General features: G+C 30.7%; 54 protein-coding genes, 2 tRNA genes, 1 pseudogene and 3 riboswitches (1 of these 60 cut by a window edge). Of the genes and pseudogenes, 19 read left to right on the forward strand and 38 right to left on the reverse strand.

The window, feature by feature from the left end; all coding sequences use genetic code 11:
* Both L988_RS09335 and L988_RS09340 read left to right on the forward strand, forming a co-directional pair.
* Positions 1 to 489, forward strand: the end of a protein-coding gene (locus tag L988_RS09335; RefSeq protein ID WP_047383686.1) for an alpha-glucoside-specific PTS transporter subunit IIBC. The gene continues 1,128 nt to the left of window position 1, outside the view; the window shows 489 of its 1,617 coding nt (coding positions 1,129-1,617); its start codon lies off the left edge, out of view; the stop codon is at positions 487 to 489.
* 11 nt (positions 490 to 500) lie between these two features.
* Positions 501 to 1,826, forward strand: coding sequence for a 6-phospho-alpha-glucosidase (locus tag L988_RS09340; protein ID WP_047383688.1), 1,326 nt, complete (start codon positions 501 to 503; stop codon positions 1,824 to 1,826).
* A gap of 25 nt (positions 1,827 to 1,851) precedes the next feature.
* Here the strand turns inward: L988_RS09340 and L988_RS09345 are convergent, their stop codons facing one another.
* The 4 genes from L988_RS09345 to L988_RS09360 all read right to left on the reverse strand — a co-directional run bounded on the left by L988_RS09345 (position 1,852) and on the right by L988_RS09360 (position 7,664).
* A complete protein-coding gene (locus tag L988_RS09345) occupies positions 1,852 to 2,568 on the reverse strand; it encodes a MurR/RpiR family transcriptional regulator (protein ID WP_047383690.1) in 717 nt (238 codons plus the stop codon).
* 96 nt (positions 2,569 to 2,664) lie between these two features.
* Positions 2,665 to 4,290 carry a PTS transporter subunit EIIC gene (locus L988_RS09350; protein WP_047383691.1) on the reverse strand — a complete coding sequence of 542 codons (1,626 nt, stop codon included), beginning with the start codon at positions 4,288 to 4,290 and terminating at the stop codon, positions 2,665 to 2,667.
* Between the two features lie 16 nt (positions 4,291 to 4,306).
* Positions 4,307 to 6,868, reverse strand: a complete 2,562-nt coding sequence (locus L988_RS09355) for a glycoside hydrolase family 38 C-terminal domain-containing protein (RefSeq protein ID WP_047383693.1) — start codon at positions 6,866 to 6,868, stop codon at positions 4,307 to 4,309.
* 79 nt (positions 6,869 to 6,947) lie between these two features.
* A complete protein-coding gene (locus L988_RS09360; RefSeq protein WP_047383696.1) occupies positions 6,948 to 7,664 on the reverse strand; it encodes a MurR/RpiR family transcriptional regulator in 717 nt (238 codons plus the stop codon).
* A 140-nt stretch (positions 7,665 to 7,804) separates the two neighbouring features.
* Here L988_RS09360 and L988_RS09365 point away from each other — a divergent pair, with 140 nt between their 5' ends.
* The 4 genes from L988_RS09365 to L988_RS09385 all read left to right on the forward strand — a co-directional run bounded on the left by L988_RS09365 (position 7,805) and on the right by L988_RS09385 (position 12,871).
* Positions 7,805 to 8,956 carry a glycerate kinase gene (locus tag L988_RS09365; protein ID WP_047383697.1) on the forward strand — a complete coding sequence of 384 codons (1,152 nt, stop codon included), beginning with the start codon at positions 7,805 to 7,807 and terminating at the stop codon, positions 8,954 to 8,956.
* A gap of 116 nt (positions 8,957 to 9,072) precedes the next feature.
* Complete coding sequence (locus tag L988_RS09370) at positions 9,073 to 10,287, forward strand: molybdopterin molybdotransferase MoeA (protein WP_047383698.1); 1,215 nt, start codon at positions 9,073 to 9,075, stop codon at positions 10,285 to 10,287.
* Positions 10,280 to 11,365, forward strand: a complete 1,086-nt coding sequence (gene mobB, locus L988_RS13470; RefSeq protein ID WP_081990330.1) for a molybdopterin-guanine dinucleotide biosynthesis protein B — start codon at positions 10,280 to 10,282, stop codon at positions 11,363 to 11,365. The genes L988_RS09370 and mobB overlap by 8 nt, the downstream gene beginning before the upstream one ends.
* A gap of 159 nt (positions 11,366 to 11,524) precedes the next feature.
* Positions 11,525 to 12,871 (forward strand): diguanylate cyclase domain-containing protein, encoded by a 1,347-nt coding sequence (locus tag L988_RS09385; protein ID WP_197053960.1) that lies wholly within the window; start codon positions 11,525 to 11,527, stop codon positions 12,869 to 12,871.
* A gap of 59 nt (positions 12,872 to 12,930) precedes the next feature.
* Here the strand turns inward: L988_RS09385 and L988_RS13305 are convergent, their stop codons facing one another.
* From L988_RS13305 to L988_RS09425, 8 genes and pseudogenes are all read right to left on the reverse strand, one after another.
* Positions 12,931 to 14,619, reverse strand: coding sequence for a hypothetical protein (locus L988_RS13305; RefSeq protein ID WP_052191786.1), 1,689 nt, complete (start codon positions 14,617 to 14,619; stop codon positions 12,931 to 12,933).
* 11 nt (positions 14,620 to 14,630) lie between these two features.
* Positions 14,631 to 15,227 (reverse strand): hypothetical protein, encoded by a 597-nt coding sequence (locus tag L988_RS09395; RefSeq protein WP_047383700.1) that lies wholly within the window; start codon positions 15,225 to 15,227, stop codon positions 14,631 to 14,633.
* Between the two features lie 82 nt (positions 15,228 to 15,309).
* Entirely contained in the window at positions 15,310 to 17,691 is a 2,382-nt protein-coding gene (locus L988_RS09400) for a glycogen/starch/alpha-glucan phosphorylase (RefSeq protein WP_047383701.1), read from the reverse strand.
* 19 nt (positions 17,692 to 17,710) lie between these two features.
* Entirely contained in the window at positions 17,711 to 18,544 is an 834-nt protein-coding gene (locus tag L988_RS09405; protein WP_047383702.1) for a hypothetical protein, read from the reverse strand.
* A gap of 19 nt (positions 18,545 to 18,563) precedes the next feature.
* The gene (locus L988_RS09410) at positions 18,564 to 19,337 is read right to left on the reverse strand and encodes a TrmB family transcriptional regulator (protein ID WP_047383703.1); all 774 of its coding nucleotides are present in this window, start codon (positions 19,335 to 19,337) and stop codon (positions 18,564 to 18,566) included.
* 9 nt (positions 19,338 to 19,346) lie between these two features.
* Complete coding sequence (locus L988_RS09415) at positions 19,347 to 20,204, reverse strand: sugar ABC transporter permease (RefSeq protein WP_081982672.1); 858 nt, start codon at positions 20,202 to 20,204, stop codon at positions 19,347 to 19,349.
* Positions 20,201 to 21,091, reverse strand: a complete 891-nt coding sequence (locus tag L988_RS09420; protein ID WP_052191787.1) for a carbohydrate ABC transporter permease — start codon at positions 21,089 to 21,091, stop codon at positions 20,201 to 20,203. Before L988_RS09420 ends, L988_RS09415 begins: the two co-directional genes overlap by 4 nt.
* A gap of 55 nt (positions 21,092 to 21,146) precedes the next feature.
* A pseudogene (locus tag L988_RS09425) lies at positions 21,147 to 21,740 on the reverse strand (extracellular solute-binding protein); the annotation flags it as partial.
* A 56-nt stretch (positions 21,741 to 21,796) separates the two neighbouring features.
* On the opposite strand from L988_RS09425, the gene L988_RS09430 reads away from it, so the two are divergent.
* Positions 21,797 to 23,164: a carbohydrate porin gene (locus tag L988_RS09430; protein WP_047383707.1), complete on the forward strand. Its 1,368-nt coding sequence runs from the start codon at positions 21,797 to 21,799 to the stop codon at positions 23,162 to 23,164.
* An 81-nt stretch (positions 23,165 to 23,245) separates the two neighbouring features.
* On the forward strand, positions 23,246 to 24,745 hold the full coding sequence (gene malQ, locus L988_RS09435) for a 4-alpha-glucanotransferase (protein ID WP_047383708.1): 1,500 nt from the start codon (positions 23,246 to 23,248) through the stop codon (positions 24,743 to 24,745).
* A gap of 30 nt (positions 24,746 to 24,775) precedes the next feature.
* Here the strand turns inward: malQ and L988_RS09440 are convergent, their stop codons facing one another.
* Positions 24,776 to 25,288, reverse strand: coding sequence for a hypothetical protein (locus L988_RS09440; RefSeq protein WP_047383709.1), 513 nt, complete (start codon positions 25,286 to 25,288; stop codon positions 24,776 to 24,778).
* A gap of 111 nt (positions 25,289 to 25,399) precedes the next feature.
* On the opposite strand from L988_RS09440, the gene L988_RS09445 reads away from it, so the two are divergent.
* Together L988_RS09445 and L988_RS09450 are read left to right on the forward strand one after the other, a co-directional pair.
* The gene (locus L988_RS09445) at positions 25,400 to 26,011 is read left to right on the forward strand and encodes an ATP-binding cassette domain-containing protein (RefSeq protein WP_047383711.1); all 612 of its coding nucleotides are present in this window, start codon (positions 25,400 to 25,402) and stop codon (positions 26,009 to 26,011) included.
* A complete protein-coding gene (locus tag L988_RS09450; protein ID WP_052191788.1) occupies positions 26,011 to 26,790 on the forward strand; it encodes an ABC transporter permease in 780 nt (259 codons plus the stop codon). The genes L988_RS09445 and L988_RS09450 overlap by 1 nt, the downstream gene beginning before the upstream one ends.
* A 25-nt stretch (positions 26,791 to 26,815) precedes the next feature.
* On the opposite strand, the gene thiM is transcribed toward L988_RS09450, so the two are convergent.
* The 4 genes from thiM to L988_RS09470 form a co-directional block, all read right to left on the reverse strand.
* A complete protein-coding gene (gene thiM, locus L988_RS09455) occupies positions 26,816 to 27,640 on the reverse strand; it encodes a hydroxyethylthiazole kinase (protein ID WP_197053374.1) in 825 nt (274 codons plus the stop codon).
* Complete coding sequence (gene thiD / locus L988_RS09460; protein WP_047383713.1) at positions 27,633 to 28,439, reverse strand: bifunctional hydroxymethylpyrimidine kinase/phosphomethylpyrimidine kinase; 807 nt, start codon at positions 28,437 to 28,439, stop codon at positions 27,633 to 27,635. Before thiD ends, thiM begins: the two co-directional genes overlap by 8 nt.
* Positions 28,440 to 28,524: 85 nt before the next feature.
* Positions 28,525 to 28,622: riboswitch (TPP riboswitch) on the reverse strand.
* A 21-nt stretch (positions 28,623 to 28,643) separates the two neighbouring features.
* Positions 28,644 to 29,258 carry a hypothetical protein gene (locus L988_RS09465; protein ID WP_047383715.1) on the reverse strand — a complete coding sequence of 205 codons (615 nt, stop codon included), beginning with the start codon at positions 29,256 to 29,258 and terminating at the stop codon, positions 28,644 to 28,646.
* An 86-nt stretch (positions 29,259 to 29,344) separates the two neighbouring features.
* A complete protein-coding gene (locus L988_RS09470; protein WP_052191789.1) occupies positions 29,345 to 30,739 on the reverse strand; it encodes an amidohydrolase in 1,395 nt (464 codons plus the stop codon).
* Positions 30,740 to 30,802: 63 nt separating this feature from the next.
* Positions 30,803 to 30,900, reverse strand: a riboswitch (purine riboswitch).
* 129 nt (positions 30,901 to 31,029) lie between these two features.
* On the opposite strand from L988_RS09470, the gene glyA reads away from it, so the two are divergent.
* Together glyA and L988_RS09480 are read left to right on the forward strand one after the other, a co-directional pair.
* Complete coding sequence (gene glyA / locus L988_RS09475) at positions 31,030 to 32,274, forward strand: serine hydroxymethyltransferase (RefSeq protein WP_047383717.1); 1,245 nt, start codon at positions 31,030 to 31,032, stop codon at positions 32,272 to 32,274.
* 92 nt (positions 32,275 to 32,366) lie between these two features.
* Entirely contained in the window at positions 32,367 to 32,708 is a 342-nt protein-coding gene (locus L988_RS09480; RefSeq protein WP_047383718.1) for a zinc ribbon domain-containing protein YjdM, read from the forward strand.
* A gap of 33 nt (positions 32,709 to 32,741) precedes the next feature.
* On the opposite strand, the gene L988_RS09485 is transcribed toward L988_RS09480, so the two are convergent.
* Positions 32,742 to 33,566 (reverse strand): aldo/keto reductase, encoded by an 825-nt coding sequence (locus tag L988_RS09485; protein WP_047383720.1) that lies wholly within the window; start codon positions 33,564 to 33,566, stop codon positions 32,742 to 32,744.
* A 194-nt stretch (positions 33,567 to 33,760) separates the two neighbouring features.
* Between L988_RS09485 and L988_RS09490 the strand changes: the two genes are divergently transcribed.
* Positions 33,761 to 34,690 carry a DUF523 domain-containing protein gene (locus L988_RS09490; RefSeq protein ID WP_047383721.1) on the forward strand — a complete coding sequence of 310 codons (930 nt, stop codon included), beginning with the start codon at positions 33,761 to 33,763 and terminating at the stop codon, positions 34,688 to 34,690.
* Between the two features lie 84 nt (positions 34,691 to 34,774).
* Positions 34,775 to 35,803 (forward strand): low specificity L-threonine aldolase, encoded by a 1,029-nt coding sequence (locus L988_RS09495; protein ID WP_047383723.1) that lies wholly within the window; start codon positions 34,775 to 34,777, stop codon positions 35,801 to 35,803.
* A 68-nt stretch (positions 35,804 to 35,871) separates the two neighbouring features.
* Here the strand turns inward: L988_RS09495 and L988_RS09500 are convergent, their stop codons facing one another.
* The 17 genes from L988_RS09500 to L988_RS13695 form a co-directional block, all read right to left on the reverse strand.
* Positions 35,872 to 36,108: a hypothetical protein gene (locus tag L988_RS09500; RefSeq protein WP_047383724.1), complete on the reverse strand. Its 237-nt coding sequence runs from the start codon at positions 36,106 to 36,108 to the stop codon at positions 35,872 to 35,874.
* A gap of 159 nt (positions 36,109 to 36,267) precedes the next feature.
* Positions 36,268 to 36,549, reverse strand: coding sequence for a zinc-ribbon domain-containing protein (locus L988_RS09505; protein WP_052191790.1), 282 nt, complete (start codon positions 36,547 to 36,549; stop codon positions 36,268 to 36,270).
* 19 nt (positions 36,550 to 36,568) lie between these two features.
* Positions 36,569 to 37,309 carry a precorrin-6A reductase gene (gene cobK / locus L988_RS09510; protein WP_047383725.1) on the reverse strand — a complete coding sequence of 247 codons (741 nt, stop codon included), beginning with the start codon at positions 37,307 to 37,309 and terminating at the stop codon, positions 36,569 to 36,571.
* Entirely contained in the window at positions 37,306 to 38,037 is a 732-nt protein-coding gene (cobJ, locus tag L988_RS09515) for a precorrin-3B C(17)-methyltransferase (RefSeq protein WP_047383726.1), read from the reverse strand. Before cobJ ends, cobK begins: the two co-directional genes overlap by 4 nt.
* Entirely contained in the window at positions 38,024 to 39,010 is a 987-nt protein-coding gene (gene cbiG, locus L988_RS09520) for a cobalt-precorrin 5A hydrolase (RefSeq protein WP_047383727.1), read from the reverse strand. Before cbiG ends, cobJ begins: the two co-directional genes overlap by 14 nt.
* Positions 39,010 to 39,771 carry a precorrin-4 C(11)-methyltransferase gene (gene cobM / locus L988_RS09525; protein WP_047383728.1) on the reverse strand — a complete coding sequence of 254 codons (762 nt, stop codon included), beginning with the start codon at positions 39,769 to 39,771 and terminating at the stop codon, positions 39,010 to 39,012. Before cobM ends, cbiG begins: the two co-directional genes overlap by 1 nt.
* On the reverse strand, positions 39,750 to 40,475 hold the full coding sequence (cobI, locus tag L988_RS09530; RefSeq protein WP_047383729.1) for a precorrin-2 C(20)-methyltransferase: 726 nt from the start codon (positions 40,473 to 40,475) through the stop codon (positions 39,750 to 39,752). The genes cobM and cobI overlap by 22 nt, the downstream gene beginning before the upstream one ends.
* The gene (cbiT, locus tag L988_RS09535) at positions 40,475 to 41,050 is read right to left on the reverse strand and encodes a precorrin-6Y C5,15-methyltransferase (decarboxylating) subunit CbiT (RefSeq protein ID WP_047383773.1); all 576 of its coding nucleotides are present in this window, start codon (positions 41,048 to 41,050) and stop codon (positions 40,475 to 40,477) included. The genes cobI and cbiT overlap by 1 nt, the downstream gene beginning before the upstream one ends.
* 5 nt (positions 41,051 to 41,055) lie before the next feature.
* Positions 41,056 to 41,685 (reverse strand): precorrin-6y C5,15-methyltransferase (decarboxylating) subunit CbiE, encoded by a 630-nt coding sequence (gene cbiE, locus L988_RS09540; RefSeq protein ID WP_047383733.1) that lies wholly within the window; start codon positions 41,683 to 41,685, stop codon positions 41,056 to 41,058.
* Positions 41,678 to 42,811: a cobalt-precorrin-5B (C(1))-methyltransferase CbiD gene (gene cbiD / locus L988_RS09545; protein ID WP_047383734.1), complete on the reverse strand. Its 1,134-nt coding sequence runs from the start codon at positions 42,809 to 42,811 to the stop codon at positions 41,678 to 41,680. The genes cbiE and cbiD overlap by 8 nt, the downstream gene beginning before the upstream one ends.
* Positions 42,811 to 43,455, reverse strand: coding sequence for a precorrin-8X methylmutase (locus L988_RS09550; RefSeq protein WP_047383735.1), 645 nt, complete (start codon positions 43,453 to 43,455; stop codon positions 42,811 to 42,813). Before L988_RS09550 ends, cbiD begins: the two co-directional genes overlap by 1 nt.
* Complete coding sequence (locus tag L988_RS09555; protein WP_047383736.1) at positions 43,443 to 44,771, reverse strand: cobyrinate a,c-diamide synthase; 1,329 nt, start codon at positions 44,769 to 44,771, stop codon at positions 43,443 to 43,445. Before L988_RS09555 ends, L988_RS09550 begins: the two co-directional genes overlap by 13 nt.
* Positions 44,768 to 45,823, reverse strand: coding sequence for a threonine-phosphate decarboxylase CobD (gene cobD / locus L988_RS09560; RefSeq protein ID WP_047383738.1), 1,056 nt, complete (start codon positions 45,821 to 45,823; stop codon positions 44,768 to 44,770). The genes L988_RS09555 and cobD overlap by 4 nt, the downstream gene beginning before the upstream one ends.
* A gap of 17 nt (positions 45,824 to 45,840) precedes the next feature.
* The gene (gene cbiB, locus L988_RS09565) at positions 45,841 to 46,788 is read right to left on the reverse strand and encodes an adenosylcobinamide-phosphate synthase CbiB (protein WP_047383740.1); all 948 of its coding nucleotides are present in this window, start codon (positions 46,786 to 46,788) and stop codon (positions 45,841 to 45,843) included.
* On the reverse strand, positions 46,785 to 48,272 hold the full coding sequence (locus L988_RS09570; RefSeq protein WP_047383741.1) for a cobyric acid synthase: 1,488 nt from the start codon (positions 48,270 to 48,272) through the stop codon (positions 46,785 to 46,787). Before L988_RS09570 ends, cbiB begins: the two co-directional genes overlap by 4 nt.
* 127 nt (positions 48,273 to 48,399) lie before the next feature.
* A riboswitch (cobalamin riboswitch) is annotated at positions 48,400 to 48,577 on the reverse strand.
* A 155-nt stretch (positions 48,578 to 48,732) separates the two neighbouring features.
* On the reverse strand, positions 48,733 to 49,071 hold the full coding sequence (locus tag L988_RS09575) for a YMGG-like glycine zipper-containing protein (RefSeq protein ID WP_052191791.1): 339 nt from the start codon (positions 49,069 to 49,071) through the stop codon (positions 48,733 to 48,735).
* A 25-nt stretch (positions 49,072 to 49,096) separates the two neighbouring features.
* Positions 49,097 to 49,255 (reverse strand): hypothetical protein, encoded by a 159-nt coding sequence (locus L988_RS13695; RefSeq protein ID WP_156110661.1) that lies wholly within the window; start codon positions 49,253 to 49,255, stop codon positions 49,097 to 49,099.
* Between the two features lie 154 nt (positions 49,256 to 49,409).
* Here L988_RS13695 and L988_RS09580 point away from each other — a divergent pair, with 154 nt between their 5' ends.
* The 4 genes from L988_RS09580 to L988_RS09595 all read left to right on the forward strand — a co-directional run bounded on the left by L988_RS09580 (position 49,410) and on the right by L988_RS09595 (position 53,340).
* Positions 49,410 to 50,087 (forward strand): flavin reductase family protein, encoded by a 678-nt coding sequence (locus tag L988_RS09580; RefSeq protein ID WP_047383743.1) that lies wholly within the window; start codon positions 49,410 to 49,412, stop codon positions 50,085 to 50,087.
* A 72-nt stretch (positions 50,088 to 50,159) separates the two neighbouring features.
* Complete coding sequence (locus L988_RS09585; RefSeq protein ID WP_047383745.1) at positions 50,160 to 51,515, forward strand: MATE family efflux transporter; 1,356 nt, start codon at positions 50,160 to 50,162, stop codon at positions 51,513 to 51,515.
* A 13-nt stretch (positions 51,516 to 51,528) separates the two neighbouring features.
* Positions 51,529 to 52,449: a calcium/sodium antiporter gene (locus tag L988_RS09590; RefSeq protein WP_047383746.1), complete on the forward strand. Its 921-nt coding sequence runs from the start codon at positions 51,529 to 51,531 to the stop codon at positions 52,447 to 52,449.
* Positions 52,450 to 52,464: 15 nt separating this feature from the next.
* Positions 52,465 to 53,340 (forward strand): alpha/beta fold hydrolase, encoded by an 876-nt coding sequence (locus tag L988_RS09595; protein WP_052191792.1) that lies wholly within the window; start codon positions 52,465 to 52,467, stop codon positions 53,338 to 53,340.
* Between the two features lie 44 nt (positions 53,341 to 53,384).
* Here L988_RS09595 and L988_RS09600 read toward each other — a convergent pair whose 3' ends face one another.
* The gene (locus L988_RS09600) at positions 53,385 to 54,041 is read right to left on the reverse strand and encodes a YitT family protein (RefSeq protein WP_231549838.1); all 657 of its coding nucleotides are present in this window, start codon (positions 54,039 to 54,041) and stop codon (positions 53,385 to 53,387) included.
* A gap of 122 nt (positions 54,042 to 54,163) precedes the next feature.
* On the opposite strand from L988_RS09600, the gene thiE reads away from it, so the two are divergent.
* Entirely contained in the window at positions 54,164 to 54,799 is a 636-nt protein-coding gene (thiE, locus tag L988_RS09605) for a thiamine phosphate synthase (RefSeq protein ID WP_047383748.1), read from the forward strand.
* A gap of 44 nt (positions 54,800 to 54,843) precedes the next feature.
* On the opposite strand, the gene L988_RS09610 is transcribed toward thiE, so the two are convergent.
* Both L988_RS09610 and L988_RS09615 read right to left on the reverse strand, forming a co-directional pair.
* Positions 54,844 to 54,920 (reverse strand) — tRNA-Met (locus L988_RS09610).
* A gap of 2 nt (positions 54,921 to 54,922) precedes the next feature.
* Positions 54,923 to 54,997: transfer RNA gene (locus L988_RS09615), tRNA-Gln, on the reverse strand.
* Positions 54,998 to 55,059 lie beyond the last annotated feature (62 nt).

Below are 55,059 nucleotides of genomic sequence, written 5' to 3' on the forward strand. Positions count from 1 at the left end.
TTCAAAAATCATAGTTCTATAATGTTTACACAATTAGCAATTGGAATTGCTTTCATTCCTGTTTACTACTTTGTTTTCTCTTTCTTTATAGAAAAATTTAAGTTAAAAACTCCTGGAAGAGAGGATGAAGAGGAAGAAGTTAAACTTTATACAAAACAAGACTTTAAAAATAAAAAAGATTCTAAAAATGGAAATATTGTAGTTGAAAATGCTTATTTTGATCAAGCTTACTCTTTCCTTGAAGCTTTAGGAGGAGCTAGTAATATAGAGGTTGTAAATAACTGTGCAACTAGACTTAGAGTAACTGTTTTAAATGAAAGTTTAGTGGAAAATGATGCAACTTTCAGAGCCGCTGGTGCTCATGGTGTTGTTAGAAAAGGAAAATCATTCCAAATTATCGTGGGGTTATCTGTTCCACAAGTTAGAGATTGTTTTGAAGATTTAATGAATAAAGAGTTAGAAAATACAAAAAATTTAGTTAACGTATAGGAGGATTTATTATGAAAAAGTTTTCAATTTTAATCGCAGGTGGAGGAAGTACATTTACTCCAGGAATAATTTTAATGCTACTAGACAATTTAGACAAGTTCCCAATCAGACAGATTAAAATGTATGATAATGACGCTGAAAGACAAGCTAAAATTGGAGATGCTTGTGCAATACTTTTAAAAGAAAAAGCTCCAGAGATAGAGTTTAGTTATAGTACAAAACCAGAAGAGGCTTTCACTGATATAGATTTCGTTATGGCTCATATCAGAGTTGGAAAATATCCAATGAGAGAATTAGATGAAAAAATACCTTTAAAGCATGGAGTTGTTGGTCAAGAAACTTGTGGTCCTGGTGGAGTTGCTTATGGTATGAGATCTATCGGAGGAGTTATCGAACTGATTGACCACATGGAGAAATACTCTCCAAACGCTTGGATGTTAAACTATTCAAATCCAGCTGCTATAGTTGCTGAAGCTACAAGAAGATTAAAACCAAACTCAAAAGTACTTAATATCTGTGATATGCCAATTGGAATTGAAGTTAGAATGGCTGAAATTCTTGGATTAAATTCTAGAAAAGATATGGATATAATGTATTATGGTTTAAATCACTTCGGTTGGTGGAAATCTATAAAAGATAAAGCTGGAAACGATTTAATGCCAAAAATTAAAGAACATGTTGCAAAGTTTGGATACGTGGAGGATAAGGGGGATAACCAACACACAGATGCTAGCTGGAACGATACGTTTGCTAAAGCAAAAGATGTATACGCTGTAGATCCTACAACTTTACCAAATACTTACTTAAAATATTATTTATTCCCTGATTATGTTGTTCAACACTCTGATAAAGAGTATACAAGAGCAAATGAGGTTATGGATGGAAGAGAGAAATTTGTGTTTGGAGAGTGTGATAGAATAGTTAAAAATAAAACTTCAAAAGATACTGGTCTACATATAGATGAGCATGCTTCATATATAGTTGACTTAGCTAGAGCCATTGCTTTCAATACAAAAGAGAAGATGTTATTGATTGTGGAAAATAACGGCGCTATCGTTAATTTTGATTCAACTGCAATGGTTGAAATCCCATGTATAGTTGGAAATGGTGGTCCTGAGCCTTTAGTTATAGGAGCTATTCCTCAATTCCAAAAAGGACTTATGGAGCAACAAGTTTCTGTTGAAAAACTGACTGTTGAAGCTTGGATAGAGGGTTCTTACCAAAAGTTATGGCAAGCTCTGACTATGTCAAAAACTGTTCCAAGTGCAACTGTAGCTAAAGCAATTTTAGATGATTTAATAGCTGCAAACAAAGGATACTGGCCAGAATTAAAATAATAAAAAACTAAAGGGAACTATTTTACTAGTTCCCTTTTAAATATCCATCTATTAACTCTTCAAAGAAAAGAATACTATTTCCAAAAAAATCATTCTTCTCTAAATTCCTATCATCTAATAGATTACTATTTTTTACTACAAATGTTACTTCAGAAATTTTTTCCATACTACTTCCGACTATCCCTGTTATCACAATAATTGGAACACCATTCGCCTTTGCCTTATTACAAAGATTTAATATAGCTGCTGTTTCTCCTGATTTCGAAACAACAATTAGCAGTGGTTTCTCATCATAATCTCTCTCAACATTCTCCATATATTCAGACATCATTGAAAAATACCCTAAAACCATAAGTTTATCATTTATATATCTTGCTATATGAGCTGAAAATCCAACTCCATGAACAAATATAGCCCCTCGTTTTCTTCCTTTTAAAAGATTCCTAAACTTCATACCTTTTTGTAAAGTGAAGTCCTGACAATAACTGCTCTTTAAATCTTTCTCTGCTGAATTAGATTTAAGACTCAGCTCTAATCTATAAACCATATCGATAAACCCTTTATACCCCAACTTTTTAGAAAGATTCATAACCACAGAAGTAGAAGCAAAACACTCTTTTGCAACACCTCTAACTCCAACTTCTAAAGCTTTTTCAATGTTGTTTACAATATAGCTAAGTGCTAACTCCTCTGATTCTGTCAGATTATATCTTTCACCTAACTTATAGATATCTATCTCCATATTTCCCCATTCCTTTTTTATTTACTACTCCAAAAACAATTATAACATATAAAAATAACTGAATTCAATAAATGAACTCAGCTATTTTTTATATTGTTATTTCGCCCCAAAAATATAGTCATCTAAAAGATTTCTCATTTTTGTAACTCTTCCCCCGAAAACTATATGAACATTACTAGAATCTGGAACTATTACTCCATTAGGCTTAGTCTTTTTAATTAAATCTACATTAACTATTGAACTATCCTTTACCTCTATTCTAAGTCTTGAAATACAGTTATCAACTTCAACTATATTTTGTAATCCTCCAAGACCATCTATTAGATCTTTAACCTCACTATTTGCAGAGGTATTCTCAACTTTTGTATCTCCAGCTTTACAGCTTTCTTCATCTTGAGTATCTTCAAAGTCAGATGCATTTCTTCCTATTATCATAACATTGAACTTTTTTATTGTAAAACTATAAACAAAGTAATACATGATAAAGAATATTGGTCCGATTGCTAAGAATAGATGCCATTTTGTAACTGTTCCTTGCAGTGCTCCAAACACTATCCAGTCAATTAATCCACCTTGGATATTTCCAATTGTAACTTCTAGCATTGCTGGCACCATAAATGCAAGTCCTGCTAAAACAGAGTTCATAAACCAAAGTGCTGGTGATATAAATATAAATGTAAAATCAATTGGTTCTGTTATTCCTGTAAGTATAACTGCTGTTAATCCAGGTATGAAATACTTTAAGAACTTCTCTCTCTTTTCAGGTAAAGCACACTTATACATAGCAAATAGTGCTCCTGGCATTCCAAATACCATGTGTAAAATCTTTCCTTGAGCTAAGTAAACCGTAGCCTTTGGAGAGAATGGAAGGTGATTTTCTAACTCCGCAAAGTAGATGTTCAGACCTCCAACTTGAGTAGTTCCTGCCACATTCTCTATTCCACCAAGAGCTGTAAATCTAAACGCTTGGTTTAAAATGTGATGAAGTCCAGTTGGATTTATAGCTTTTTCTACAAATCCATATAAGAATACTCCAAATGTTCCTAACTTTGATATAATAGTTCCTAAGCTCATGATTGCATCATTTATTATTGGCCAGATATAAACTAAAGCCATTCCAACAAGTGGCATCATTAAAACTGTAGCTATCGGTACAAATCTTTTTCCACTGTAGAAACTTAGAGCTGGATGTAACTCCACCTGTCTAAATTTGTTGTGGATAGCTGCTCCTAAAAGACCAGCTATCATTCCACCAATAACATTCATATTATATACAAATATTCCTAAAACATTTGTGAATAGTGCGTTATGAAGAGTCGCCTCAATTTGACTCATCCCCATAAGATTGATTAGGTAGTTTATATCCGTTGTTTTCGGTGTATAACCCTGCATAGCTAGAAGATAGTTCATTCCAACAAGCATAGCTATATAACCTATAACTGATGAGTATACTGCTACCTCTTTATCTCTTTTAACAACCCCTAAAGGAATAGCCATTGCGAAAAGTAGTGGCAATTGAGCAAATGGCACTCCTGATAATTTTCTAATAAAACCTAAAACTAATTGTGCTGTATCCCCTTGTAAAAAAGGTAAAAACTTAACTATATTTGGATTTTGTAAAGCTGCTGATAACCCTAAAAATATCGCCATGAATGATAGGATTGATATTGGAAACAGCAGAGTCTTTCCAAAACTTTGAAGCTCTTTTTTTAACTTTTGCATTTTAATACCCCTTTGACTATTTTCTATCGATAACGATGTTTAAAATCTCTTGGCTCTTTAAAGAGTAACTCTTTATAGCTTCTAATTTCTCTTCAAACATGTTACTTAAGAAAACATCTCCATTTAATTCTATTTTAATCTCTTCTGCAGTTGGGTTAAACACTCTTAAGAAAGTATTATTTCCATCAGCACTCTCTTTTAAACTGCTTACTACCGCTCCATTTAGATCTATATTTAAATTAGTATCTATATTCTTTCTAACGTTTGGTACGTTTATGTTGAATCTGTTGAACTCTTTTAATTGATACCCTTCTACTGGTGTTAAGAATTCACGAGCTTTCTCACTGTTGTTTTGCTCAGTTTTGAAGAATGTAAATCCTAAACTAAAGTTAAACTTCTCTTTGTAAAGTTGGTTATCTGGAGTTTCAATCTCGATTCCAGATGGTCTTCCTGGTCTATTTATAAGTTCTCTTTTTCCAAGGTGAGAGAATGTTCTAAATAAAGTTATGTAAACTTTTTTATCTACTACTTCATACTCTTTTAATCCGTAAGAATACATAGTCGCCTCTGAAGTTTCTGATTTTAAAGAAACATATGAGTTGAACGTTTCAATTGAAACTGGCTTTTCTGCCCACTTATCCTCTTCCCAAATGCTTAACTCTTTCTCAAAGTAAACTGGTTTTTCTACTACACATAGATGTGAATCTGATTCCACTGTATCTGTATCTATCTCTGTATTTAAAACCGCTCTGAATCTAGTATCTTCTAAGTAGTTTACATGTTCAATTCCAACTTTTACAACATCTTTAAGCCCTAAAGAGATTGTTACATTGAATTTTGCTGTAGCATCTAAAGATTTTTCATCTCTAGAGTTTTGATTCTTTGGTAATCTATATGTTAGGTTGTAATTTAAAATTGATTCGTCCTTCGACGTTAATACTGTGCATCCATCTATTACAACCTCTTTAGAGTCTATTATTAAATCTTTATGAGGTGGCGAGTAGTCATAACTATCTCCTGCATCTCCACTTGTCTCTATATAGAATGCATCTTCTATAACTCTGTTTTCAGATTTTAGTAGTACATTCAGCTTGTTATTTTCTACATAGATTTTATAGATATCATTTTCTATAGAGTCTCCAACAATTTTTTCAGAAACTAGGCTATAATTTTCTCCATCTTTATAAGATAAGTATTTTACAGATAATCCTTCTATCTCATCTATTACAAAACTTACTTTTGTTTTGAATACTTTTATATCTAAAAGTCTAGCTGCAACTTGTCTATCAATAAGTCCTGCATCTACAATCTCTTGCTCTAATACAGCGTACTCAATCTCTTTTTCACCATTTAAAATTTTAAAGTCGCTTGTTCTTGTTATGAACTCCATCTCAACTTTCTCATTTTTTCTAGCGTAAGGTAAGTAGTTGTAAAGAGTAACTACATTCTCATCATTTGTTGAAGCTAAAGATATAAGTCTCATATAAAGTTCGATTTGAGTATCTAAAATCTCTTTTACTTGAGTTAATCTTTGCTTTATATCTCTATTTACTAAATCTGAGTTACATCCTCCGATACTGTCATGTGCATGAGCTCCAAATAACTCTTTTAAACACTTTTCGAATATCTCATGAGGGTAATCGATTCCTAACTCTTTTCCTAAAAGAGCAAGTGGCTCTAAAACATTGTATATTTTATACTCTAACTCTGTATTTAAAAGTTTTATATCCATTCTTGTTGAAGTTATTGTTTTATGAATTCTAGCATGCTTACTGTGGTTTAACTCTCCCTCAACAGTCTCTAGGTTTATATCTCTTAAAGTATCAATGTAGCTTTCAAAGTCAGATACAGCTACCTTATCCTCTTTATAGAAATCTCTCATGTTTTCCATAATAGAGTGGATATCTTTTTGAATTGGCATTTGGTCATGTCCGTTCATAACTAATCTAGCATTTCCAGCTGAATATTTATCCAGAACTTTCATGATTTTATCCATTCTTACTTTCAGTTCATCCTTGTCGCTCTCTAAGTATTTAGCTCCTTGGTATCCTGTTGCTAAGTTTATTCCAAAAATTACGCTTCCATCGATTCCTTTCCATAAGAAATCTGACTTTTCTCCCTTTAACTCACTGTATCCTCTCCAGAAGAAAGTACTCTCTATTCCAAATTGTGAATAAATCTGTGGCATTTGAGCCGAATGACCAAACGTATCAGGAACATATCCTACGTTCATTACATCTCCATACTCCATAGCTTTCTTTACTCCGTAGAATAGGTTTCTAATGATTGATTCTCCGTGTACTAATAGTAAATCTGTTTGTGTATACCAAGGTCCAACTCTTAGAGCTCCCTTTTTAACTAAATTTTCTGTTCTTTCTTTCCACTTTGGTGCAAATTCGATAAAATCGTCTAACATAACACTTTGACCATCTAAAACATAGATTATATCCTCGTGCTTTTCTAAAAACTCTATAACTTCAAACATATGGTTTCTTAAAAGTACTTGTGTTTCAGCTTTTGTAAAATACCACTCTCTATCCCAATGTGTGTGCATTAATATTTTTATATCTCTACTCATTCTAATCGCCTCTTTGTTCTTTTTTTAACACTATTATAAACTAACTGAACAAAAAGTCTTAATCCTTTTTTGTGGATAATTATCCAATTTGAAATTTGTTTATCAACTCATTTATCATTATTATCATATGTAGCTGTTGCTCTCTCGATATGGCATCTAATTTATCTATCGATATATTATGAGTAAAAGCACAATCTGAAAGCTCATGTAGTGAACTCCCAAACTTTGTGATAGATATCACGACTTTCCCTCTATCTTTGAAGCTTTTAGCGACATGTTTTACTCTCAGGGTTTCTCCAGAGCTTGAAATTATAAAAAGTATAAAATCATCAAACTTCTCTATCATCTTCTCCTCTGTTACAACAATTGCCTGAAATCCTAAGTAAAGTAGCTGTCTTTGAAAATAAAGAGCTGTTATCTCAGAAGCTCCCAAGCCGTAAATCAAAATTTTTCTATTTTTTTTCAAAATCTCTACAATCGGTTTTAAATCTTGAAAGTTTATATTTTCGATATAAAAAAATGTATTATTAATGCTACTATTTTTTGAATTTTTCATTTTTTGTAAATCTTGCTCTATAGAATACTTCAACTCACTGAAACCTTTAAAACCAAGTTTTTTACAAACTCTATTCACTGTAGCCTGTGAAGCATAAGCCTCTTCACAAAGTCTAAGAACAGAGTACTCAGGAATTTTTTCAAAATTTTTCTCTATAAAATCTAAAATACTCTCCTCGCTTTTTGTAAATTTTGCTTTTAACTCTCTTGTTTGCAAAACATTTATAATCCTATATTCCATCTAAGATCTCCCTCTCTATTTTTTTACTAGATATTAACATGAAACTGAATTTATGACTAATATTTTAAAAAAAATGTTGATAATCTGAAATAATTGTATTAAACTAATCGCAATTATTAAAATTTTTTTAGGAGGAAAAAATGAAAGTAGTAATAGCGATAGATTCGTTTAAAGGAAGCCTTAGTTCTGTAGAATTAGGAGCTGCTATAGAGCTTGGAATTAAGGAGGTTTATCCAGATGCTGAAGTAAAAAAAGTTGGAATAGCAGATGGAGGAGAAGGAACTTTACCAGCTTTAGTTGAGGGAGCTAATGGTAACTTTGTAGAACTTACAGTTCATGGACCACTTATGGATGAGATAAAAGCTAAATATGGTATTCTTGGAGATAACAGTGCTGTAATTGAAATGGCTGAAGCTTCTGGTTTACCTCTTTTAAAACCAGAAGATAGAAACCCTATGAAAGCCACAACTTTTGGGACTGGAGAGCTTATAAGAGATGCAATTTTAAAAGGATGTAGAGATTTTATAGTTGGTCTTGGTGGAAGTGCAACAAACGATGCTGGGGTTGGAATGCTTGCAGCTCTTGGATATAAGTTTTTAGATAAAAACAAAAAAGAGCTTATCGGTGGAGGAGAGATTTTAGATAAAATTGCATCTATCGATTTCACAAATGTATTGCCTGAATTAGCAGATTGCAAGTTTACAATCGCTTGTGACGTAGACAATCCATTCTACGGACCTAAAGGAGCTGCCGAAATCTACTCTCGTCAAAAAGGTGCAACAGAAGAGATGGTAAAAATTCTAGATAATGGTCTTATGAGCTTTGCTAAAGTTATAGAAAAGGAGATTGGAATAGATGTTTCAAATCTTCCTGGAGCTGGAGCTGCTGGTGGACTTGGTGGTTGTCTAATGGCCTTTTTCAAGGGTCAGCTAACTTCTGGAATAGATATCGTTTTAGAAACAGTTGGATTGGAAAAAACTCTTGCTGACGCTGACTTTGTTATAACTGGTGAAGGTAGATTAGATCATCAAACAGCTATGGGAAAAGCTCCTGTTGGAGTTGCAAAAATAGCTAAAAAATTCGATATCCCTGTTATTGGATTAGCTGGTGGAGTTACTGAGGATGCAGTTAAAACTCATGAAAAAGGAATTGATTCTTTCTTCTCAATCATAAACTATCCAATCTCTTTAGAAGAAGCTATGAAAAAAGAGACAGCGACTAAGTTTGCTAAGAGCAATGCCGAAGAAGTTTTCAGATTGATTAAAGTTTGTGAGAGAAAATTCTCTAAGTAAATATAATTCATTGATTCTCTCTATTCTTTTATTTAAGGTAAGCTAATTTTAGCCTACCTTTTTTTCATTTCTATGATATATTAATTATAGAAAAATTAAATTATACGAGGTGTTTTATGGAAAAAATAAGTTTAGAGCTCGCTCTTGAAACTCTAATTAATAAAGTTAATATAATAGAAGAGCTAGAAGAAAAAAATCTTTTAGATAGCCTTGGATTTATACTAGGTGAAGATATCCTATCCCCTTTAAATAATCCACCATTTAATCGTTCACCTTTAGATGGATTTACATTTAATAGTTTTGACACGATTGGAGCATCTAAAGATAATCCCGCTACCTTTTTTGTTAAATCTGAGATTTTTGCAGGAAGCTACTGTGATGATAAAATAAATAAAAATGAAGCTTTTAGAATTATGACTGGAGCTCCCATTCCAAGCAGTTGTAATTGTGTCATAAAACAAGAGGAGGTTCATTTCGATGAAAAAACAGGTATTTTAAAAATTTATAGAGAGTTAAAAAATCATGAAAATTTCTGTTTCGAAGGCGAAGATCTAAAAGTTGGTGAGCTTGTTGTTCAAAAAGGAGAGATTATTACATACAACCACATCGGAGTCTTTGCATCTTTAGGTATCCATAAAGTTAAAGTTCTAAGAAAGCCTAAAATAGGTATACTTAGCTTAGGAAGTGAACTTCTTATGCCTGGTGCTTCTTTAGCTCCTGGAAAAATATACAATAGTAATCTTTTCACTTTGATGAGTAAGTTAAAGTTTTTAGGTCTTGATGGTATTATGTATCCTCCAATGTCAGATAATCCAATCCTGGTTTCGAATTTTATTGAGAAAGAACTAAAAAATATCGATCTGCTTATTACTACAGGTGGAGTTTCTGTTGGAAAAAAAGATATTATGCATGACGTTATCAAAGAATTAAAAGCAAATAGATTATTTTGGAAAATAGATATTCAACCTGGAACACCTGTTTTAGCAGCTGAAAAAGATGATAAACTTATTTTATCTCTTTCTGGCAATCCCTTTGCTTCACTTGTTAACTTTGAACTCTTGGGAAGAGCTATTATTTATAAAATGAGTTCAGGAACTATTAAAAATACTAAAACAATCGAAGCGATAGTTAAAGGTGGCTTTAACAAATCCTCATCTAAAAGACGTTTCATCAGAGGTTTTTTCCATAATGGTGAAGTTTTTTTAAATGATAAAAAACACTCCTCTGGAACAATCTCGTCTCTTATTGGAAAAAACTGTATTGTTGAAATATCTCCTGGAACGAGTTCTTTAAAAGAGAACGATAAGGTCAAGGTGATTTTAATTGATTAAATTTGAAGATATTGATGTTTTAGTTCTTGCTGGTGGGAAAAGTAGCCGTATGAACTACAATGACAAAGCTCTTTTAAAAATTGGCAATAAAACATTTCTAGAAAACTTAGAGATTCTATTTTCTAACTTTAATAGAAAATATATCTCATTAAATTTATCACAAAATATATCTAATGACTCTTTTATTAGAATAGATGATGAATACAGTGAGATTGGACCTATCTCTGGGTTATATTCCGGGCTTTCAAAGTGCATAGGAAACTACCTCTTTGTTACCCCTTGCGATGTTCCAAATTTAACTAAAGATTTTATAACTTACATAACTGATTTTGTCTCTAATGAATACGACGCCTTCATTGTCAAAGATAAAGATGGATTTATACATCCATTGATGGGAATATACAATAAATCTTCATTAGAGAAAATAAAAAAATCTATCGACTCTAAAGATTATAAAGTTTTAAATCTTGTAAAAAACTTAAATGTTAAATATATCGATTTAAAATATACAATTTTTGATGATTCAAAAATTTTAAAAAATATAAATACTCCTGAAGATTATAAAAATTTAAATATCTCCTCAGAAAATAAAACTAAATTTTTTGCAATATCTGGAGTTAAAAATTCAGGAAAAACAACTCTGATCACAAAACTTTTAAAAAAATTTAAAGAGAATGGTTATAAAGTTGGAACGATAAAACACGATGGACATGATTTCCAAATGGATAATCTTAACTCTGATACTGATAAACATTCTAAGTCCGGAGCTATTGGAACCCTTATTTTTTCAAAAAATAAATTTATGTTCTTAGAGCAAACAGAGGAACAACCCCTTGATTTCTACCTTAAATTCTTCCACGATTATGATCTAATTATTCTCGAGGGATTTAAAGGTAGTATATATCCAAAATTAGAAATAATAAGACAAGAAATCTCAAATATAAGTGTTTCTAATCCATTAAATCTAAAATTTATTGTGAGTGACTTAAAAAATATCGATAATAACAAAATTTTAAAAATTTTAGATTTGAATGACATTGATACTATTTTTGAAGAAATAAAAAAATATGTTTTTTAAAGAATTATTTTTTTAAATTACTGTTGACTATTTCCTACAAAAACTATATAACATAGGATATGGTATTTATAATACCATAAAAAAATATAGGAGTTATAAATGAAGTCACAAAATATAAAAAAAAATAAACTTATAATTTTTCTAATGAGTCTCATTCTTTTGATTACACTTTTTTTATCTACAAAACAAATCTTCACTAGAGCAGAAGAGATAACTATTTTGATAAATAAAGGTGCTTTTATTGATGTTAGTGGAAAAGTTAACGATAAAGTCTTATTATTAGAATCTATAGCAAACTTAAAGTATATTAAAGATAAAAGTATTCCTATCCAAGAAAGAGCTCTTTCTTTAAGACCATTCCAAGAAAAATACGATTTTCTTATGATTGCTCTTATGGACAAAGATGGATTTACATCTAGTTCTCTTCAAGGTGGTTTAGCTGACCTTTCGGATAGAGGGTATTTCAAAAAAGTAAAGACACTTAAAACAAACGTTATAAGCGATGTTATTATAAGTCGAACAACTGGTGAAAAAAATATAGTTATTGTTCATCCTTTTTTAGATAGTGAACAAAATTTTGATGGAGCAATTTTCATCTCTATTCGACTATCTGACTTAATAAGTCTAAAAAATAGTTATGGCCCTTCAAATAAAGGTTATACAACTACTATTTTAGACGATGATATGAATGTTATTGCTGGTGATTTTAAAGGTGATTATTTACAACTTAAAAATAATTTAATTAACAATAATCCTTCAGGAGTTTTCTTTAAAAAAAGAAATGGCGATTTGCATTTTATTGCTTTTAACAAAAAAGAGCTTTCAAATTGGTATATAATTACAGATTTAAATATTTCTCAATACTTTTTTGGAACTCTAGCTAGTACTTTAATTGTAATTTTTGTTTTTGTAATATTATTTTTAATGATTTTTAAAAGTTTTGACGTTAATAAAAAAATTGAAATCCAACCTTTACTCGATTCTTTAAATCAAGACTATCTTTCTGGAACTTACAATCGAAAGTATTTAGAAGAATATATCAAAAATTATTTTAAAAAAGAAAAATTAGAAAATCATAAATCAGCTTTTATTATTTTAGATATAGATAATTTTAAATCTATAAATGATGAACTTGGTCATACTACTGGGGACTATGTAATTAAAGAATCTGCAGATAAAATAAAAGATATCTTTTATGAAAATTCTGTTATATCTAGAATTGGTGGAGATGAATTTATAATTTTTATTGAAAATATTGAAAATGATAAAATTATAATCAATAAAATCAAAAGTTTATTGACTCTTATGAACACGAGCTATGGTAGAGATGAAAAGAATGTAAAAATTTCTGCTAGTATTGGAATAACTTTCACAACTAATAATAATTCTACTTTTATTGATCTATATAACGAAGCGGACACTGCTCTTTATAAAGCTAAAGAGGCTGGAAAAAATTGTGCTTATATCTCTAACAGTATAAATGAACCTATTATTAAATTAAATTAAATTAAATTAAATTAAATATAAAAGCTATCAAACCGAAATATGGTTTGATAGCTTTCTTTCTATACTAATGTGCTATAGTAGTCTACAAATGTATATTGCTCCCACTTTCCTTTTATAACATTCAAAACTCTATTATTATTATATTGAATCAAAATCTCACGATTTTTTAGTAATTTCTCAATATCATCTTGCAACTTTTTATTTTTTTCTTCCATATCTTCAATCTCTAAAAACTTAATATACTCTTTCAATCTATAAAGAGTTTCATAGTTCTGAGTTCCGCCATAATCTTTTAAGATCCAGCACGTTTCCATCTCTTTATCTAAGTTATAATCTAATTTAATATTTTTACTGAGAATAAAATCTCCAATTTTATACTCCTCTTTATTTAAGATATTCTTCTGAAGAAATACTCTTAAATTATCTTCTCCACCGTATCTCGTATAATATAAATAACTCTGACTTATTTTTAAATACTGAGTGTTTAAATCACTTTCAATTCCATTTTCTTGAAACAGTATAAAAATAGGTAAAAATATATCTAATAAATAGCTATAAACAAGCTCTTTTCTAGTCAATAATTTATCAGCTTTTTTCCTATAATATCTCGAATATCTTATGCAGTCCTCTACAACCGAATGTAAATTTAAATCCTTTGTATCTACATTTAGTTGTCTTGATTTAACTACCAATTCATCTCTATAAAAATTATACACCTGCTCAAACCATCTCTGCATACCTACAATGAATCCTGGAATATCATTATTTAAACTAAAAAGAGCAATCTCTCCTATTATCAATGTTTCTCTTCTAAATTGTTTCTTACAATATTCTCTAATCGCTTTAATCTTTCCTTTTGTATCATCTGTATAGAATATTACTCTATCTATATAATAAAGTTTTCTAAAATCATCTATTAAAAAACTATCCAACTTTATATCTGTTTCTATTTTCTTAACCAACAAAATTTTATTTCTATTCAAATAATCCACAAGTGTATACGTATAGCCTTTTTCATATTTATTTCCCAATTTGTAACTATTTTTATACTTCAAATACTCTACAAATATATCTCCATTTCCTTTATGCTCTAAATCTTTAAAATTAGACAGCAGTATATTTACTACCGGTATAAATATCCTTTGATACCACGCTGTGGAACGTTCGTAACTCTCATCTCCTAATGAATAAAGCTCTGAAAATTTTCTTACTTCATCTCTAAGTTCTCTATACATACTGCTCTTTGAACATTCTATTCCATTCAATCCAGTTTCTTTTTCAAAACTAAATCTCTCTCTTGATAAAATATCAGAATCTTCATTCTTCTCAGAAAAAAACTCATAAACCTCAGCTTCAATAGAGTGAAAGTTTAGATTTTTAGCTACAGAAACTCTATGATTGCCATCATACACAAAGTACTCTTCCTTTATCTTATAAAGAATAACTGGTGGCAAACTTCCATCTTCTAAACTTTTTAAATAAACATTTACCCATCTAACTCTAGATTCCTCTCTGATTGGATTGAAATCTTTATCAAAATCTTGAGCTTTTTCTACACTTCCAACTATTTTTGATAAGAGAACCTCACGTACTCCTAAATAAACTCTATTTGATAGTTGTTCTTCTTTTTCTACTACTGAGAACTCTTTTATTCTTTTTCCCTCTCTATCAAAAAAATTAAACCTAGTTTTTCTTAAGGCTTTTCTAAAAGCTAATTCAGCTTCCTCTTTTTCTATAAATTGTTTCATCTCTCCTCCTCCTAAGAAAAATCCAAGTCTAAAACTTTATATCCAAATACATTTATTATCTTTGTATTTTCAAGCTGTGCCTCTTGAATCTCATGATGACTTTTCAAATGTACATGCCCATGCAACCAATACTTTGGTTTTAATAGATCTATTGCTTTTCTATAGCTATTGAATCCTTTGTGAATTGGATCATCTCCTTCGTTTATTCCACCAACAGGTGAGTGACTAATCACTAAATCAACTGTTTTAAATACAGTTTTCACATAACTTTTCATTACCATAAAAAACACATCTTTTTCACTATACTGATGATTTCCCCTTGAATAGATATGACTTCCATCAAATCCTACTATTTTTATACCTTTTACTGTACAGTTTTCACCTGAATCTAAATTTCTACAAAAACTTATGTCATGATCCTCTGCGTATATGTGATTTCCATTAACATATACACACTCTTTATTTAAAATTGTAAAAAGATAATCTAAATATCTGTTGCTTACATCCCCACATGAAACTATCAACTCTACATCTTTAAACATCTCTTTCAAAGTTTCTGGAGAATATCTCTCTAATATCGCCTCATCACTAACCGCAAGTATCTTCATATTTTGTCTCCTAATTTTAAGTGTAATAAAAAAATCAAGTTATGATAAAAACTACCACAAAAATGTGGTAGTTCCTATTTTTTTAAATTTTTTGAGGTTTTATATTCCAAATCTCTTTTGCATATTCAGCTATTGTTCTATCTGACGAAAACTTTCCTCCGTTAGATATATTTATCCAAGCTTTTTCTCCCCAGTTCTCTCTGTTTACAAACTCTTCATTAATTTTATCTTGAACTCTTCTAAACTCAGCAAAATCTTGTAAAACAAAGTATTGATCTGGTTTATGCCATGAAGCTCCCTTCATCAATGAATCATACAACTCTTTATAGTACCCTGTTCCTTCATCGTTTAATGTTCCATCAATAAGAGCATCTACAACCCTTTTCAATCCTGGTGTCTCATTATAAGGAACATATGGATTATATCCCTCTTTTTTCATTTTTTCTACATCCTCTACTTTTAATCCAAAGATATAGTTATTCTCCACTCCTGCTTCTTCAACAATCTCAACGTTCGCACCATCTAATGTTCCAAACGTAAGAGCTCCATTTATCATAAACTTCATATTTCCTGTTCCTGAAGCTTCTTTTCCTGCTGTAGATATCTGTTCTGAAATATCTGCCGCTGGGAATAGATATTGAGCTGCTGAAACATTATAATTTTCTATAAATATAACTTTTATCATATCTTTTATATCCAAGTCATTATTAATAATCGAAGCTACTTCATTTATCAATTTTATTGTTCCTTTTGCTCTCATATACCCTGGAGCTGATTTAGCACCAAAGATATATGTCACTGGATGAATTTTCACCTCTGGATTCTCTTTTAATCTATAATACAGATCTAAAATATGAAGTATGTTTAACATCTGTCTTTTATACTCATGAAGTCTCTTTATTTGAATATCAAAGATTGAACTTGGATTTATTTTAATTCCAGAAGTTTTTTCTATGTAATCTGCTAACTCTTTTTTCTTTTCAGATTTTATATTTAAGAATCTATCTATTATATTTTTATCTGCAGAGTATTTCTCTAAATTTTTCATTTCTGAGAAGTCTGTAATCCATCTATCTCCTATAAGCTCTGTTATAAGTTTTGATAGCTGTGGATTACATTGCAACATCCATCTTCTTTGAGTTATTCCGTTAGTTTTATTTAAGAATCTATCTGGGAAAAGCTCATACCACTCTTTCAACTCTATATGTTTCAGTATATCTGTATGAAGAGCAGCAACTCCATTTGTTTTAGATGATCCATAGATTGCTAACCAAGCCATATGTATCATATCCCCTTGAATAATGCTCATTCTCTCTCTTCTAGATCTATCTTCAGGATATTTTTCCTCTAAAAGATTTAAAAATTGATAGTGAATTCTCTCTGTTATTGCAGATATTCTTGGAACAACCTCTTCATATAAACCAATCCACCATTTCTCTAAAGCCTCTGACAAAATAGTATGATTTGTATACGCAAATGTTTTTTCTACAATTGCCCAAGCGTCTTTCCATAATAAACCTTCTACATCTGTTAGTATTCTCATAAGTTCTGGTATAGCTATAACAGGATGAGTATCATTTAATTGTATCGATACAAACTCTGAAAATTTGCTAAAATCATTTTCATGAATTTTTTTAAATTTTCTAACTATATCTTGCAATGAAGCTGATGTAAAGAAGTATTGTTGCTTCAATCTTAATTTTTTACCCTCATTTGTTGAATCATTTGGATAAAGGATTCTAGATATATCTTCAGCTCTATTTATATTTTCTAAAGCTTTTTCATAATTCTGATTGTTAAACTCTTTCAAGTCTAACTCCTCTATTGCTTTAGCTTCCCAAAGTCTTAAAGTATTCACATTATCTGTTCCATACCCTATTATTGGCATGTCATATGGTACCGCTCTAACCTTAGAATCTCCAAATTCAACAATAACCTCATCAAAAGGTCTAGCTACTGTCCAAACATCCCCATATCTAAGCCATGTCTCTGGAGTCTCAACCTGAAATCCATTTTCTATCTTTTGCTTAAAAATTCCATTTTTATACTTGATTCCATATCCTGTTCCTGGTAGATTCAATGTCACCAACGAATCCATAAAACAAGCTGCTAATCTTCCAAGTCCTCCGTTTCCAAGCCCAGCATCCTCTTCAGCTGCTTCTATAGTATTTATATCTAACCCTATCTCTGATAGTACTTCACTTATCTGTTCATAAACTCCTAAATTTATCAGATTATTTCCAAGAGCTCTTCCCATAAGAAACTCTGCTGAGAAATAAAAAGCTTGTTTTTCCTCTTCATATTTTTTTCTAGTTTCTAACCAGTTCTTTGATATATTATCAAGAATTACTCTGCTTAAACTCTGATAGATTTCAAAAGAGTTAGCTTCATCAATGCTCTTATTAAATAAAACTCCCACTTTAGTTTCTATCTCACTTTTTAAAAGATCTTTTCCAATTAGCATTCTGTACACTCCTTATTTATTAATTTTCATTTAATTTTTTCATAAGTTCTGCGATCTCTAACTCTTTTTTCTCTAACTCAGCTTTTAATCTAGCTTTTTCTCGAAGTTGCTTTAATATCTCCTCTTTATTTTGAATTTCAGTGTTAAGCTTTTCGTTTTCATTTTTTATACTCTTTAACTCTTCCCCCGTTTTAGTTGTCGAATGAACTATTTTTTTAGTCGGTTTTGTATCTAAAAATGTTGAAACCTCTTTCGGCTTGTTTCCATCTCCAAAATATATATTGGTTTGAATAATAGGTCCTTTTTTAGAGTTTAAATTTATAGGAATTATCATTTGAGCATAATTTTTTAAAAGTTTCTCATTCTGAAACAAAGGTTTATCTATCAATATCTCCTGTGATGTTGTAGAATTACCAAATAGAACTTTTAAATTCTCAATTGGAATTAATTTAACCTCTATTTTTTCTCCAGGTCTAACTCCAGAATCTATAGGTTTAGTATAGAATCCACTGTCCTTTTGATTTAAATTAAATAATCTCTGCTCTTTTCCATCAAACCCTATATACTTCGCATCCGTCCAACTTAGAAAAATTACATCTTTCGATATATTTTCAAATGTTAAATCTATCGTTTCATCTAAAAAGTTTATATCCATATTGAATCTATCCGATGAAATTCTTCCATCTTTTGTCAATAGTGGATAATCTCTTAAGGTAGAGTCCTTTGCCCCATAAATTGTAGTTTTAGTACTTCTTATATCACTCTTTACAGATTGATGTTTTATTTCATTTGAACTACATCCTGATACCAAAAGTGTTGATACTAACGCTCCTAAAAAAAATAGATTTTTCATTCATTCACCCCATTTTATTTTAAAAATCTAAAGTTATTATTTTATTGATATTATGTCCAAATTGATTTTCTAATTTCATCAAGTGGATATCATTTTTTATATGCTCTGTTACAATATTTACAAGCAGTTTATTCTCTGAATATGTCCCACAGAACTCCCCTTCATAATTACTTCCTATTATTGCTGCTGTCGAATCTATTGCAACCATTATTCTTTTTTCCGAATCAGTCACATTCAAATTAAAACTCTCTCTTATATAAGCTTCAATCCCAAGATTCGCATAATCAGTTTTATTAAAACTGAAAAGTATAATTCTAACTCCTTTTTCTTTTAATTTTTTAAAATCTTTTTCAAATTCAAATAGATCCAAATTCGTATTTATATAAACAACTTTCTCTGCTCTTTTTAAAATTGTTTTAAACCTATCTTTTATATCATCAAAAGAGTTTAAGTTATAAAATTGTTTTTGTTTTCCACTTACTCCAACTTTATTTAATTCATCTTTTAAAAATTTTGTAGCACTTTCCACATTTTTTTTATAGTTTTCAAATATCTCATTCAAATCCATTGTTTTATAAAAAGTTATCTCTTTATCCAAATATGAATTTATATATCCTTTTTTTTGCAAGATATCTAAATTTTGATAAACTGTTGTTCTTGGATAACCTAAAGTTTTGGCTATTTGAGAACCATTTGTTCCTGGGTTTTTTATCAACTCTAAAAAAACCTCTGCTTCCTTTCTTCCGAAACCAACCTTTTCTAAATTTTCTAAAATCTTTTCATTTTCTACCAAAATATCCTCCTATTCTTTAACTCCCCCTACAGTTAAACCTCCTACAAGATATCTTGATAAGCTGACAAATAGTATTACTACAGGTATGCTTGTTATCAATGCTGCTGCTGAATATGTTCCCCACTCTGCGCTAAATGATCCTTGAAGATTTACTAATCCAACTGGAAGAGTTAATTTCTCTGCTGATGTTAATATTATTCTAGCTATTACAAACTCCGACCAAGCTGTCATAAATGAAAATAACGCTGTTATTGCAAGTGCCGGTGTTGAAATAGGTAATACTATTTTATACATAACCTGCCATACTTTGCAACCATCAATATAAGCACTTTCTTCCAAAGACTTTGGAATTGTATCAAAATACCCCTTTAACATCCATACAGAAAAGGGAACTGATACTGCTACATAAGGTATTAATAATCCTAAAAAACTATTCATTAGTTTTAATTTTACTAAAATTATAAACATAGGTAATAGTAACATCGGTGCTGGAAACATCTGTGTTACTAGAAATGTCATCATCCCAACCTTTCTTCCCCAAAACGAAAATCTTGAAAAAGCATATCCTGCTGTTATTGATATAAATACTCCAATTACTGCTGTCAATAAAGATATAATCAATGAATTTTTTAACCAAATCAATAAGTCCGTTTCAAATAAAGCTTTTCTAAAATTATCTAATGTTGCATCTGGCGGTATTATTCTTAAACTTGTTGAAAACAGTTGATTCCCAGGTCTTAGAGCTACCGACAAAACATTTAATAGAGGATAAAGAGTTATTGCACAAAACAGTATCAATATAAAATATATTCCTATTATCTTTTTCCAACTATCATTTTTTTCAAAATATATACTTTTATCTATCATCTGATTTCCTCCTTAAAAATATTGCTTTTCTTTACGTAGATAATAGAGAAAATCAATAAGAATATAAATATAAGTACCGAATATGCCGCTGCAAAGCCATATCTATAGAAATTAAATGCTAATCTATAAACATCAGTTACTAAAATTTGAGTCTCTTTATTTCCATATCCACCTGCTAAAATTATTATTATGTTTAGCATATTGAATGTCCAAATTGTTCCTAAAATTATTGCTGGAGTTAATGTCGGTTTTAATAATGGCAAAGTGATATCTTTAAATTTACTCCAAGGACTAGCTCCATCTATATCTGCTGCCTCATAAAGTTCGGCCGGGATAGATTGAAGTCCACCCAATGTTATCATCATCATAAATGGAAACCCTAACCATATATTTGTTATTATAGCTGCATAAAAAGTTAGTTTAGGATCACTTAACCAAGGTAAATTTTGAATTCCAAACCATCCAAGCATTAGATTTATAGCTCCAAAATTTTGATTAAACATACCTTTCCAAGTAAGAGCAGCTATATATTGAGGCATCGCCCATGGAATTATAAGAAATACTCTCAGAATAGATTTTCCTGGTAGCTTTCTATTTAGTAAAAGAGCTAAAAATAATCCTATAGTCACATGAAAAAATACGTTTACAAAAGTCCAAATTATAGTTCTTATAAATGTTGCTAAAACATCTGGATCTTGAAATACTCTAATATAATTTTGTAAGCCTACAAATCCAGGGTTTTTAAATGTTCTTAAACTCATATTAGTTAAAGATAACCAAAATCCATATCCTAGTGGATAAAATACCATTATTGCCATTACAATAAAAGCTGGTGCTATAAATAAATATGGTGTGTTTTTACCTACTAGTCTTCCTTTTCCACTCATAATCAGTCTCCTTTTTTAATTTTGGAGGTTGGAAAAACTCCAACCTCCCTATATTTTATTCACCTTTTATAGTTTTTATTCCATCTACTGCATCTTTTTGCATTTTTTTAGCAGCATCTTGTGGTGTCATCTTTCCATTTATAACAGCCTCTAAATTTGGTCTTATTGCATCCCAAATCGCTCTCATCTCTGGAATTACAGGCATTGGAACTGTATGTTCAATCGTTGCTATTGAATCTTGCATAAGCTTATCATTTTTAACTGCTGGTAAGTTTCTAGCTGCTTCTATCCCTGGTGCTTGAGATTGATTTATTGCAATTTCAGCATTAACTTCTGGAGAGAATATATAGTCAAAGAATTTATTTAAAGCTTCTCCTTTTGAATCAGAAGTATTTTCAGATAATGAGTAACCTTTAGAAGCATTTGTAAACAGCGCATAACCATGCTTTGATGGAATCGGCATTGGAGCAACTCCTAAATCAATTCCTGCATCCTCATACTCTTTCCAAGACCAAGCCCCATTTAAAATCATAGCTGCTTTTTCTTGTTTAAATAGTTGAGAAGCTATATCATAATCCATTCCAGCTTCACCTAATCCATACTTCGCTCTTACATCTTTAACAAAAGTTAAAGCATTTACCATAGCCTCATTATCTAAAGTCGGATTATTACTTTATTAAAAAATAAATAGGGGGTATCAAATTTATGAAGATTAAACATTTATTCACACTTTTATCTGCAGTTATTATCACTGGTACAGCTGCACAGAATACTTTTGCAAAAGAAATTGTTCAAAGCCCAGAAGTTGTTTCAACAGCATACGATGTTACAGCTTTAGAAGACAGAATTGCTAAATTAGAATACAATGATCAACACCCTAGTTTTGAATTCCATGGATATGCTCGTACTGGTTTATTATTAAATGCTGAGAGAGGCTTAAAGAAAGCTTCAACTTTCCCAGGACCTTTTGATAAAAAATATGTTGGTAGACTTGGAAACGAAGATAACACTTATGCTGAATTAGAGTTTGTAAAAAGTTTTTATATGGAAAACGGAGCTTGGGCTAAATTCCATGCTATGCTAGTTTCTGATTCAGGTAGCTATTCTGATAACTCTGGTTCTGGAAATGATGGTTGGGGAGATTCATCTATTCAAGCTAGACAAGTTTATGTAGAGATGGGAAATCTTCCAACTTTTACAGGAGCATTTAAGGATTCTACAGTTTGGGCTGGTAAAAGATACTATAACAGAAGAGATATTCATATAACTGACTACTACTATACAGATTTATCAGGTACTGGATTAGGAGTTGACAACATTGCTCTTGGAGAAGGTAAATTAGGATTTGCAACAGTTGCAAGAAATTCTAGTGTAGGAGATGATCAAGATATAGTTGGTTTAGTTACAAAATACTCTATCGGTAACTTCGAGTTTGATCTAGTTGGAGCAAAATCTCAAGATAACGAAGATGAAAATTCTAGTTTAGCTAAAAATGGATTCCAAGGATTTGCACAATATAACTTAAATAGTTACTATGGTTTAAATGGTTTCTCTAAATTCTATGGTCAAATTGGTTCTGGAATTGGAGCTACTTGGGGACTTGGTTCTCTTGGAAATGCTACTGGAAACTATAAAAAAGCTACTTCATATAGACTTGGAACTTGGGGACTTACTAATTTAAACGAGAAATGGGATTTATTCACAACTTTATATGGTCAATATGATAATAAACCTGAAGATAGAGATCTTGATTTATATAAAAAGAATGGTTTTGAAACTGCTTTTGTAGTTAGACCTGTTTACAAAATAAATAATAACTTTGAACTTCAATTTGAAGGTGGAATAGGATATACTGAATCTAACTTCTCTGATGATACAGATTCTAACGGAACATTCTACAAATTAACTTTTGCCCCTACACTAAAACTTGATTCTAATCAATTCTGGGCTAGACCTGAAATTAGAGCATTTGTTACATATGTAGGTGGTGAAACTCAAGATACAGCAAATAACAAAGAAAAATATAATGATGACAACATCAGAGTTGGAGTTCAAGCTGAAGTTTGGTTCTAACACTTAATTAAATTCTTTATTGCTCTGGGTATTTTCCCCGTAGATACCCGGAGCTATTAAATCTAAAAGTGAGGTATTTTTATGAATGAAAGATCTAGTGGTATCCTTTTACATATAACATCGCTACCTGGAAAATATGGAATAGGTGATTTTGGAAAGTGTGCCTATGAGTTTGTTGACTTTTTAAAAAATAGCAATCAAAAATATTGGCAGATTCTTCCAATGGGAGTAACAGGATATGGAGACTCTCCCTATCAATCTTTTTCAGCTTTCGCTGGAAATCCATATTTTATTGATTTAGACTCATTCGTTGAGATGAATATTTTAAAAAACGAAGATTTAAAAACTTTAAAAGAATTAAATTCTATTTCTGAAATTCAGTATGACAAATTATACATAGAAAGATATTCAGTTTTGAGATTAGCTTTTGAAAACTTTAAAAGTCATACCTCTTTTACTTTGCTAAAAAGTTTTAAAAATAAAAACTCTTGGTGGTTAGATAACTACTCTCTTTTTATGGCTATAAAAAATAATTTCAATGGAAAATCATGGTTAGAATGGCCGCGAGAATATCGTTTCAGATATAAAAAAACTTTAAAAAATGCCAAAGAAAAATTTAAAGATGAAATTGATTTTCAAATATTTCTACAATTTTTCTTCTATAAACAATGGGATGATTTAAAAAAATATGCGAATAATAACAAGATAAAAATAATTGGAGATATTCCTATCTTTGTTGCTACAGATAGTGCTGACACTTGGGAAAATCCTAAGATGTTTGAGTTTGATAAAAAACTACAGCCTAAAAAAGTTGCAGGATGTCCTCCAGATGCTTTTAGTAAATATGGTCAACTTTGGGGAAATGTTCTTTATAATTGGAAATATATAGAAGAAACTAATTTCAATTGGTGGATTAAAAGAGTTAAAAGCTGTTTTAAACTTTATGATAAAGTTAGAATAGATCACTTTAGAGGCTTTGAATCTTATTGGGCTATTCCAGCAAAGGCTAAAACTGCTCAATTTGGTAAGTGGGAAAAGGGACCTGGTATGAAGCTTTTCTATGCTATAAAAAAATCTTTAGGAGATTTAGATATAATTGCAGAAGATTTAGGTTTTTTAACTCCTAAAGTTTATAAACTTTTAAAGGATTCAGGTTACCCAGGAATGAAAATACTACAATTCGCTTTTGATTCAAGAGAGGAAAGTGATTATCTTCCTCATAAATATCCTAAAAAAAGTGTGGCTTATACTGGAACTCATGATAACCAAACAGTTACCGGATGGTATAAAAATACAAATGAAAAAGATAAAAATTTTTGTGATGAATACCTTTCAAAATTTCTAACTTCTAAAGTAGAAAACAACAGCTCTATAAGTTGGAAATTTATAGAAGCACTTTGGAGCTCAAATTCAAATCTTACTATAGCACCACTACAAGATTTCTTAGATTTAGATGATGAAGCTCGAATGAATACTCCTTCTACACTAGGAGGTAATTGGATTTGGAGAATGAACAAATCTCTTCTAACAAAAGATTTAGAAAACAAACTATCGGTGCTAACGATAAAACATAAACGTTAAGTTAAAAAAGTGAGGCAAACCGTTTAAGCCTCACTTTTTTAATATTAAGTTTATGTGATTCTCAGAATTCTCCATTTCAACTATACTAAAATCTGTGAATCCAATTAAATCAATTAACTCATTCTCTGTAAAACAAGTATACCATTTTCCATTTTCAAAACAATCCTCATTTCCTGTTCTAAAAGATAGATATAGCAATCCTTTTTCAACTAAAACTGAATACAATCTATTCAAAACATAATAGATATCCAATCTGTCTAAATTCAAAAGCGTATCCAATGCCCAAATCCCTATAAATCTTTCTGTTTGCTTTAAACTATTCATAAGTTTTATCACACTTTCTTTTACTATTCCTTCATAATTTTCATCTCCAAAATGAAGTCGAGTATTTTCTGCTTTTAAATGCTCTATATTATGTCCTTTTTCTCTAAAAAAATCATCTAGAAAATCCTCTTTAGGCTTCAAAGTTAAAACTTTTCCATGCTTCATTAACTTTCTCTCAAATTTATCTAATTGTTGTAATTTTATATTTGTCTTATCCATAAGAAACCTCCTTTTTATTTAACTCTCCCTATATTTACATACAAAATTTTATTGTTCTTTCCTACCTTTATATGCTAAAATCCTTATGAAGTTTTTAATTCAGGAGGAATTATGATTAAATTTAAAAATATCAGTTTAAAATTCAACGAAAAAATTATTTTAGATGAATTTAGTCTAAACATCAACAAAGGAGAAAAAGTTTTAATATCTGGAAAATCTGGAAAAGGAAAGAGTACCCTATTAAAAATATTACTTGGTTTTAACTCTCCTAATTCAGGTGAAGTTTTTTTTAACGATATCGAATTGACTGAAAAAACTATTGATAATATAAGAAAATATTTAGGATATATGCCTCAATCTACACCTTTTCTAAATGATAATGTCGAAAAAATAATAAATAATATTTTTAATTACAAATTAAATGCTAAAAAAAAATTAGATTATGATAAACTTTTTTACTTTTTCAATCTCTTCCATCTTGAAAAAAATATTTTAAGCAAACATATAAACGAGCTTTCAGGTGGAGAAAAACAGCGATTGGCTTTTATAATAACAATTTTACTTGATAGAGAAGTTTGGATTTTAGATGAAATAACCTCATCTCTAGATCAAGAAATGAAAGAGAAGGTAACTGAATATATTTTAAATAGTGATAAAACAGTTATTTTAGTTTCACACGACCACACTACATCATTAGAAAAATTCAGGAGGGTTACATTGTAATGGCACAAGATATTTTTTTACCTAATTTACTATATTTTGGATTTTTTTTAATTCCTATTTTTTTCATTATGAACTACTTAGAGATCAATCAAATCTCTAAGGTTATAAAATCACTATCTAGAATGTTTATACAACTTATGCTTGTAGGAGCATATCTACACTATATTTTAGTTTTAAACAACCCCTTAATTAATATTGCCTATCTTATATTTATGAGCAGTGCTGCTACAATAACAGTTATCAGGGATGTAAAGATACACAGTTTAAAATTTTTCTTCAGTACTGCTATTGCAATAATTACACCGTTAATTTTAAATCTTTCTCTTTTTTCTATATTTCTTTTAAAATTGGAAGATAAGTTTAACGCTATGTATCTTATTCCTCTCTCTGGAATGATTTTAGGAAATACTGTGAATGGGATGATTGTAACAATTAATGATTTTCTTAAAAGCATGAAAATAAATGAAGAGAGTTACCTTTTATCTTTATCTTTTGGAGCTACGAAATTTGAAGCACTTAAACCTTTTATTTCTAGTGCTGTTTCACTTGCATTTAGACCATCTGTTGCAAATATGGGAAATGTTGGATTAGTCTCTCTTCCTGGGATGATGACTGGTCAAATATTAGGAGGTTCACTTCCTATTGTAGCTATCAAATATCAAATTGCTATTATGACAGCTCTTTTTGTTTCAAGATTTTTATCTTCATTTTTACTTATGATCTTCTGCTCAGTACAATTTTTTAATGGTTACTCTTTATTTACTCAAAATAAAAAATAGATTTAAATATAAAAAGCTACCAAATTTAATTGGTAGCTATTTTACTTTCTATCTCTAACATATCTTGATTCATATTTGAAATATTATTTATTATCGAAACTTTCAATTCACCTGTCCCTCTATAATTTTTAGATGCAAGTTCACCAGCAATTCCCATACACAATACTCCACCTAAAGCACTTATAAAAGAGTTGTTATCTGCACCTAAAAAGGATCCTATCAGTGATGAAATCATACATCCAGTACCCGTAACTAATCCCATAGAACTACTTCCATTCATAACCTTAACTACATTTTCTCCATTTGATATATAATCAATCTTTCCAGTTATCGCTATAGTTGTTGATAATTTTTTTGCAGCTAACACAACGATTTTTTCTCCACTTTCTTCATTTTCTAAAGAATCTACCCCTCTACTTCTAACATCCATTCCCAAAAGACATTTTATCTCAGCCATATTTCCCTTTATAACTGTAAATTCTACCTCTTTTAATAGATTTTCTACCAATTCTCTTCTTGCCTTTGTCGCTCCTACTCCCACTGGGTCTAAAACTATAGGTTTTTTAAGTCTATTTGCTATTCTTCCAACTTCAATGGCCATATCTCTCATACTTTTATCCATTGTTCCGATATTTAAAACAACACTTGAAGAAAACCCTATTATCTCTTCAATCTCATCTATACAAAACGACATCAGTGGAGACGCTCCTATTCCTAAAGTAATATTTGCACAGTCATTTATTGTCACTGTGTTTGTTAAATGATAAACTAAAGGAGTTTTATTTTTTATTTTTTCCAATCCCCTAATAACTTCAATTATTTTCTCCTCTTTTAATCCCTGCTTATTCAAAATCTACACCTGCCTTTTTATATAAATCTATAAAATGACCCACGGGTCCCACTCCCTCTCCTATTGAAAATGAATTTTTTATAGCTTTGCTTATATACTCTTTTCCTAATCTAACCGATTCCTCTACTGTTAATCCCTTTCCTATATAAGATGCTATTGTAGATGACAGTGTACACCCTGTTCCGTGTGTATTCTTTGTTTTAAATCTTACTCCTTCAAATTTTACGATTTCATTGTCTTCTGTTATCAGAATATCTGTACAGTTGTCTTCTCTATGTCCACCTTTTATTAAAACATTTTTAGAACCCATAGATTTTATTATTTTTCCGGCTTTTATCATATCCTCTTCAGTTTCAATTTTTATATTTGATAAAACTTCAGCTTCTGGTATGTTTGGTGTTACCAATGTTCCAATCTCTAAAAATCTTTTCAATGCTTCTATGGCATCCTCTTTTAACAAATAATATCCACTTTTAGAAATCATAACTGGATCGATAACTATATTTTTAGCTTTTACATCTTTTAATGTTTCATGAACTATATTTATTATATCGCTGCTCGAAAGCATACCAATTTTTACTGAACTTACAGCTATATCTTCATAAATAACTTCGATCTGCTTCTTTATAATATCTGTATCAATCTCTTGAACGGCAAAAACACCCTTTGTATTCTGAGCTGTAATAGCTGTTATTACACTCATCCCATATGTTCCTTGAGCACTCATAGCTTTTAAGTCCGCCTGAATCCCTGCACCTCCACATGAATCAGACCCTGCAATTGTTAAAATATTTTTCATTCCAACCTCCTATTTATGTATAAAAAAAAGCTACCCTTAAGGGTAGCTCGAATTCATAGTTATCAACTAAAAGATATATCAGCTAATACTGTTTTCGCTACTTCCCTACGTCGGTATTAACCGTATCAGGTTCAAAGGGTCAGTCTAAACTTCTCAGCCAATAAGGCTCCCCTAGTAAACTTTTATTCTCTTAATCACACTATACTATATTCTATTTCCATTGTCAACCATTGCCATCTCTTTTAACTTTATTCTATAGGCATCGATTCTTTTCTCCCAGCCTTTTCCGTACTGTTCCCAGCTGTTTAAACTTTTATAATAAGCTATTCTTTCCTCAGTTATAAGGTCAATAAATTTTTCATGATCTTGAACAGAGTTAATAACTTTTATTGTTTTACTACCCAAAACTCCATCTACTACAATAGCTTCTGATGGTCGATATCTTTTCAATGCTCTTTGAGTTATAACTGCTCCTGCATTGTATCCTCCATTGAAGAATATATCAAATATCATCATCTGTGAATACGAATGTTTAATTTCATCTAATCTATAATCGATTAGTAAGTGCTCTGCTATTTCTCTTGCTTGCTCCTCTGTTAAAGTTTTTATTTCATAATCTTTTTCAAATTTTTTATTATAATCTAATAGTAAAAAATTTCTTATTCCATATTTTGAAAGTTCCTTTTGAGTTCTTACAAGCTTATCCCCTTCGTGAGATAGGACCTCACTTATTATAATCTCCCTAATCCTTGTATCATCATATCCAAAACCTACTGTTGAATATAATAATGTGATTAAAATGACAAATTTTTCTAGCATACTTTAATCAGTTTCCTCCCTGTATATTAAAATAGTTTTATAACTTTTTTAAGCAGGGATATATTATAACATAATTTTTACTAAATTTATAGAGTTTCTGCTATTTTTTGAACTTTTCCTTTAAAATTGTTTAATTCCTTTGAATTTTTTTCTAAATCCACTGTTTTTATTCTCTTATCTTCTACAATTACTTTTCCATTTACAATAACTGTATCTACATTACTAGCATTAGCTGAATAAACTAAAGCTGAATACGGATCAAATATTGGATTCATATTTACAGACTTCGTTTCTATTACAACTACATCAGCTAATTTTCCAATTTCTAAGCTTCCTAACTCATTTTCTCTATGAATCGCTCTTGCTCCACCAATTGTGGCCATTTCTACAGCTTTTAATGGTGGTAGTGCAGATCTATCTTTTGTATCTAATTTGTGTAACTTTGCTACATACCCCATTTGACCAATTATATCTAGTGTATTTCCACTCATAGGTCCATCTGTTCCTAATCCCACTCTCATTCCCATATCGTGCATTTTTAATGCTGGTGAAATTCCTTTTGCAGATTTTATATTAGCAACCATATTATGTGCTATTCCTATATCTCTCTTTTTCATTAATTCGATATCACTATCAGTCACAAATATATTATGAGCTGCTATGAATCTCTCATTTAATAATCCTAACGAATCTAAATATTCTACAGGAGTCATTTTAAAGTCTTTTTTTATTCTATCAAACTCTACATCAGTTTCTGCAACGTGCATTGACACTGGCACATTATATTTTTCAGATAACTCTTTTATTTTTAATAACTCCTCTTTTGTTACTGTATGTGGTCCATGTGGTCCAAATCCTGGAGTAATTAATTCATCATTTTTATATTTCTCAACAAAAGCGACTGCTCTTTCTAATGTTTCACCTTTCTTTTGTCCATCGGCCGTTGGATATTTAATTATATTTTGAGTCATCACTCCTCTTAATCCAACTTCTTTAACAGCTCTTGCTGCATCATCTTCAAATAAATACATATCAACCATAGTTGTTACTCCACCTAAAGCCATTTCTGTAGCTCCATGTCTTGCTCCTAAATAAACCATCTCTGGGCTTACCATTTTATTCTCTAAAGGGAATATATATCTATTCAATCTATCTGGAACATCATCTGCTAATGACCTAAACACAGTCATAGAAGCATGTGTATGAGTATTTATCATTCCTGGCATTATAATTCCATCTTCAGCATCTATAACTTTATTTGCACTATATTTTTTTAACAAATCTTCATTTCCTATTGATATTATCTTATTATTTTTTATTACCAAAACCCCATTTTCAATAACATCTCTTTTTTCATTCATCGTTAAAATAGTTCCATTTTTTATAATTATATTAGCTGATTCTTTCTTTTCAACTAAAGAACTACATCCTACAATAAATAAACTTCCTACTAATAAAGCACCCTTTAAATAACTTTTCATGTTAATAATCCTCCCAAATAAAAAAATCCCAGCAAGCAAAAGCTCACCGGGGTAAAAAATCAATCCCAATACACTTTTACTCATAGTACCAATTTTACGGTTTGGTGTAGAAACTTTTGGCCATATCCCAAATTTATATAAGTATCTTTTTAAAATAAATATTTCACGAACTAATTTTAACACATTTAAATATAAAGTCAATTTTTTTATTTTATATCTCTATTTTTCTAGCATATTTAAACTAATTGGTATATAATCAATCTAATACTTTAAATTAGGGAGGATGTATTATGTTAAATTGTTTAAAAAATAAAGATCTTGATATTTACAATGCTATTGAAAATGAGTTACATAGACAAGAGTATGGTTTAGAACTTATCGCCTCGGAAAATTTTGTATCAACTAGTGTTATGGAAGCTGTTGGATCAGTTTTGACTAATAAATATGCAGAAGGATACCCTTCAAAGCGTTACTATGGTGGCTGTGAATTTGTAGATGTTGTCGAATCACTTGCTATCGAAAGAGCAAAAGAATTATTTGGAGCTAAATATGCTAATGTTCAAGCTCATTCTGGATCTGGAGCAAATATGGCTGCATACAGATCTCTAATCGATTTAGGAGATACTATTTTAGGTATGAGACTTGATCACGGTGGTCATCTAACTCATGGAAAAAATGTTAACTTTTCAGGAAGTGACTATAATGTTATTTCGTATAGCGTAAGAAAAGATGATGAAAGAATAGATTACGATGAAATAAGAGCTCTTGCTTTAGAACACAAACCGAAACTTATTATAGCCGGAGCGAGTGCTTACCCCAGAACTATAGATTTTAAAAAATTCAGAGAGATTGCTGATGAAGTTGAAGCTTTCTTAGTTGTTGATATGGCACATATTGCTGGTTTAGTTGCAGTGGGGCTTCACCCTTCACCTATAGAGCATGCACATATTACTACTAGTACTACACACAAAACTCTTAGAGGTCCTAGAGGAGGACTTATTTTAACAAACGATGAAGAGATTGCAAAAAGAATTGATAAAATAATTTTCCCTGGAATTCAAGGCGGGCCCTTAGTTCATATTATTGCTGGAAAAGCTGTGGCTTTTAAAGAAGCTCTATCTCCTGAATTCAAAACTTATGGGAAGAATGTTATAAAAAATGCTCAGACTTTAGCTGATACTCTTATCAAAAATGGAGTTAGAGTTGTGAGTGGTGGAACTGATAATCATCTTATTCTATTAGATTTAACCTCTTTAGATATAACTGGAAAAGATGCAGAAAAAGCATTGGAAAAAGTTCATATCACAGTCAATAAAAATGGAATTCCTTATGATACTAAAAGTCCATTCATCACTAGTGGGATTAGAATCGGAACTCCCGCTCTAACTTCAAGAGGAATGGGAATAGATGAAATGAAAATCATTGGAAACTTGATTGTAAAAACGTTAAAAAATATGAATGATGATGTGATTTTAAATGAAGTTAAAGAAGAGGTTAAATCTCTTTGTGATAAATTCCCTTTATATAAAAACTAATACAATTCTTTAGTTAAAATTTTGTTTTCTTGAATTTTTATTAATTTTGTTTTATAATATAAATATTATTATATAGAAATGGAGAAAATATTATGACAAATTTACCTAATTGCCCAAAGTGTAATTCAGAATACACTTATGAAGATGGAAATCTATTTGTTTGCCCAGAGTGTGCTTACGAATGGTCAGCAGAGGCTGCTACTGAAGAAGCAGATGACTCTCTTATTGTAAAAGATGCTAACGGAACTCTTCTAGTTGATGGAGATACAGTTTCTGTTATTAAAGATTTAAAAATTAAAGGAAGTTCATCAGTTGTTAAAATTGGAACTAAAGTAAAAAATATCAGATTAGTTGAAGGGGATCACAATATCGATTGTAGAATTGATGGTATTGGAGCTATGAAATTAAAGTCTGAGTTTGTAAAAAAAATCTAAGGTCGTGCAATGCACGACCTTATTTTTTATAATTTAGAATGTTATTTCATCTGGATCCGGACCTAATCTTTCCTCTTTATTTAAAGAGTTTATATAATCCATATCATCTTTATCTAATTCAAAATTAAGTTCAAAATTTTCCTTAATTCTAGATGGTGTTACTGATTTAGGTAGTGGTAACAATCCATTTTGTAAGTGCCACTTAAGAACTACTTGAGCTACTGTTCTTCCATTCTTTTGAGCTACTCTCTTTAATCCTTCATGGTCTAAAGCTCCCTGCATTAAAGGGCTCCAAGCTTCAACTAAAATTCCATTTTCATCACAGAATTTTTTTAATTCTACTTGTTGTAAATGAGGATGTAATTCAATTTGATTCACAACTGGAACTATTTCAAAGTTTTCCATTATATACTTTAAATGATGTTCTTTCATATTACAAACACCTATTGCTTTTACTTTTCCTAATTTATAAAGCTCTTCTAAAGCTCTCCAAGTTTCCCATGTTCTATCTAAACTCTTAGGCTGAGGCCAATGAACTAAATACATATCTATATAATCTAATTTTAATTTCTCCAAAGATATTTCAAAAGCCTTTAAAGTTGTTTCGTATCCTTGATCTGTATTCCAAACTTTTGTAACTATGAATAGATCCTCTCTTTTTGTTTCACTATTTTTTAAAAATTCAGCTATTCCTTCTCCTACGGCATCTTCGTTTCCATAGATAGCAGCTGTATCAATATGTCTATACCCTGTTTCTAAGGCCACTCTAACTGCATTTTTACATTGCTCTTTATCTTTCATTTGCCAAGTTCCAAATCCAACATTTGGAATTAGAACTCCATTATTTAATTTATACATTTAATCCTCCCTCACTTATATTTTTTTCAAATATTTTTAAGTGTACTCACTTTTTTAATTTTTTGCAAGTAGACACATTTTTGTAAGTTACTTACTTTAAAGTAAGTTTTAAATATTAAATATAAAAGAATTAATTCTTAATCTGAGTATAATCTTTACATAGAAGTTTGTCAAATTTAAATGGAGGGAAATTTATGGAGAATCTTTTAAAAAGAAAATTGAAGCTTGGCATTGCAGCCTGCCAATTCGGTTCAAAAGTTAGATATAACGGAAAAGGAATAGATTTAACTCAATATCTTGGAAGAGATCGTGGACAATTTATTTGGACTCCTGTTTGTCCTGAGGTCATGAGTGGTATGGGAGTTCCTAGACCGAGTATTAAACTTTCTGGTGGAAATGGTTTTGATTTCTGGGAAGGTCGTGCAAATATTAAAAATAAAGAGGGACAAAATAGAAACGAGATGATTAAAAAGGGAGCTTTAGCTTGTCTTGAAACTCTTGAGCGAGCTGAGATAGACGCTTATATCTTTATGGAGGGAAGTCCCTCTTGTGGAGTTTATAGAACTAGTTTAAAAAATCAACGCCTTGGAAATCCTCCGGGAGTTTTTGGTGCTCTTCTACTCCAAAAAAATGTTTTTTTAATCAGCTCTATTGATTTACAAAGTCCTGTTCGTTGGTGGGATTGGAAAAGAAGATTAGTTGCTTTCGTTTGGATAAAAGAGCAAACCGTAAATTCGAAAGAGATCTTAAAAGATATCTGGGACAAAGTAAAATATGTTCTTTATGAATTACACGAAGAGGAAGGAACTCATATAAGAGATGAAGTAAGAGAGATTCTAAAATCAGAAGAAGAAGCATCTCCTGAAACTTATGAAAAAATTACTTTAGAAATTTTGAATCTACTGAGAAAACCAGCAGAATTAGAGAATATCAAAAAACACCTTTGGGAAAATTATGTCGATTTAAAGAAAAAAAATGGAATAGAAGTTTCTGAAATTTATGAACCAAACATTTTAAGAAATATGACTCATATAGCTCAAGAACTTTTAGGAATAGAGATTGAAGTTCGAAAAATAAACGGTTTTTTTAGAAGTTCACCTATTAACTATAAACCTGAAAGATAAAATGTTCTAAAAACACTTTGACATTTACAGCTTTTATATTTAAAATAAACACAATAAATAAATTTAAATATGAAGGAGGATCAAATGTACAGCTTTAAAAATGATTATAGTGAGGGAGTTCATCCTAATATATTAAGAACCTTAATTGAAACAAATCTAATTCAACAAGCTGGATATGGTGAAGATGAATTCACTAACGAAGCTATCCATATTTTAAAAAATAAAATTAATAAAGAGGATATTGATATTCATCTTCTTGTTGGTGGTACTCAAACAAATCTGATTGCCATATCCGCCTTTTTAAGACCTTACGAAGCCGTTATTTCTGCTAATACTGGGCATATTTTTGTAAATGAAACTGGTGCAATTGAAGCAACTGGACATAAAGTTATTGCAGTAAATGTAAATGATGGTAAATTAAGAGTTGAGGATATCAAACCGGTTATTGAAGCTCACTCTAGTGAACATGCAGTTAAACCTAAGTTGGTTTATATTTCAAACCCTACAGAGATTGGTACTATTTATCAAAAAAATGAATTAGAAGAACTAAGTCAATTCTGTAGAGAAAATGATTTACTATTTTATATGGATGGAGCTAGATTAGGATCAGCTCTAGTTGCTAAAGAGAACGATTTAACTCTTTTAGATTTTGCTACTCTTTTAGATTCTTTTTATATTGGTGGAACAAAACATGGAGCCTTATTCGGAGAAGCATTAATCATTTCAAGCAATTTATTAAAAAGTAATTTTAGATTTAATATAAAACAAAAAGGTGGACTTTTAGCTAAAGGAAGAGCTCTTGGAATCCAATTCTCTGAGCTTTTCAAAAATGATCTTTATCTTGAAGTTTCTACTCACGCAAATATAATGGCAGAAATTTTACATAACGGAATCAAAGATTTAGGATTTAATTTCTTAATTAATTCCCCTACTAATCAGTTATTCCCAATTCTTCCAAATAAAATTATCGAAAAACTTGAGCAAGATTACTCTTTCTATAGATGGACAAAAATTGATGAAAATAACTCAGCTATCAGATTAGTTACTTCTTGGGCCACTCTAGAAACAGAGGTTACAAAATTTATTAAAGTTTTAAAAGAATTAAAAAATTAAAATCATAGAAAAAGGAGGCTATGTCTACTTAGCCTCCTTTTCTTTTATTCCACATCATCTAAAAACGTTTATCTCATTTTATTTATAACAAAATTTACATTTTGTTCACTTACATCTGTAAGATTTTTCTCACTAATAGCTTTTACAGTTGATATCTGATTTCCATAGTTAAATATCTCTGTAGTTTTACTAATCACAGAATTTTCCAAAGTTGAATAATAACCATTCTCTTTTTTTAAACCTTTTGCATATATATTAATTGCTAATAACAATCCCACTACAATATATACAATTTTTTTATTCATTTTAAATCTGCCTCCACATATTTCATATAATCTAAATATACAGTTTTTGATCTAAAATGTCAATCTCATTATATAAATATTTAATGTTACAATTATATATACTATATATGCATTGTATTCTTATTTTAAATGTTTAGTAAACTGTCACTTAATCTTTTTTTAATACTCTTTTATTATTTCCTCTACATCTTCATACTTAACTTTACCTTTAAGAAGAATTTCTTCCATTTTATTCTCTTTTAGTTTATAACTGCTTTCACAAGATTTACAAGCTATAATATGACTTTTTTTCAAAGTTATCACAGGCAAGAAAAAGAATTCAAACACTTTTCTGAAAGCAAATAACTCCATCTTTTTTGATAAACATCCTGTACACTCAAAATCAACATCTCTTAATTTTTCTTCTGAACTTTTTACTCCAAATATTCCTATAAATACCATAAAAACTCCCCCTTTTCATTTATATAATATATTGTATAAGTTTATTCAAATCTGAAAAAACTATTGGATAATCCACATTTGGCCTAGATAGTAAAATAGTTTCTACCCCAATCTCTTTTGCACTTTCTATTTTTTCTCTTTCTCCACCTGTATCTCCACCCTTTTTACTTACCATATATTTTATATCAAGTTGCCTCATCATTGCAAGATTTAATTCTTTAGAAAATGGTCCCTGCATAGCAATTATATTTTTGGGAAGTATTCCAAAATCTTCAGCTTTTTTTACCATCTCCCACTTTGGAAGTATTCTGAAGAAAATATTATTTTTATTTTTTATATTTTGAAATCTATGTAAATTATTACTTCCTAATGTGATTAAAATTTTTCCAGAAAGATTTTCTAAGTATTTCATCAAGCTTTCAATTTCTGAAAATTCTAAAACACCTTCTTCTGATATTAAATTTTCTCTTTCAAATCTTATATACTCTATTTTTTTCCCCTCTGAAATAGCAATAGCATTTCTAGATACCTCTTCAGCATAAGGATGAGATAAATCTACTATTTTTTCTATCATATTCTCATCTATAAATATCCCCATCTCTATAGAATCCATTCTTTTGCAAAATACTTTTATATCCTTAACACCTTCTAAAAGTTTTCCACCGTACTCTGTTGCTGTTGTTACTATTAGTTTCTCTTTAAAAGGAAAGGACTCTATAAAATCTCTAGAGTCCTTTGTTCCACCTATTACCCAAATCATATATGATATCCTCTTGGTGTTATCATTCTACCGTTAGATATATATGTTTTCGAGTTTCCTATTATCACAACAGTAAACATATCTATTTCATGATTTAAAAACTCATCTAGATTTGTCAATGTATAGTTTTCATCTTCTCTTCCAACATGTCTTAATAAAGCCACCGGTGTTTCTGGCTTTTTGTGCTTTAACATTATCTCTCTTGCTTCAACTATCTGAGTTGTTCTTCCCTTACTTTTTGGATTATAAAGAGAGATTATAAAATCACCTGATGCAGCTGCATCTACTCTTTTTGTAATTACATCCCAATCAGTTAAAAGATCACTTAAACTTATTGTTGCATGGTCATGCATAAGCGGTGCTCCAACTATAGCTGCTCCAGCTACTGAAGATGTCACTCCTGGAACTATTTCAACTTCGAACCCCTCTTTTTGAGCAACCTCAATCATTATTCCAGCCATTCCATATATTCCAGCATCTCCACTACTTATAAGAGCTACATCTTTTCCAGATTTAGCTATTTCTAAAACTCCCTCACATCTAGCAACCTCTTTTTTCATTCCTGATACATAAAACTCTTTATCAGAAAATTCATCTCTTACTAAATCCACATATGTGATATATCCAGCTATTACATCTACCTCTTTAAGAGTTCTATACGCTCTTATTGTTATATCCTCCATATTTCCTGGACCTATTCCAACTACATATATCTTACCTTTTTTCATATATAAATCTCTCCTCGTAAATAGAAATTGTCATTCCATCTTTTTTTGCCTTCATCTCTACAAATTTTCCATCTTTTTTTGATGATAGATATGCACACGGTTCTGAAACCGCTCTAACACCTATCTCTTTTTTTACAAAATCTGAGCCATCAAACATATCCTCTATTTTTAATATCTCATCTCTACCAATTATTTTCAACTCTCTGTCTAACTCTTTTGCCAGTTCAATCAAACCGACTTCATCCGCTTTTAAATCTACAGTCGCAAAATGCTTTATACTTTTATATGAAAGATTGTGTTTTTTTAAAATCTCCATTAAAAATTCATAAATCTGGTCTTTTAATATACCTCTTCTACAACCCAATCCAATCACTAAGTTTCTAGGATACATTTGAACCATCTCTATTTTCTCTCTGTTTGAAACCACAATGATTCCCTCTGGATTTTCGTCTGATATATTTTTAGGAAGTTTGAGTTCAACATTTTTACCATCTACAATCAAAGCTGTTACTTTTTTTGCATCTTCCAAAGATTTTAAATCCGAATCTAACTTTTGAGAAAGAGTATCCACTGCTATTTTACCTGTGACATCTGAACTTGTCGTTATAATGGGAACCAATTGAAGCTGCTTATTTAAAACTTCTGCAAAATTATTTGCTCCTCCAAGATGTCCTGATAATAACGATATTACAAATCTCATTCCTTCATCTACAACTAAAACTGCAGGATCAATATCTTTTGATTCTATTAAATCCGCTATCTTTCTTACAACTATTCCCGTCGCCATTATAAATATATGAATATCATAATTTTTAAAGTTACTATTTAAAGTCGCTGTAAAATCATCCATTCCTAAACTATTTTCAACATTGAATTTTTTTAAAGAATATACATCAGCTTCTGGATTTTTTTCTTTTATTTTTAAAGCTGATTTAACCGCTCCTCTTGTCACAGTCCAAATAGCTATTCTCATTACTTTTCTATCCCTTTTCTAAACTCATGTGTAAAATGCTTATCATAAAGAAGAGACTTTTCGTATTTATCTCCCAAGAAATCTCCAACTAAAATCTGAGCTGTCTTAGTTATATTCGCCTCTTTTACTTTCTCTTCTATAGTTTCTAAAGTTCCTAATACAACCTTTTGATCCTCCCAAGTTGCTCTTTGAACTACTGCTATAGGAGTAGTCATCGGATAGTGTACTGCTAATCTTTTTACTACATCACCTATCATATGAACAGACAAGAATATTGCCATTGATGCTCTGTGCGACGCTAAAGATTCTAAACTTTCTTTTTCAGGAACTGGAGTTCTTCCCTCTAATCTTGTACATATCACAGTCTGAGAGATGCTAGGAAGTGTGAACTCTTTTTTCACTGCTGCTGCAGAAGCTAAAAACGAACTTACCCCTGGAATTACTTCATACTCTATTCCGTGCTCATCTAACATATCCATCTGTTCTCTATGAGCACCAAAAATTGCAGGGTCTCCTGTGTGAACCCTAGCTACTTTTTTTCCAGCCTTCACAGCTTTTACTGTAACATCTATAACTTCTTCTAAAGTCATTGAAGCTGAGTTGTGAATCTCGGCTCCCTCTTTATGGCACTCTATAACTTGTCTTGGTACTAATGATCCCGCATATATAATTACATCTGCTTCTTTAACTAATCTTTGCCCTTTTACAGTTATTAACTCAGGATCCCCTGGTCCCGCTCCTATGAAATAAACTTTTTCCATTGATTGATACCGCCCTTTTTAAGTATTAATGTTGTGAAATAAGGAATGTCAGCCTCTTCTAATTTCATTAAATCAAAATTTATAGCCTGAGTTTCTTTTCCACAATTTGAAACCATAATTACATTTTCTAAATTTCCTGTAGCCTCTAATCCAGCTCTCAATTTATCGAAGTTTCTTGAAACTTTCATAAATACAATATTATCAGCTGAGTTGATCTCATGAATCACATCTGTTTCAGCATTTAAAGATATAACTTTTAATGATTCCTCTCCCATAACTAAAGGTAGATTAAATCTTGAAGACATATCTGAGAATGACGATATTCCTGGAATTGTTTCCACCGGAATCTCTCCATCTAAATATTCTAAAATATAAACATATGTACTGTATGTCATCGGATCTCCAATTGTTAAAAACCCAACTTTTTTTCCAGCTTTTAAATGCTCTAAAATCATATCGGCATTCTTTTTTCTAAACTCTTTTCTCGCCTCTACACTTTTCAACATAGGAAACTCAACAAACATAGTTTCTGCTCCATCTTTCAGATATTCCTTTGCTATCTCATAAGCTGTACTTCCTTCAGCCTTTTTAGCTTCAGGCAACACCACCACATCTAACTCCTTAAATGCTCTGATAGCTTTTAAAGTTATCATTTCCGGATCTCCTACTCCTACTCCAATTCCATAAAATCTTGCTGTTGACATTACTCTGTTTCCTCCTTGTTTGCTGTTATTATATATATTGGATTCTCACCATACATCATCGTGTATGGTCCTATATTTTTCCCTCTCGATACAACAACATTTACAACCTCTATATTTTTAAAATTTAACTCTTTCAATAGTTTTGTAGCATCCGCTAAAGTTTCTAAAGTTATTGCATTTATAACTATTCTTGCATCACTTTTAGAATACTTTAAAAAATGCTCCAATATACTCTTCATCGATCCTGTTGAACCGCCGATAAACATTCTATCGTATTCAATAGTTGGAATCACTTCGGGAGCCCTTCCTACTAAAACTTCTATATTATCTAATCTGAACTTTTGAATATTTTCTTTCAGAGTTTCTATCCCTTTTTCCTCTTTTTCAATTGCAAAAACTTTTCCATTTCTCAAGTATGTTGCTGCTTCTATACCAATTGTCCCTGTTCCAGCTCCAACATCTATCAAAATAGAATCATCTTTCAATTGTAACTTTGCTATAGAGATTGCTCTAATCTCTTGCTTTGTCATAGGTAACTCTCTCTGAATAAACTCTTTGTCATAAATATGTCCCATGCTCATCATACCTTTCTTAAAATTGTAACATTCATCTCATATTTTCTAATATTTTGTTCATACTCTTGTGCTAAAAATCTACTTATTTTTTCATCTGAATATGATAGCCTCTCTCCTACTATCACTTCTATATTATCAAATCCAGTTTGAACTAAATTACGGCTTATCTCTATTGGATTATTACTCTCATCAGTCAATAGCACAACTCCATCTTTACTTTCATACAAAGCTTTTACGTAATCATTCTCTCTGCCATGGACACTTAATAATCGATAGTGCTCCCAAGTCATCTCTAACTTTGAAAAAAGATATTGAAACGATGATATTCCTGGAATTACATTAAAGCTTTCTGTTGGAAAACTTTTCTTCAAATATGTAAGTAAACTATAGTATCCTGTATCCCCTGAAACTATAAAAACTATATTTTTATTTAAGTTTTCAGAAACAAACTTTTTCATAGAATCCAGCTTTTTCATAACATATCTATCTTGATTTGTTAAAAGTTCATCTATCTCTTCTAACTGTCTCTCACCACCAATAACTATCTCTGATTCTGCAATCAACTTAAATCCAGCTCTTGTTAAGTAATCTAAGTTCCCTGGCCCAAGACCTAAAACTGATAATTTTTTATTCACTTTTTAACTCCTCTACCATCTTATAAAATCCGTCACTCGAACCTAAAATATCCCCTTTATAATTAAACAATACTGATTCAAATTTTAAAGTCTCTCTAGAGAATTCTGAAGATCTCTTAGAAACCTTATTAGCAATAAGATTAAATAATCTCTCTTTTTCAGAGATATACTCACAAGCCTCTTCAGCTGTATTCGACTCTAAAACTTTCAATATATTTTCTCTTGGTTCATCTATCAAAACAGCATTTGCAGCTATTACCTCTAGACGTGCATCTGCTACTCTACTATGAGTATTAAATATTCCACCAGCTACTTTTATAGCTTTTCCTATATGCCCTATAAGCATAACTCTCTTGAATCCTAGTTTTACAGCACTATCTATCATAAATCCTATAAAATTGCTCGTAACAACGCTTTGTCCAATATCTATATTATTATCTATACAAAACTGTTTTCCATGATTTCCAAATAAAAATAGTACCCAATCTCTATCACTATTTTCTTTTAAAACTTTAAGCTCTGCAAACATCGAATTTTGTAGTGCTTCTTCACTCATCGGCTTAACAATCCCTGTGGAACCTAAAATAGATATTCCACCTAAAATTCCTAACTTTCCATTAAAAGTTTTCAAAGCTTTTTCACGACCTTTTGGAACATAGATATAAACTAGTAACTTTAGATGATTCATCTCGCAACTTTCTAAAAGTTCTGCTAATGCTTTTATTATCATCTCTTGAGGACCTGGATTTATTGCTGACTTACCTGGTTCAACTTTTAAACCTTTTTTAGTTACAACTCCAACACCTCTTCCTCCGACCAAAAGTATATTATTGAATTTGTGAGCTTTTTTAATATCTGGTAACTCATCTACAACTTTTACTTTAGCACAAATCTCTATTCCGTTTGTTACATCAGGATCATCACCAGCATCTTTAATTACAACACCTCTTGCCCAATCTCCAACTCTTTTCTTAGCTTTTATAGGAATATCTATCGTTGTTCCATTCAAAGTTGTAAATATACAGTTATTTTCTATCTCACTTTTTAGAAGTAAATCTAAAGCGGCTAAAGCAGCTACTGTAGCACATGTTCCTGTCGTATATCCAGATCGTAAGTCATTATTCATTAAAATCCTTCTCTCTTATATAACTGGTATAAAATACCATGAAGAATTGATACAGCTACTGGACTTCCTCCCTTTCTTCCTTTTACGATTATATACGGAATTCCACTTCCTGGTAAAATCTCTTTTGATTCAGCTGCTCCTACAAACCCTACTGGAACTCCTACAATCAGCGCTGGTTTTTCAACCTCTCCTGAATCTATAAGTTCTTTTAATCTAAACAATGCTGTAGGTGCATTTCCAATCAGATATATATTTGTATTTGGATCCTTTGCAGCATGCTCTATTCCTACAATTGATCTTGTTACTCCTCTATCTTTAGCCTCTGCTGCAACATCTTTATCTGCTACTAATGAATATGCAGAGTAATTGAATTTATCTAATGTAATTTTGCTAAGTCCATTTACAATCATATTTGTATCACAATATATTTTTCCACCTTTTTTCAAAGCTTCTAAACAAGATTCTACTGCATCCTCAGAAAACTCTATCAAATCTGCATATTCAAAATCTGCAGTTGTATGAATTACTCTTTTTACTACAGGAAGATGCTGTGCTGAAAACTCTTCAGCCTTTTTCCCTAACTCCTCCTCTATTATCTCAAAACTTCTAATCTCTATATCTTGTGGTTTTTTTATATACGACATTTTTTTGCTCCTTCTAAAATTTCAATTAATATCTCCATATTTTTAAAAAAGTGAAGATGAGGATATCCTGCGATTAAATTTTTATTTCTATATCCACATAACCACTCTCTTCCATCTAACTTCTTTAACTTAAATTCTCTTTCACACTGTCCAACTTCATCAATTGTTGAGTAATGAAACTCATGAGCTTTCCCTTTTAAATCTTTATATTCAACATCTACATATCCAAATCGACTTATAAATAATCTACCGGTCATCTTCGTACTACAATCTATCAATTCAGCTAACGGATAAAATTTTTCGTCTAAAGTTTTTATACCCTTACTCAGGTACATAAATCCACCGCACTCTCCGTATATATATCCTCCATTTTTATGAAACTCTTTCAAAGAGATTTTAAACGATTCGTTAGATGATAATTTTTCTAAATAATTTTCTGGATAACCTCCACCAAAATATAAAAAATCAACTTCTGGAATTTTTTCATCCTCTATCGGTGAAAAGTCTACGAGTTCAGCTCCCATTCTTTTTAAAAGTTCTAAATTATCCTCGTAATAAAATGAAAAAGCTTTGTCCTTTGCTACTCCAATTTTTATTTCTGAGAATCTGTTTTCAAACTTTTTAAAAATATCTTCAAATTCAAAATCCGTTTCTATTCCAATAAGTTTTTCGAGTTTTTCAAAATCTACGGTTTTTCTGATCTCCGATTTTAACAACTCTTTTTTTTCATTTAAATCTTGGACCTCATCAGCTTGAAGTAATCCCAAATGTCTACTGCTAATTCCTAGATTTTCATCTTTTTTTAAATATCCTATACAAGGAATGTCTGTGTAACTTTCAATTGCCTCTTTCAACATAAAATACAATTTTTCACTGCTAACTCTATTTATTATAACTCCAGCAATATTGACTCTTGGATCCAACATTTTATATCCCAATACCTCTGCTGCGATACTAGTACTTTTACCTATCGCATCAACCACCAATATTACAGGAAGATTTAAAACCCTTGAAAGATGTGCAGTACTATAGTTATCCAAAGAATTTCCAAGCCCATCATAAAGCCCCATCACACCCTCAACAATAGATATTTCTTTTCTATGTTTTAAAAAACTATATTTTACTCCCTCTTCTCCCATCAAAAAAAGATCTAAATTATAACTGTTATTTCCGGTTATAAACTTATGAAAACTTGGATCGATATAATCAGGACCAACTTTAAATGGTGAAACATCTGAAAAAGCTGACATAAGAGCCATAGAAACTGTTGTCTTTCCTATCCCACTTCTTGTTCCAGCTAAAACGAATCCTTTCATTCTCCAAGCACCTTCTTTAAAGCTTCTAATACCTTTTCATTTTTCTTTCTATCTTTTATGGCAAGCCTGATATAGCTTTCATCTAAAAACATAAAGTTAGATGCATCACGAACAAGCACACCATTCTCTATCATCTTCTTTCTGAAACTTTTAGCATCATCATTTAACAACTTAACTAAGATAAAATTCGTCTCTGTTGGTGTAACTTCAATTCCTTTTAAAGCTTTTAGTTCCTCATAAAATTGAATCTTCTCTTTTTTTATCCAAGCCTCTGTCTCGTGAATGTATAGATTATCTAATAACATGGTTTTTCCTGCAATCTCTGCTACTCCATTTACACTCCAAGGTTCTCTTATATTTCTTATCTCTTCTAAAATAGCTTCATCAAAAGTTAAACCATAACCTAATCTAACCCCTGGAAGAGCAAAAAATTTAGTAAGAGCTCTTAATATAAAAATATTTTTATGCTTTAATAAAAAAGAAGTTTTATCTTTCCACCCGTCCACAAATTCTATAAACGCTTCATCTACAAATAATTTTTTATTTTTTCTTTCTAAAAAATTAGCTATCCTCTTTATTTTATCTAAATCTTGGAATTTTCCTGTTGGATTATTTGGATTACACATTACAACCACATCTTCATCAGTTATAAAATCCATTAGTAGATTCTCATTCAATGAAAAATCTTTACTCAGTGGGAAAAATTTTACATCTCTTCCTGCTGCTTTTGCTGCTCTTTCATACTCTGCAAAAGTTGGAGCTATTATAAGCACTTTTTTAGCTTTTACAGCTTTCATATATAAAAATAAAACTTCTGTGGCTCCATTTCCAACAACAACATTGTCTATTGAGCAACTATTATAGTTTGCTATAGATTGTCTCAACTCTACATAATCTATATCCGGATACTTCTCCAAAGCTTCGAAATTTTCTATAACTGCTTTCTTAAAGCTCTCCGGAACCCCTAAAGGATTTATATTAGAACTATAATCTAATACCTCTACTCCATCCTCTCTTTTCAATCTATAAATATTCCCACCATGTAAATCCATGTTCTCACATCCCATCTTTATACTAATTGTATTAAACTACTAAATAAAACAACTCCCACCAAAGATGTCATAAACATAATTTTATAACATTTTTTTATATCCTCTTTTTCAAACTCTTTTATTTTATCTCCTATTGTTGGCTTCTCATAAAGCTTTCCAAAATATCTAGTCTTTCCTCCAAACTGAACCCCAATAGCTCCTGCAAAGCTTGCTTCTGGATGGCCAGAATTTGGACTCGAATGATTTTTTCTATCTCTAAAAAATATCTTTAAAGGTTTTTTCATTCCCATTCCCAAAAGAAAAGTTGCTATTGGAATAATTAAAGCTCCTGATAATCTAGCTGGTATAAGATTAAAGAGATCATCTATTTTTGCAGATGCCATTCCAAAATCAATATACTTTTCATTTTTATATCCAACCATAGAATCTAAAGTATTTATAGCTTTATATCCCATAGCTAAAGGTAATGCTAAAGAGACTCCATCAATCATTACTAAACTTCCCAAAAAAGCATAAAACATCGGTGCTATTATCCCATCCACAGAGTTCTCAGCTATAGTTTCCATTGTACTTCTCACAACTTGAACCTCATCCATTTCGCCTGTATCTCTACTTACAAGATATGATAGCTCTTTTTGAGCTCTTTCTAAATCGCCACTTTTTAAAATTTTATAAACTTTTATACCTTCAGCTCCTAAACTTTTTGTTGCTAAAGTTGTATAAAGAAAGAAAATTTCTAAGTATTCTGAGCTTTTAGCTATATAATAAGAAGCTATTGCCGTTGTAATTATAACAACTATAGCCATAATAGCTCCCCAAAATTTTTTATTTTTAAATTTATAGATATTTTTTTCTATTATATTTATATAGTTACCTATCAATCTAACTGGATGTGGAAACCAATACGGATCTCCAAACATCAAATCTAAAACATACGCTATTAAAAATTTTAATGTGAAGCTCATACCTCGCCCTCCAAAATCTTATAAATAGCTTTCATGTCTATATTCTCTCTAAATATTTCTTCTAATTTATCTAGTTCACGAAGTCTATATTCATCAAAATCCATCTCAGACTCTTTTTTTTCAAGACCTTTCTTCTCTCTAATTTTATTTAAAATAAAATCAGAAAACTCAGTATTATCAAAAATTCCATGTAGATAAGTTCCAAATATATTTTCATTTACTGTTGCAATCAATCTATTATCCTCTGTACACGAAATCTCTTTTCCAGATGTAACTCCTTGATGAATCTCATATCCCTTTACAAAAATACTTCCCATACCTTCTAATAAACCACTGTTACCATTTAATACTCCGGAGTATTGAGTTGTAACTTTTTCCTTTTCCATGACAGTTTCTATATCTAAAAGACCTAACCCAGGTAGCTCCTTTATATCTCCTTCAATACCATACGGATCTAAAACTCTCTCTCCTAAAATTTGAAACCCTCCGCATATCCCCACAATAGGAATGCCTCTTCTAGAAAGCTTTATAATCTCTTGAGCGATCCCTTTCTCTTTTATATCTTTCAAATCATCTATGGTATTTTTAGACCCTGGAATTATTATTAAATCTTCATCTCCTAATTCATGAGCTGATGTAATATATTTTATATTTACATCCTCATTTATTGAAAGAGCATCTATATCTGTAAAGTTTGATATATGTTTCAATTTTATAACCGAAATATTTATCTCACCTTTTTTATTTTTTATTTTATTAAACTTCTCTGTAACACCATCCTCATCCTCTATGTCTAGTTCAAAGTATGGCATAACTCCTAAGATTGGAACTCCTGTTAGCTCCTCGATTTTACTTAACCCTGGTTTTAATATATCAACATTTCCTCTAAACTTATTTATAATCACACCTTTTACTCTAGCTCTTTCATCTGGTTCCATCAAGCAAATTGTCCCATAAATTGAAGCAAAGACTCCACCTCTATCAATGTCTGCAACTAAAATAACAGGCGCATCTATCATCTCAGCTAACCCCATATTAACTATATCATCTTGCTTTATATTTAATTCAACAGGACTACCAGCTCCCTCAACAACACATATTTCACTGTTATTTTTTATATAATCATATGCAAGCATTATATCTTTTTTTAACTCTGTTTTATAACTTCCATACTCTAATCCACCCATGTTTCCGATAGATTTTCCATTTACAATAACCTGAATTCTTCTATCGCCAGTTGGTTTTAGTAAAATAGGATTCATAGTATAGTGAGCATCCACTTCACAAGCTACAGCTTGTACAGCTTGAGCTCTTCCCATTTCATGCCCAGATTTTGTTATATAAGAGTTCAGTGCCATGTTTTGAGATTTAAAAGGTAATACCGCGTGTCCGTCTTTAAAAAATGCTCTACATAAGCCCGTTACTGTTATGCTCTTCCCTGCTCCTGAAGATGTCCCAACAACCATTATATTCTTATGTTTCATATATCTTTCTCCTAACTTTAATTGAAGTTTAGCGGAAATATAAAAGTGCGAAAGTGAATAAAATTTTTATAATTAGAATTGAATGTAAACAAATCTAAATATAAATCTGTTCACCGCAGATTTTATATTTTCTTAAAATATTGATGGCAGATATCCTGACTCAGATTCATCCTACTCTTAGGCCTTCCCATAAAATTACAGTGGCTTAGTCTAATTTCGTCCTCCTTACAGTGGCGGGACCGTGTGAGATTTTCACTCATCTTTCCTTTTAATCAACTTCTTGAACCATTAATACTATACATATTTATCATAATTATACATAATGATAATGTACAAGTCAATCATTTTTAAAATTTATCGTTTATAAACAAAACTAAAATAATGCATTTAAACCTATCTTTAGTCATTTGTGTTAGAGATTATAACAAAAAGAGCCTTCAATTGAAGGCTCTTTAATCTTTTAATACGGTTGACTATAATACGGTTTTGTATTTTGCTGATTATTATATTGGTTATTATATTGTGGCTGAGTATATTGTGGTTGTTGCTGGTAATACGGTTGCTGATTCACATCTTTTATCGTTTGAGTTTGATCCTGAACTGATCCAACTAATGCTCCTGCCGCTGCACCTATTCCGGCTCCTAAAAGTGTAGCCTTACTATCTCCACCGATAGCTTGCCCTAGCAATGCTCCCGCTCCTGCACCAACTGTTGTTGAGCCTATTGTATTAGAACCTACATTAGAGCAACCTGATAAAATTAAAACTGAAAATATTGATACAATTAATATCTTTTTCATTTCATTCACTCCTTTTAACTATCTATTACTCTTCCACTATTACAGTTTTATTAATCATAAACTTTATTAGTGAGAATAAAAAGAATGGTGAAGCCAATCCAAAAGTTATTACAACTAATAGTGTCCACCCTAATAAAAACAATAAACTATCCGCAAATCCAACATCACATCTTAATCTTTTCATTTTTTCACCTCTTTTTTATTTTTAGTATTCTATATTAATATAATGTTTCTTTTAATTTTACAAGCTTTTTTTTACTTTCAGAAACTAGACATCGAATAATTATTGATGTATAATAAAAAGATAAGATAAAACATTTAAAGAAAGAGGAATCAAAATGACTAAAGAACTATTTAAAGGAAGTGTAGTTTTAAATCCTGTTCCAGCTGTAGTTATTACATCTAAAAATAAAGATGGTAAAGAAAATGCTTTTACCGTTGCATGGACTGGTACTATCTGTACAAACCCACCTATGCTTTCAATTTCAATTAGACCTGAAAGATTATCATATGAATATATAAAAGAAACTATGGAGTTTACCGTTAATCTTCCAAATACTTTCCAAGTTAGAGAAACCGACTATTGTGGAGTTATATCTGGTAGAGATGTCGATAAAATAAAACATCTTGGTTTAACTTCAAAGCCAGGACATCATGTAAATTCACCCTATATCGAGGATTTTCCTATAAACATTGAATGTAAAGTTAAACAAATCATACCTCTAGGAACTCATGATTTATTTTTAGCTGAGGTTGTTGGATCTCATATAAATAAAAATATAATCGATGAAAAGGGAAAGATTCACTTCGAATGGGCTAACTTAATAAACTATTGCCACGGAGAGTATTTCCCAATGTCTAAAAAACCTATTGGACAATTTGGATTCTCAGTAGCTAAAAACCCTCTTTTAATAGAGAAATATAAACATATCAAATCTTATGTTGAATATAAAGATGAAAGAAGCGTTAGAAAACCAAAGAAAAAAATTAAAACCAAAGCAAAAAAGAAAAAATAATAATTACAAATAAAAAGAGCAGATGGGCAGCTTATAACCCATCTGCTCTTTAATTTACAAAAGGAGTGTTATATGATTCAAAAATTTAAATTTGAAAAAAGCTTTATCAAAATGTTAATGGCTCTAGCCATTCCAATCATTTTACAAAGTTTGATTACGGCATCATTAAACTTATTAGACAACATCATGGTTGGAAAACTCGGAGAAAGCGAAATTGCTGCTGTTGGATTATCCAATCAATTTTATATGATTTTCTTCTACTCAGTTGCTGGAGTTGGTATGGGTGCCTCTATCTTTATGTCACAACTTTGGGGAAAAAAGGATATTAAAAAAATTCATGAATTTTTAGATTTATCTCTTCTTATTTCCGTTGTTGTATCTATATTTTTTGCAAGTATCGCCATACTATTTCCAGAAAACATAATACATATTTTCTTAAAGGATCCAGTAGTTACACAACTTGGTGTCAGTTATCTTAGAACCGTTGCAGTAAGTTATATTTTATCATCGATAACATTAGCATTTTCAATGGCTCTTAGAAGTACTGCACAAACAAAACTACCTATGTATGGAAGTATTGTTGGAATTATATTCAATGGAATTTTAAACTATCTATTTATATTTGGAAAATTCGGTGCGCCTAGACTCGGTGTTACAGGAGCTGCTCTTGGAACTACAATATCTAGAACTATGGAGCTAGCATTTATTCTATTTGCAATATATAAATTTGATAATGTAATCGCTACAAAATTCAACAGTTACAAAAATCTTTCAATACAAAAATTTAAAGAATTTTTCAAGATAGCATCTCCTGTTATCTTCAACGATATCATGTGGATTCTAGGAATCTCTACATTCTCTATTGCATATGCTCAACTTGGAGTAAATGCAACCGCTACTATGCAAATAGCAATTACAATAAATAATATGTTCAACATATTTGGAATAGGTATTGGAGCTGCATCAGCAATTATCATTGGAAATAAAATTGGAGCCGGTGAAAAACAGGAAGCGTATAATCTTTCTAGAAAAATATCTCAATTCGGGGTCCTTCTTGGAATCTTTATAGGTTTCGTTTTCTATTTTATCTCTCCATCTATTGTTGGGATATTTAAAATAACTCCAGAAACTGCTAAAAATGTAAATGTTGTATTAAAAACCATGGCCTTCTTTATTCCTGCAAGATTTTATGCTATTATACAAGTAATAGGTACTTTAAGAGGAGGAGGAGATGTTGTTTATGCAATCGCGGTTGAAATGATCGGAATTTGGTTTATAGGCATTCCTTTAGCTTTTGCTGCAATACACTTTATCCCTGGATTATCTATAACAACACTTTACTTCATAATCTGTTTAGAAGAGATTGTTAAATGTGCGATGTCATATCCTCGTGTAACTTCATATAAATGGATTAAAAGTTTAGTTTAATTTAGGAGGACTCATGTTATCATTACTTATTTTACTTGTGGGGGTTACATTTTTAGTTTTCGGAGCAAACTTTCTTGTAGATGGAGCTTCTGTAATCGCTAAAAAATTTAACATCCCAAATATTGTTATCGGTTTAACTATTGTTGCATTCGGGACATCCGCACCAGAGCTTGTTGTAAATGTTATCTCGGCAATGAATGGAAAATCCGCTATCACCCTAGGAAATGTTATTGGAAGCAATATCATAAACGTTCTTATTATTCTTGGGATAACAGCTTTGATATATCCTTTAACAGTTGCTAGAAACACTGTTAAATATGAAATTCCAATCGCACTTTTTGCCTCGATTCTAACTTACGTTCTATCTAAAAATGGAGTTTTAAGTAAGTTTGATGGCTTAATTTTACTTGGATGTTTTATACTATTTCTTTTATACAATACATATTTAACTGTTACAAACAACGAAGAGAGTGAATTGGAAGTTAAAAACTACACCCTACCAATTGCTATTGTCATAACAATCTTAGGTTTTGTTCTTTTAGTTTTTGGTGGAAAATTTATAGTTGATTCAGCTGTTGAGTTAGCTAGAAATTTCGGAATCTCAGAAAGAATAATCTCTATTACTGTTGTCTCTTTAGGAACTTCACTTCCAGAGCTTGCAACATCAGTAATTGCAGCATTTAAGAAAAACACTGATATAGCTATTGGAAATGTTGTTGGATCTAATATATTTAACACATTCCTTATTTTAGGAGTTTCTGCTACAATCTCACCTATTGATATTAGTTCTGGCGCTTTTATTGATTTAATTTTAAATATTGTTGCATCTCTTTTACTATTTATTTTCGTTTTGAGAAAATATAGATTAAATAGAATCCACGGTTTATTATTTTTAACTGTTTATTCAGCTTATTTATACTCTCTTTTTAAATAATTTTTAAAAAAGGAAGTGATTAAAATTCAAATAATCTATAACAATAATGCTCCCGCTATCGGGATTATCCAAATAATTCATGGAATGAGCGAACACTCTAAAAGATATTTGAAGTTTACAGAATTTCTAAACAAAAATAATTATATAGTTGTACTTTCTGATCATAGAGGACATGGTGAAAAAGCTAGAGAGAATGATTCTCTTGGTTTTTTTACCGGTTCTTTTGATACACTAGTTTTCGATCAAGTTAATATAAGTAGGGAGATTAAAAGTTTACATCCTACCCTTCCTATATTTATTTTAGGTCATAGTATGGGATCATTCATAGCACAAAAACATATGAAAGTTTATTCTAAAAAAACTTTTAACTATATTTTTATGGGAAGTTGTTTTGAAAGAAAAGGAATAACTTTTCTAGGGAAAATTATTTTCAAATCAATATCCTTACTTACAAAAAATCCTAAAAAAATTTTTAATGATATAATTTTTCTCGGAGCTAACTCAAAAATTAAAGATTCTGAAAAAAATAGTTCCTCTTGGCTTAGTAGAGATAAAAAAACAGTCGATACCTTTTTAAAAGATCCATGTTGTGGATTTAGTTATACCCCAAAATTTTACTATAATTTTTTGAATTTTCTGTCAACGTTGTATGAAAAGAATAGTTTTAATTTTGTGAATAAAAAAACTCCTATTCTTATTATTTCCGGAGAAAGTGACCCTATTGGTTTATATGGTAGAGGAGTTAAATCACTCTTCAATTTTTATAAATCACTGGGATTTAAAAATCTTTCCCTTAAACTCTACAAAGATTCTAGACATGAAATTTTAAATGAAATAAATAAAGATGAAGTTTACAATGATATCTTAAATTGGATAAATAAACAATTATAAAACTAAAGGGCTAAAATGTCTTTACGACAATTCAGCCCTTTTTTTTATTTTAAAACTTTTGCTTTTAAGAATTGAAACTCTCTAACAACACTTCTATGCTCTAAAAGTTTTATATCTTGGTTATTCATTTTAAAGAAATATTGAATCAATGGTCCCACACAAATCGAAGATACTATTGTTCCTATTCCGACACTTCCACCTAGAATATACCCTATCGAAAGAACAACAACCTCTATACACGTTTTTATTTTCCATAATGGATATTTCGATTTTTTTGTTAAAACTACCATTAAACCATCTCTCGGACCACAACCCAGTCCAGTCGATATATAGACATAGCATCCATAACTGAATATCATTATTCCAATAATTAAAATCGCTATCTTTTTGATTAACACATCTCCTTTTGGAACTACATCTAAATACATGTACATATCTATAAAAACTCCTACCAATAAAAAGTTTATAATCGTACCACTACCTATTGGTTGTTTTAAAAATATACTTACAAAAACAACAACAGCTCCAACTAATAGATTCGCTTCTCCTAAAGTTATACCAATTGTTTTGTTTAACCCCTGATTTAAAACATCCCATGGTGACAATCCCAAATTAGAATTTAGAATCGTAACAACTCCTAACGAACACAATAAAAGACCTAACATTAATTTTGAATACTTAAATACCTCTCGTTTCATCATCATACCCTTCCTATTTTTTCTGGAATTATTATATCATTTTTAATTTAAAAAGAAAATTTTATTTGATTTTTTTCGATTTTAGTATAATATTATTATGAAAAAAAGAATATATGGAGGTTTTTATGAACAGATTTAAATTACCTATAGGTATCTACGCTATTACCGACTCTGAATGTGCTAACAATAAGAATTTTTTAACATATTGCGAGGAACTACTTCAAGGTGGAGCGAAGATTATACAGTATAGAGAAAAAAGTAGAGATATGAAAAAACTTTTTAAAGAAGCTAAAGAGCTTAGAGAATTAACACAAAAATATAACGCCATATTTATAGTTAACGACCACCTTGATATTGCCCTTCTTGTAGATGCAGATGGAATTCATATTGGTCAAGATGATCTTCCTATTTCAGAGGTTAGAAAAGTTCTAGGAAAAAATAAAATAATTGGAATTTCAACTCATAATTTACAAGAAGCTGAAGATGCCGTTAAAAATGGAGCTGATTATATTGGAGTTGGACCTATTTTCCATACTGATACAAAAAAAGATGCTGGAAACCCTCTAACACTTAAGTTTCTAGAAGAAGTCGAAGCAAATATCACTCTTCCATATACTGTTATCGGTGGAATAAAAGAACATAATTTAGAAGAAGTTTTATCTAGAGGTGCAAAATCTGTGTGCCTTATATCAGAGCTAATCTGCAATAAAAATACTTTTGAAATTACAAAAAGAATCAATGAAAAAATTAAATCTTATTAAGAATAAAAAAAAGCACAGATTAATCTGTGCTTAAAACTCTTAAATGGTGCCTAGAAAAGGATTCGAACCTTCGACCGCCCGGGTATGAACCGGGTGCTCTAGCCAACTGAGCTATCTAGGCAATGGCTGGGGTGGCTGGATTCGAACCAACGCATGACGGAGTCAAAGTCCGTTGCCTTACCGCTTGGCGACACCCCAAAATGGTGCGTCATACTGGGCTCGAACCAGTGACAACACGATTAAAAGTCGTGTGCTCTACC

Source organism: Cetobacterium sp. ZWU0022 (assembly GCF_000800875.1).
Taxonomy (GTDB): Bacteria; Fusobacteriota; Fusobacteriia; order Fusobacteriales; family Fusobacteriaceae; genus Cetobacterium_A.

Coding starts and splice junctions, on each gene's coding strand:
- L988_RS09340 (WP_047383688.1), top strand. CDS start 501: ATGAAAAAGTTTTCAATTTTAATCGCAGGTGGAGGAAGTACATTTACT.
- L988_RS09345 (WP_047383690.1), bottom strand. CDS start 2,568: ATGGAGATAGATATCTATAAGTTAGGTGAAAGATATAATCTGACAGAA.
- L988_RS09350 (WP_047383691.1), bottom strand. CDS start 4,290: ATGCAAAAGTTAAAAAAAGAGCTTCAAAGTTTTGGAAAGACTCTGCTG.
- L988_RS09355 (WP_047383693.1), bottom strand. CDS start 6,868: ATGAGTAGAGATATAAAAATATTAATGCACACACATTGGGATAGAGAG.
- L988_RS09360 (WP_047383696.1), bottom strand. CDS start 7,664: ATGGAATATAGGATTATAAATGTTTTGCAAACAAGAGAGTTAAAAGCA.
- L988_RS09365 (WP_047383697.1), top strand. CDS start 7,805: ATGAAAGTAGTAATAGCGATAGATTCGTTTAAAGGAAGCCTTAGTTCT.
- L988_RS09370 (WP_047383698.1), top strand. CDS start 9,073: ATGGAAAAAATAAGTTTAGAGCTCGCTCTTGAAACTCTAATTAATAAA.
- L988_RS13305 (WP_052191786.1), bottom strand. CDS start 14,619: ATGAAACAATTTATAGAAAAAGAGGAAGCTGAATTAGCTTTTAGAAAA.
- L988_RS09395 (WP_047383700.1), bottom strand. CDS start 15,227: ATGAAGATACTTGCGGTTAGTGATGAGGCGATATTAGAGAGATATTCT.
- L988_RS09400 (WP_047383701.1), bottom strand. CDS start 17,691: ATGCTAATTGGAAAAGATCTTTTAAAAAGTGAGATAGAAACTAAAGTG.
- L988_RS09405 (WP_047383702.1), bottom strand. CDS start 18,544: ATGAAAAATCTATTTTTTTTAGGAGCGTTAGTATCAACACTTTTGGTA.
- L988_RS09415 (WP_081982672.1), bottom strand. CDS start 20,204: ATGATAGATAAAAGTATATATTTTGAAAAAAATGATAGTTGGAAAAAG.
- L988_RS09420 (WP_052191787.1), bottom strand. CDS start 21,091: ATGAGTGGAAAAGGAAGACTAGTAGGTAAAAACACACCATATTTATTT.
- L988_RS09430 (WP_047383707.1), top strand. CDS start 21,797: ATGAAGATTAAACATTTATTCACACTTTTATCTGCAGTTATTATCACT.
- malQ (WP_047383708.1), top strand. CDS start 23,246: ATGAATGAAAGATCTAGTGGTATCCTTTTACATATAACATCGCTACCT.
- L988_RS09440 (WP_047383709.1), bottom strand. CDS start 25,288: ATGGATAAGACAAATATAAAATTACAACAATTAGATAAATTTGAGAGA.
- L988_RS09445 (WP_047383711.1), top strand. CDS start 25,400: ATGATTAAATTTAAAAATATCAGTTTAAAATTCAACGAAAAAATTATT.
- L988_RS09450 (WP_052191788.1), top strand. CDS start 26,011: ATGGCACAAGATATTTTTTTACCTAATTTACTATATTTTGGATTTTTT.
- thiD (WP_047383713.1), bottom strand. CDS start 28,439: ATGAAAAATATTTTAACAATTGCAGGGTCTGATTCATGTGGAGGTGCA.
- L988_RS09465 (WP_047383715.1), bottom strand. CDS start 29,258: ATGCTAGAAAAATTTGTCATTTTAATCACATTATTATATTCAACAGTA.
- L988_RS09470 (WP_052191789.1), bottom strand. CDS start 30,739: ATGAAAAGTTATTTAAAGGGTGCTTTATTAGTAGGAAGTTTATTTATT.
- glyA (WP_047383717.1), top strand. CDS start 31,030: ATGTTAAATTGTTTAAAAAATAAAGATCTTGATATTTACAATGCTATT.
- L988_RS09480 (WP_047383718.1), top strand. CDS start 32,367: ATGACAAATTTACCTAATTGCCCAAAGTGTAATTCAGAATACACTTAT.
- L988_RS09485 (WP_047383720.1), bottom strand. CDS start 33,566: ATGTATAAATTAAATAATGGAGTTCTAATTCCAAATGTTGGATTTGGA.
- L988_RS09490 (WP_047383721.1), top strand. CDS start 33,761: ATGGAGAATCTTTTAAAAAGAAAATTGAAGCTTGGCATTGCAGCCTGC.
- L988_RS09495 (WP_047383723.1), top strand. CDS start 34,775: ATGTACAGCTTTAAAAATGATTATAGTGAGGGAGTTCATCCTAATATA.
- L988_RS09500 (WP_047383724.1), bottom strand. CDS start 36,108: ATGAATAAAAAAATTGTATATATTGTAGTGGGATTGTTATTAGCAATT.
- L988_RS09505 (WP_052191790.1), bottom strand. CDS start 36,549: ATGGTATTTATAGGAATATTTGGAGTAAAAAGTTCAGAAGAAAAATTA.
- cobK (WP_047383725.1), bottom strand. CDS start 37,309: ATGATTTGGGTAATAGGTGGAACAAAGGACTCTAGAGATTTTATAGAG.
- cobJ (WP_047383726.1), bottom strand. CDS start 38,037: ATGAAAAAAGGTAAGATATATGTAGTTGGAATAGGTCCAGGAAATATG.
- cbiG (WP_047383727.1), bottom strand. CDS start 39,010: ATGAGAATAGCTATTTGGACTGTGACAAGAGGAGCGGTTAAATCAGCT.
- cobM (WP_047383728.1), bottom strand. CDS start 39,771: ATGGAAAAAGTTTATTTCATAGGAGCGGGACCAGGGGATCCTGAGTTA.
- cobI (WP_047383729.1), bottom strand. CDS start 40,475: ATGTCAACAGCAAGATTTTATGGAATTGGAGTAGGAGTAGGAGATCCG.
- cbiT (WP_047383773.1), bottom strand. CDS start 41,050: ATGGGACATATTTATGACAAAGAGTTTATTCAGAGAGAGTTACCTATG.
- cbiD (WP_047383734.1), bottom strand. CDS start 42,811: ATGAATAATGACTTACGATCTGGATATACGACAGGAACATGTGCTACA.
- L988_RS09550 (WP_047383735.1), bottom strand. CDS start 43,455: ATGTCGTATATAAAAAAACCACAAGATATAGAGATTAGAAGTTTTGAG.
- L988_RS09555 (WP_047383736.1), bottom strand. CDS start 44,771: ATGAAAGGATTCGTTTTAGCTGGAACAAGAAGTGGGATAGGAAAGACA.
- cobD (WP_047383738.1), bottom strand. CDS start 45,823: ATGGATTTACATGGTGGGAATATTTATAGATTGAAAAGAGAGGATGGA.
- cbiB (WP_047383740.1), bottom strand. CDS start 46,788: ATGAGCTTCACATTAAAATTTTTAATAGCGTATGTTTTAGATTTGATG.
- L988_RS09570 (WP_047383741.1), bottom strand. CDS start 48,272: ATGAAACATAAGAATATAATGGTTGTTGGGACATCTTCAGGAGCAGGG.
- L988_RS09575 (WP_052191791.1), bottom strand. CDS start 49,071: ATGAAAAAGATATTAATTGTATCAATATTTTCAGTTTTAATTTTATCA.
- L988_RS13695 (WP_156110661.1), bottom strand. CDS start 49,255: ATGAAAAGATTAAGATGTGATGTTGGATTTGCGGATAGTTTATTGTTT.
- L988_RS09580 (WP_047383743.1), top strand. CDS start 49,410: ATGACTAAAGAACTATTTAAAGGAAGTGTAGTTTTAAATCCTGTTCCA.
- L988_RS09585 (WP_047383745.1), top strand. CDS start 50,160: ATGATTCAAAAATTTAAATTTGAAAAAAGCTTTATCAAAATGTTAATG.
- L988_RS09590 (WP_047383746.1), top strand. CDS start 51,529: ATGTTATCATTACTTATTTTACTTGTGGGGGTTACATTTTTAGTTTTC.
- L988_RS09600 (WP_231549838.1), bottom strand. CDS start 54,041: ATGATGAAACGAGAGGTATTTAAGTATTCAAAATTAATGTTAGGTCTT.
- thiE (WP_047383748.1), top strand. CDS start 54,164: ATGAACAGATTTAAATTACCTATAGGTATCTACGCTATTACCGACTCT.